This is a genomic window from Altererythrobacter sp. CAU 1644, from assembly GCF_029623755.1.
GTDB lineage: Bacteria > Pseudomonadota > Alphaproteobacteria > Sphingomonadales > Sphingomonadaceae > Erythrobacter > Erythrobacter arenosus.
Genome location: NZ_CP121106.1, coordinates 1,993,227 through 2,049,869, shown reverse-complemented (window position 1 = coordinate 2,049,869; position 56,643 = coordinate 1,993,227). Strand labels below are relative to the sequence as shown.

Annotated in this window: 55 protein-coding genes (2 of these 55 running past the window's edge); 21 read left to right on the top strand and 34 right to left on the bottom strand. The window is 64.1% G+C overall.

The window, feature by feature from the left end:
• The 3 genes in view from P7228_RS10240 to P7228_RS10230 are tightly spaced (each overlapping or abutting the next) and all read right to left on the bottom strand, a layout consistent with a single transcriptional unit that may run on beyond the window.
• A protein-coding gene (locus P7228_RS10240; protein ID WP_278015142.1) for a phenylacetate--CoA ligase family protein crosses the window boundary here: on the bottom strand, positions 1-516 show its beginning. 852 nt of this gene lie to the left of the window's left edge; the window shows 516 of its 1,368 coding nt (coding positions 1-516); its start codon is at positions 514-516; its stop codon lies off the left edge, out of view.
• Positions 513-1,799: an MmgE/PrpD family protein gene (locus tag P7228_RS10235; protein ID WP_278015141.1), complete on the bottom strand. Its 1,287-nt coding sequence runs from the start codon at positions 1,797-1,799 to the stop codon at positions 513-515. Before P7228_RS10235 ends, P7228_RS10240 begins: the two co-directional genes overlap by 4 nt.
• Positions 1,796-3,022, bottom strand: coding sequence for an MmgE/PrpD family protein (locus tag P7228_RS10230; RefSeq protein WP_278015140.1), 1,227 nt, complete (start codon positions 3,020-3,022; stop codon positions 1,796-1,798). Before P7228_RS10230 ends, P7228_RS10235 begins: the two co-directional genes overlap by 4 nt.
• Positions 3,023-3,063: 41 nt before the next feature.
• Here P7228_RS10230 and P7228_RS10225 point away from each other — a divergent pair, with 41 nt between their 5' ends.
• Positions 3,064-3,822: a GntR family transcriptional regulator gene (locus tag P7228_RS10225; RefSeq protein WP_278015139.1), complete on the top strand. Its 759-nt coding sequence runs from the start codon at positions 3,064-3,066 to the stop codon at positions 3,820-3,822.
• 8 nt (positions 3,823-3,830) lie between these two features.
• On the opposite strand, the gene P7228_RS10220 is transcribed toward P7228_RS10225, so the two are convergent.
• From P7228_RS10220 to P7228_RS10200, 5 genes are read right to left on the bottom strand one after another with little or no spacing between them, the layout of a single operon-like run.
• Entirely contained in the window at positions 3,831-4,934 is a 1,104-nt protein-coding gene (locus tag P7228_RS10220; RefSeq protein ID WP_278015138.1) for a CaiB/BaiF CoA transferase family protein, read from the bottom strand.
• 5 nt (positions 4,935-4,939) lie between these two features.
• Positions 4,940-6,157, bottom strand: a complete 1,218-nt coding sequence (locus tag P7228_RS10215; protein ID WP_278017750.1) for a CaiB/BaiF CoA transferase family protein — start codon at positions 6,155-6,157, stop codon at positions 4,940-4,942.
• Between the two features lie 12 nt (positions 6,158-6,169).
• On the bottom strand, positions 6,170-7,354 hold the full coding sequence (locus P7228_RS10210) for an acyl-CoA dehydrogenase family protein (RefSeq protein WP_278015137.1): 1,185 nt from the start codon (positions 7,352-7,354) through the stop codon (positions 6,170-6,172).
• Positions 7,355-7,366: 12 nt separating this feature from the next.
• Positions 7,367-7,876 carry a MaoC family dehydratase gene (locus tag P7228_RS10205; RefSeq protein ID WP_278015136.1) on the bottom strand — a complete coding sequence of 170 codons (510 nt, stop codon included), beginning with the start codon at positions 7,874-7,876 and terminating at the stop codon, positions 7,367-7,369.
• Entirely contained in the window at positions 7,869-8,750 is an 882-nt protein-coding gene (locus P7228_RS10200; RefSeq protein WP_278015135.1) for an HpcH/HpaI aldolase/citrate lyase family protein, read from the bottom strand. The genes P7228_RS10205 and P7228_RS10200 overlap by 8 nt, the downstream gene beginning before the upstream one ends.
• 89 nt (positions 8,751-8,839) lie before the next feature.
• On the opposite strand from P7228_RS10200, the gene P7228_RS10195 reads away from it, so the two are divergent.
• Together P7228_RS10195 and P7228_RS10190 are read left to right on the top strand one after the other, a co-directional pair.
• Positions 8,840-9,769, top strand: a complete 930-nt coding sequence (locus tag P7228_RS10195; RefSeq protein WP_278015134.1) for a DUF1838 family protein — start codon at positions 8,840-8,842, stop codon at positions 9,767-9,769.
• 7 nt (positions 9,770-9,776) lie between these two features.
• Entirely contained in the window at positions 9,777-11,180 is a 1,404-nt protein-coding gene (locus tag P7228_RS10190) for a flavin monoamine oxidase family protein (RefSeq protein WP_278015133.1), read from the top strand.
• 58 nt (positions 11,181-11,238) lie between these two features.
• Here the strand turns inward: P7228_RS10190 and P7228_RS10185 are convergent, their stop codons facing one another.
• Positions 11,239-13,770, bottom strand: a complete 2,532-nt coding sequence (locus tag P7228_RS10185; protein ID WP_278015132.1) for a TonB-dependent receptor — start codon at positions 13,768-13,770, stop codon at positions 11,239-11,241.
• A gap of 107 nt (positions 13,771-13,877) precedes the next feature.
• On the bottom strand, positions 13,878-14,561 hold the full coding sequence (locus P7228_RS10180; RefSeq protein ID WP_278015131.1) for a hypothetical protein: 684 nt from the start codon (positions 14,559-14,561) through the stop codon (positions 13,878-13,880).
• A gap of 141 nt (positions 14,562-14,702) precedes the next feature.
• On the opposite strand from P7228_RS10180, the gene P7228_RS10175 reads away from it, so the two are divergent.
• From P7228_RS10175 to P7228_RS10150, 6 genes are read left to right on the top strand one after another with little or no spacing between them, the layout of a single operon-like run.
• The gene (locus tag P7228_RS10175; protein WP_278015130.1) at positions 14,703-16,964 is read left to right on the top strand and encodes a TonB-dependent receptor; all 2,262 of its coding nucleotides are present in this window, start codon (positions 14,703-14,705) and stop codon (positions 16,962-16,964) included.
• 4 nt (positions 16,965-16,968) lie between these two features.
• Positions 16,969-18,009: a VOC family protein gene (locus P7228_RS10170; protein ID WP_278015129.1), complete on the top strand. Its 1,041-nt coding sequence runs from the start codon at positions 16,969-16,971 to the stop codon at positions 18,007-18,009.
• The gene (locus P7228_RS10165; protein ID WP_278015128.1) at positions 17,999-19,300 is read left to right on the top strand and encodes an MFS transporter; all 1,302 of its coding nucleotides are present in this window, start codon (positions 17,999-18,001) and stop codon (positions 19,298-19,300) included. Before P7228_RS10170 ends, P7228_RS10165 begins: the two co-directional genes overlap by 11 nt.
• The gene (locus P7228_RS10160; RefSeq protein ID WP_278015127.1) at positions 19,300-20,853 is read left to right on the top strand and encodes an FAD-binding oxidoreductase; all 1,554 of its coding nucleotides are present in this window, start codon (positions 19,300-19,302) and stop codon (positions 20,851-20,853) included. The genes P7228_RS10165 and P7228_RS10160 overlap by 1 nt, the downstream gene beginning before the upstream one ends.
• A 17-nt stretch (positions 20,854-20,870) precedes the next feature.
• Entirely contained in the window at positions 20,871-21,932 is a 1,062-nt protein-coding gene (locus P7228_RS10155; protein WP_278015126.1) for a nitrilase-related carbon-nitrogen hydrolase, read from the top strand.
• Positions 21,933-21,948: 16 nt separating this feature from the next.
• Entirely contained in the window at positions 21,949-22,671 is a 723-nt protein-coding gene (locus tag P7228_RS10150) for a DUF3108 domain-containing protein (RefSeq protein WP_278015125.1), read from the top strand.
• Here P7228_RS10150 and P7228_RS10145 read toward each other — a convergent pair.
• From P7228_RS10145 to P7228_RS10120, 6 genes are read right to left on the bottom strand one after another with little or no spacing between them, the layout of a single operon-like run.
• Positions 22,668-23,138 (bottom strand): DUF1330 domain-containing protein, encoded by a 471-nt coding sequence (locus tag P7228_RS10145; protein WP_278015124.1) that lies wholly within the window; start codon positions 23,136-23,138, stop codon positions 22,668-22,670. The two genes, P7228_RS10150 and P7228_RS10145, sit on opposite strands and share 4 nt — an antisense overlap.
• The gene (locus tag P7228_RS10140; RefSeq protein ID WP_278015123.1) at positions 23,135-23,599 is read right to left on the bottom strand and encodes a hypothetical protein; all 465 of its coding nucleotides are present in this window, start codon (positions 23,597-23,599) and stop codon (positions 23,135-23,137) included. Before P7228_RS10140 ends, P7228_RS10145 begins: the two co-directional genes overlap by 4 nt.
• A complete protein-coding gene (locus P7228_RS10135; RefSeq protein WP_278015122.1) occupies positions 23,599-25,014 on the bottom strand; it encodes an aldehyde dehydrogenase family protein in 1,416 nt (471 codons plus the stop codon). Before P7228_RS10135 ends, P7228_RS10140 begins: the two co-directional genes overlap by 1 nt.
• Positions 25,011-25,928 carry a polysaccharide deacetylase family protein gene (locus tag P7228_RS10130; protein WP_278015121.1) on the bottom strand — a complete coding sequence of 306 codons (918 nt, stop codon included), beginning with the start codon at positions 25,926-25,928 and terminating at the stop codon, positions 25,011-25,013. The genes P7228_RS10135 and P7228_RS10130 overlap by 4 nt, the downstream gene beginning before the upstream one ends.
• Complete coding sequence (locus P7228_RS10125) at positions 25,925-26,803, bottom strand: polysaccharide deacetylase family protein (protein WP_278015120.1); 879 nt, start codon at positions 26,801-26,803, stop codon at positions 25,925-25,927. Before P7228_RS10125 ends, P7228_RS10130 begins: the two co-directional genes overlap by 4 nt.
• Positions 26,804-26,807: 4 nt before the next feature.
• Positions 26,808-27,488 carry an isochorismatase family protein gene (locus tag P7228_RS10120; RefSeq protein ID WP_278015119.1) on the bottom strand — a complete coding sequence of 227 codons (681 nt, stop codon included), beginning with the start codon at positions 27,486-27,488 and terminating at the stop codon, positions 26,808-26,810.
• A gap of 54 nt (positions 27,489-27,542) precedes the next feature.
• Between P7228_RS10120 and P7228_RS10115 the strand changes: the two genes are divergently transcribed.
• Genes P7228_RS10115 through P7228_RS10090 form a run of 6 tightly spaced genes read left to right on the top strand, consistent with a single transcriptional unit; the run spans position 27,543 to position 33,609 of the window.
• A complete protein-coding gene (locus tag P7228_RS10115) occupies positions 27,543-28,922 on the top strand; it encodes an alpha/beta fold hydrolase (protein ID WP_278015118.1) in 1,380 nt (459 codons plus the stop codon).
• A complete protein-coding gene (locus tag P7228_RS10110) occupies positions 28,919-30,298 on the top strand; it encodes a 3-isopropylmalate dehydratase large subunit (protein ID WP_278015117.1) in 1,380 nt (459 codons plus the stop codon). The genes P7228_RS10115 and P7228_RS10110 overlap by 4 nt, the downstream gene beginning before the upstream one ends.
• Positions 30,295-30,903, top strand: a complete 609-nt coding sequence (leuD, locus tag P7228_RS10105; protein ID WP_278015116.1) for a 3-isopropylmalate dehydratase small subunit — start codon at positions 30,295-30,297, stop codon at positions 30,901-30,903. Before P7228_RS10110 ends, leuD begins: the two co-directional genes overlap by 4 nt.
• Complete coding sequence (locus P7228_RS10100; RefSeq protein WP_278015115.1) at positions 30,900-31,817, top strand: hydroxymethylglutaryl-CoA lyase; 918 nt, start codon at positions 30,900-30,902, stop codon at positions 31,815-31,817. Before leuD ends, P7228_RS10100 begins: the two co-directional genes overlap by 4 nt.
• The gene (locus P7228_RS10095; protein ID WP_278015114.1) at positions 31,814-32,995 is read left to right on the top strand and encodes a CaiB/BaiF CoA transferase family protein; all 1,182 of its coding nucleotides are present in this window, start codon (positions 31,814-31,816) and stop codon (positions 32,993-32,995) included. Before P7228_RS10100 ends, P7228_RS10095 begins: the two co-directional genes overlap by 4 nt.
• Positions 32,992-33,609, top strand: a complete 618-nt coding sequence (locus P7228_RS10090; RefSeq protein ID WP_278015113.1) for a VOC family protein — start codon at positions 32,992-32,994, stop codon at positions 33,607-33,609. The genes P7228_RS10095 and P7228_RS10090 overlap by 4 nt, the downstream gene beginning before the upstream one ends.
• Here the strand turns inward: P7228_RS10090 and P7228_RS10085 are convergent.
• The 10 genes from P7228_RS10085 to P7228_RS10040 are packed head-to-tail and all read right to left on the bottom strand — an operon-like array spanning position 33,606 to position 41,465.
• Positions 33,606-34,400 carry an alpha/beta fold hydrolase gene (locus tag P7228_RS10085; RefSeq protein ID WP_278015112.1) on the bottom strand — a complete coding sequence of 265 codons (795 nt, stop codon included), beginning with the start codon at positions 34,398-34,400 and terminating at the stop codon, positions 33,606-33,608. The genes P7228_RS10090 and P7228_RS10085 overlap by 4 nt on opposite strands.
• The gene (locus P7228_RS10080) at positions 34,397-35,749 is read right to left on the bottom strand and encodes an MFS transporter (RefSeq protein ID WP_278015111.1); all 1,353 of its coding nucleotides are present in this window, start codon (positions 35,747-35,749) and stop codon (positions 34,397-34,399) included. The genes P7228_RS10085 and P7228_RS10080 overlap by 4 nt, the downstream gene beginning before the upstream one ends.
• On the bottom strand, positions 35,746-36,201 hold the full coding sequence (locus P7228_RS10075; protein ID WP_278015110.1) for a VOC family protein: 456 nt from the start codon (positions 36,199-36,201) through the stop codon (positions 35,746-35,748). The genes P7228_RS10080 and P7228_RS10075 overlap by 4 nt, the downstream gene beginning before the upstream one ends.
• Positions 36,198-37,286, bottom strand: a complete 1,089-nt coding sequence (locus P7228_RS10070) for an NADP-dependent oxidoreductase (RefSeq protein WP_278015109.1) — start codon at positions 37,284-37,286, stop codon at positions 36,198-36,200. The genes P7228_RS10075 and P7228_RS10070 overlap by 4 nt, the downstream gene beginning before the upstream one ends.
• The gene (locus tag P7228_RS10065) at positions 37,286-37,762 is read right to left on the bottom strand and encodes a VOC family protein (RefSeq protein ID WP_278015108.1); all 477 of its coding nucleotides are present in this window, start codon (positions 37,760-37,762) and stop codon (positions 37,286-37,288) included. The genes P7228_RS10070 and P7228_RS10065 overlap by 1 nt, the downstream gene beginning before the upstream one ends.
• Positions 37,755-38,060 carry a DUF1330 domain-containing protein gene (locus tag P7228_RS10060; protein WP_278015107.1) on the bottom strand — a complete coding sequence of 102 codons (306 nt, stop codon included), beginning with the start codon at positions 38,058-38,060 and terminating at the stop codon, positions 37,755-37,757. The genes P7228_RS10065 and P7228_RS10060 overlap by 8 nt, the downstream gene beginning before the upstream one ends.
• A 10-nt stretch (positions 38,061-38,070) precedes the next feature.
• Positions 38,071-39,219 (bottom strand): nitrilase-related carbon-nitrogen hydrolase, encoded by a 1,149-nt coding sequence (locus P7228_RS10055; protein WP_278015106.1) that lies wholly within the window; start codon positions 39,217-39,219, stop codon positions 38,071-38,073.
• A complete protein-coding gene (locus P7228_RS10050) occupies positions 39,219-39,911 on the bottom strand; it encodes a hypothetical protein (protein WP_278015105.1) in 693 nt (230 codons plus the stop codon). Before P7228_RS10050 ends, P7228_RS10055 begins: the two co-directional genes overlap by 1 nt.
• Positions 39,912-39,945: 34 nt before the next feature.
• Positions 39,946-40,305 carry a hypothetical protein gene (locus P7228_RS10045; RefSeq protein ID WP_278015104.1) on the bottom strand — a complete coding sequence of 120 codons (360 nt, stop codon included), beginning with the start codon at positions 40,303-40,305 and terminating at the stop codon, positions 39,946-39,948.
• Positions 40,302-41,465: a class I SAM-dependent methyltransferase gene (locus P7228_RS10040; protein WP_278015103.1), complete on the bottom strand. Its 1,164-nt coding sequence runs from the start codon at positions 41,463-41,465 to the stop codon at positions 40,302-40,304. The genes P7228_RS10045 and P7228_RS10040 overlap by 4 nt, the downstream gene beginning before the upstream one ends.
• A 173-nt stretch (positions 41,466-41,638) precedes the next feature.
• Between P7228_RS10040 and P7228_RS10035 the strand changes: the two genes are divergently transcribed.
• The 6 genes from P7228_RS10035 (at position 41,639) to P7228_RS10010 (ending at position 46,487) form a co-directional block, all read left to right on the top strand.
• Positions 41,639-42,112, top strand: a complete 474-nt coding sequence (locus P7228_RS10035; RefSeq protein ID WP_278015102.1) for a c-type cytochrome — start codon at positions 41,639-41,641, stop codon at positions 42,110-42,112.
• A 99-nt stretch (positions 42,113-42,211) separates the two neighbouring features.
• Entirely contained in the window at positions 42,212-43,144 is a 933-nt protein-coding gene (locus P7228_RS10030; protein WP_278017749.1) for a LysR family transcriptional regulator, read from the top strand.
• A gap of 73 nt (positions 43,145-43,217) precedes the next feature.
• Positions 43,218-44,120, top strand: a complete 903-nt coding sequence (locus P7228_RS10025) for a DUF1838 family protein (RefSeq protein WP_278015101.1) — start codon at positions 43,218-43,220, stop codon at positions 44,118-44,120.
• The gene (locus P7228_RS10020) at positions 44,117-45,037 is read left to right on the top strand and encodes a DUF1838 family protein (RefSeq protein WP_278015100.1); all 921 of its coding nucleotides are present in this window, start codon (positions 44,117-44,119) and stop codon (positions 45,035-45,037) included. The genes P7228_RS10025 and P7228_RS10020 overlap by 4 nt, the downstream gene beginning before the upstream one ends.
• Positions 45,034-45,588 (top strand): VOC family protein, encoded by a 555-nt coding sequence (locus P7228_RS10015; RefSeq protein WP_278015099.1) that lies wholly within the window; start codon positions 45,034-45,036, stop codon positions 45,586-45,588. Before P7228_RS10020 ends, P7228_RS10015 begins: the two co-directional genes overlap by 4 nt.
• Positions 45,585-46,487, top strand: coding sequence for an alpha/beta fold hydrolase (locus P7228_RS10010; protein WP_278015098.1), 903 nt, complete (start codon positions 45,585-45,587; stop codon positions 46,485-46,487). Before P7228_RS10015 ends, P7228_RS10010 begins: the two co-directional genes overlap by 4 nt.
• Here P7228_RS10010 and P7228_RS10005 read toward each other — a convergent pair whose 3' ends face one another.
• From P7228_RS10005 to P7228_RS09970, 8 genes are all read right to left on the bottom strand, one after another.
• Positions 46,488-47,975: a PepSY domain-containing protein gene (locus P7228_RS10005; protein ID WP_278015097.1), complete on the bottom strand. Its 1,488-nt coding sequence runs from the start codon at positions 47,973-47,975 to the stop codon at positions 46,488-46,490. It lies immediately after the preceding gene.
• Positions 47,972-49,048, bottom strand: a complete 1,077-nt coding sequence (locus P7228_RS10000) for a PepSY-associated TM helix domain-containing protein (RefSeq protein ID WP_278015096.1) — start codon at positions 49,046-49,048, stop codon at positions 47,972-47,974. The genes P7228_RS10005 and P7228_RS10000 overlap by 4 nt, the downstream gene beginning before the upstream one ends.
• A gap of 25 nt (positions 49,049-49,073) precedes the next feature.
• Positions 49,074-51,518, bottom strand: coding sequence for a TonB-dependent receptor (locus P7228_RS09995; RefSeq protein WP_278015095.1), 2,445 nt, complete (start codon positions 51,516-51,518; stop codon positions 49,074-49,076).
• Positions 51,519-51,633: 115 nt separating this feature from the next.
• Positions 51,634-53,094 carry an aldehyde dehydrogenase family protein gene (locus tag P7228_RS09990; protein ID WP_278015094.1) on the bottom strand — a complete coding sequence of 487 codons (1,461 nt, stop codon included), beginning with the start codon at positions 53,092-53,094 and terminating at the stop codon, positions 51,634-51,636.
• Complete coding sequence (locus P7228_RS09985; RefSeq protein WP_278015093.1) at positions 53,091-53,747, bottom strand: maleate cis-trans isomerase family protein; 657 nt, start codon at positions 53,745-53,747, stop codon at positions 53,091-53,093. The genes P7228_RS09990 and P7228_RS09985 overlap by 4 nt, the downstream gene beginning before the upstream one ends.
• Positions 53,747-54,931 carry an FAD-dependent oxidoreductase gene (locus P7228_RS09980; RefSeq protein ID WP_278015092.1) on the bottom strand — a complete coding sequence of 395 codons (1,185 nt, stop codon included), beginning with the start codon at positions 54,929-54,931 and terminating at the stop codon, positions 53,747-53,749. Before P7228_RS09980 ends, P7228_RS09985 begins: the two co-directional genes overlap by 1 nt.
• Positions 54,928-55,524: a VOC family protein gene (locus tag P7228_RS09975; RefSeq protein WP_278015091.1), complete on the bottom strand. Its 597-nt coding sequence runs from the start codon at positions 55,522-55,524 to the stop codon at positions 54,928-54,930. The genes P7228_RS09980 and P7228_RS09975 overlap by 4 nt, the downstream gene beginning before the upstream one ends.
• On the bottom strand, positions 55,521-56,643 hold the 3' portion of the coding sequence (locus tag P7228_RS09970) for a thiamine pyrophosphate-binding protein (protein WP_278015090.1). 587 nt of this gene lie beyond the right edge of the window; the window shows 1,123 of its 1,710 coding nt (coding positions 588-1,710); its start codon lies off the right edge, out of view; the stop codon is at positions 55,521-55,523. The genes P7228_RS09975 and P7228_RS09970 overlap by 4 nt, the downstream gene beginning before the upstream one ends.

Sequence of the window (56,643 nt, the reverse complement as noted above, 5' to 3'; positions counted from 1 at the left end):
GTAGTGACCGCCGTTGATCATACCGTGGCCATAGACCGACTGGACGACATCGGTCGGCTCCAGCCCCATCCAGCGATACATGCGCCCGACCAGCAGGTTGCCGACCTCGCGCCCCTTCGGCCCGAACATCAGCACCTGCGGCTTGCCGGTGGTGCCGCTGGTGGTGTGGAAGACCGAGGGTCTGCGCGTCGCGGGATCGCCCATCCCGTGGAAATCGCCATAGGGCGGATGCTCGGCGATCGACGCCATCAGGTCGGACTTGTCGTAGACCGGCAGCTTGCCGATGTCGGCCAGCCCCGCGATGTCGCCCGGCTCGATACCCTGCGCGCTCCACAGCCGCCGGTAGAAGGGCACGTCCCAGCCGCGCTTCATCAGCCGCTGGAACTGGGCATCCTGGATCGCAAACAGCTCGTCGCGGCTCATCGATTTGTAGCGCGCGATGAATCCCTCGCCGACCGGGTAATCGGCGAGCATCTGCCTGGCGTCGAGGGCTTCGAAATAGGTCGGGTAGGTCATAGGGCTTTCGTGAAATAGGACAGCGGATCGTCGAAGATGCGCGGGTCGGCATCGGGCGGAGCGAGTTCGCGAGCGAGCGCCAAGCGGTGCTGCGCCTGCTGGGGCGAAAGCGGATTGGCGGGGCTGCCGAGCGTCGCAGCAATCTCGTGGCGCTCCTGCGATCCGTCCTTCAGCGTCACCACCAGCGCTTGCGGGAAGAGCGCATTGGGATTCTCATTGCCATCGGGCACGAGTACGAAGCGCTGCGCGAGCGCTGCGAGGGCGGGATCGGCCATGTGCTCGGCCGTGAAGCGGCGCGGGTCGATGCGGCCATCGGTCAGCATCAGCGAGCCGAGCCACTGCAAGCAGAGCCGCGCATAGGCGGGCGTCATGTCGGGCTGGTAGGGTCGCGAAACGAGCCGCCGGATCAGCGGCGGGCAGGCAAGCTCGATGCGTTCGACGGCTTCGGGATCGAGTGCGAGTTCTTCCAGTTTCCCAAGCGCGCCGTGGCTGGCGCGGCCCGAGGGGAATGGCTTCACGCTCACTTCGCTGATCCGCCAGACCACGCCAAGGCGATCGGTGTAGCGCGACAGGTCGCCATCCTCGAACAGCGCGAAATAGCCGAACTCGCCCTCCAGCGGGTGTTTCGGGCCGGGGAAACCGGCGCGGGCGAGGTCGCTCGCGGTGACGGCAGCGCGGGCGGCGTTGGCGATCTGGAACGGCAATGTCGCCAGCCCCTCGACATGCGCCTGCATCGTCCCGGCGGCGGAGGAATAGGCAATACCGAGCGTGTCAGCGAGCGGCGCGCCGTCGATCCGCGCTACGGCGAGCGCGGCGCCCATCACGCCCGCTGTAGCGGGGCGGAAGAAGGTCAGCCCGCTGCTAGCGGCAAGGCCCAGCCCCGCGGCCACGTCGACGCCGATGGCGAGCGCCGCCAGCGCTTCCTCCGGATCGCAGCCGCCCTTCCGGTCGATCGCGGCACCGAGCGCGGCGACAACGGTGCTGAGCGCATGGACCACGGCGGGCTCGTGCACTGCATCCCATTCGAGGCAGTGAATGCGGTAGCCATTGACGAACGCCGCCGCTGGCGCAGGCAGGCGTTCATCGGTACCGATCAGGCGCGCCTCCGCGCCCGATCCCATTGCCCGGGCGGCAGCGAGTATCGCGTCGGCTCCCGGTGCGTTCGCACCCGCCGCGCCCACCGCCAGAGTATCGGCCAGCAGGCGCGCCGTATCGGCCCGTACTTGTTCCGGCAGGGTGTGGTCGGCACCCGCGAATTCGAGAAGGCGCTGCGTGGGGCTCACCGCGTCCACTCCTCGAGCAGACTGTCGAGTGCAGCAGCGTCGTCGCCGTGTAGGGCCAACGAGACCGCCCGCTCTGCCTGCGCCTCGGTCAGTCCACCCCATTTGGCGAGGCTGTGCAGCTTGGCGACAATCTCCTTCTCGCCGACCGGTCGCTCGGGATCGCCGAGCGTGTCGACCAGTTCGAGCCCGTTGACCCGCGCGCCGAAATGCGCCGGATAGCGGGCAGTGATCCCCGGATCTTCAGCAACCGTCACCTGCGCACGCAGCCCGGCGAGCGCGGAAATCGCGTCCTCGGTGAAATCCTGCGGCTCGGCACTTCTGCCATCCGCCACTACCGCCACGGCATGCTGCAGCGAGAACTTGGCATCGAGTTCGGTCTTCGGATCGGGCCGGTCGCAAAAGGCCAGCGCATCGGCGTAGGTTTCGACCGCAAAGGGCGCCTCCAGTTTGCCGGCCTGGCGCAGTTCCATCGCCGCATCGATGGCCGGATGCGCATGGCGGCAGGCGGCCCAGGGCTTGAAACTGACCTGATCGATCAGCCAGCCGTCTCCGTTCGATGCGAGGTCACCCGGTGTCTCGGTCATCGCCGCAAACAGCCCCTGCGGACCTTCGAGAACGCCTTGCGGCCCGGTCGCGCCATAGTGGACATGCAGCGCGGCATCCCTGCCGGTTCGCACTGCATGATAGATATGCCACTGCTTGGTCAGCACATCGTCGTGTCGCATGTGCCACAATCCGCCAGCCACCGATCCGGCGTTGCCAAGCGCATTGGCATACTCGATCGGGGCGAAACCGATCAGCGAACCGAACGCCGCGCAAGCACCGAACACGCCCATGGTCGCGGTCGGGTGCCAGTGAGCATAGTGATGCGCATCGAACGCTGCACCGATCGCGATCATCGCCTCGTAACCGCGCGCCGCTGCGTCGAGCCGCTGCTCGATCGATGCGCTGGCCATGCTCATCGCCGCGGGCCACACGACCGGGCCGGGATGGAGCAAGGCGGTGCGGTGCACATCGTCCATCTCGAGCACATTGCCGAGATAGGTCGCCCGTTCCCACGGCTGGGAGGAAATCGCGCTGCCGAGATGGCCCGCTTCGGTGTCGCGGGCGCCGGCAACACAGGCAAGCCAGTCGAGAAGGTGGAGACGCGCGCGCTGGCGCTCGCTTTTGCCGACGGGCCGCGCTAAGGTCCGGACAAGTATTGCGAGCAGCGGGTCGCTCATGCCGCCGCTCCAAGCCCTAGAACGGTTCGACGGAGTCTCACTTGGCCACCAAGCCTGCCCGCAAAGCAGCCAAAATTCCTCGCTATCTGCAGCTCGCGGGCGAACTTCGCGAGGCGATCCTTGGCGGCAAGTTTGCCAATGGCACGCAGTTTCCGACCGAAACCTCGCTGTGCAAGCAGCATGACGTGAGCCGCTTCACCGTGCGGGAAGCGTTGCGGAGGCTCGAAGCGGAAGGCCTGATCCAGCGCAAGCGGGGGTCCGGCACGACCGTCCAGCCGGCGGCGGCGCGCGGCGGCGCGCTGCACCAGCCGCTCTCGAATGTCGGCGAACTGCTGCAATATGCTCGCGGCAGCGCGGTGATCTATGCCGAGGCCGGAACGAGCACCCTGCCCGAAGCCATTGCCGAACAGATTGCATCGGACACCAGCGGGGTCTGGACCAAGTTCAGCGGCGTTCGCCGGCAGGGCTTCGGCGAGCTCCCGATCGCGGCGACCGATGCCTATATTCACGAACGGCTGGGCGTCGAGGCGGGTTCGCTCGACCTCAATGCCAGTTCGCAGACCCTGTTCAGCCAGATCGAGAAACTCACCGGCGTCAGTGCGGCGACCGTGACGCAGGATATCCAGGCGCTGGCGGCTGATGCCGCGACCGCCAAGGCGCTCGAGATCGAGGAAGGCGCGCCGGTGCTGCAGATCCTGCGCTGCTACATCGACAACCAGGGCAGCGTGTTCGAGATTTCGGTCAGCCACCATCCCGGCGATCGCTTCGCTTATTCGATGCATATCGACGTCGATAGCTGAAGCGCGGTTCATCCGGGCCCACCCGAATCCAGCTCCGGCACCTTCCCGGGCGACCAATCTTCACCCGCAAACCGGATCGGCGGAGCGATGTGCCTGCCTCCACCTGCACCTTCGACCAACAGGCCGCGCTCGCCGATATGCGGCTCGTCGAATGCTTCGCGAAAGTCGAGCACGGGCGAGAAAGCGACATCCTTGTCGGCAAACCAGTCGACCCATTCGGCGCGGGATTTCGTCGCAAAACTCTCGCGCAGGAAAGCGATCAACTCGCCCTGTTCGCCTGCTGGCTGGTCGGCGATGGGGATCAGGTCCTCGCGCCCCAGTGCAGTGAGGAGGTTGCGCGCGAAATGAAGCTCGCGCCCACCCAGCACGACATGTTTTCCGTCGCTCGTCTCGTAGACCTGGTAAAAGCCCGCGCCGCCAAGCGAGCGCTGCGACTGCGATTTCGGGCTTTTGCCGCCTGCTATGGCGCTCCCGGCGGTATGCGCGCACCACGGCAGCATGCTGTCGAACATGGCGCAATCGATATAGGCGCCCTCGCCCGTCCGCTCGCGCCCGACCAGCGCCATCAGCACGGCCGATAGCGCCGTCAGCCCTGCGGCCATGTCCGCACTGGGCGCGCCTGGGACCACCGGCGTGCCATCCGGCCCGTCATTGACCGACAGGAACCCGGCCAGCGCCTGCACTGCCATGTCGTGCGCGGGATGGTGCGCCAGCGCGCCCTCCTGCCCAAAGGCGGAAATCGAACAATAGACGATGTCAGGCTTGATCGCCCTTACGCTGTCGTAATCGAAGCCGAGCCGCTTCATCACGCCGGGGCGAAACCCCTCGACGAACACATCCGCGCCGGCGACCAGATCGCGCAGGCGCGCTTTGCCCTGCTCGCTCTTGAGATCGAGCACCTGGCTCGACTTGCCGCGATTGAGGTTGGCAAACCAGACCGATTGCTCTGCACCGTCATATGTATCGAATGGCGCCTGCACCCGCGCCGGATCCCCGGCCGCCGGTTCGACCTTGATCACCTCTGCACCCTGATCGGCCATCATCACCGTCATCATCGGGCCGGGCAGGAACTGGGTAAGGTCGACGACTCTGATTCCGCTAAGTTTTCCCATGGCTCTCAGATAACACCATTGGCGCGCAGCGAGTCGATTTCTTCAGGCCCGTAGCCAAGCTGTTCGAGCAAGGCGTCGCTGTCGGCCCCCAGCAGCGGCGCAGCACGATTGGGCGGGCGCTTGCCATCGAACTTGAGCGGGCTCGCCAGCACCTGCAGGTCCGGATTGTCAGGATGGGCGACGCGGTCGCGCATTCCGATTTCCTCGAGCCACGGATTGTCGAGCGCCGCGCCCAGCTCATAGACCGGAGCAACCGGCACGAAACCGGCAAGCAGCTCCTGCCAATGCGCCATCGGTTGTTGGCTGAAATGCGCGTCGAGCAACTCGGTCAGCACCGCGCGGTTCTGCAGGCGCAGCGCGTTGCTGGCGAAGCGCGGGTCGGCGCGCAGGTCCTCGCGCCCGAGCCGCTCGAGCAGAATGTCCCAGAACTTGGGCAGCTGGCACATCACGAACATCCAGCCGTCGGCAGCCTTGAACATCTGGCTCGGCGTGGCAGTTGGATGGGCGGACCGTGGGGTGCGCTGTGTCTCGTCGCCGTGATTCATGTACCACAGGGCCGGATAGCTCGTTTGGTGGACCGCCGCGCTGAGCAGGTCGGTATCGACGTCCCGCCCCTTGCCGCTGCGCTGCGCATCGACCAGCGCGCCGAGCAGGCCGATGCAGAAGATCGTGCCGGTGATGAAATCGACCATCGACAGGCCCATCCGCTGGGGATCGCCGCCCGGTTCGCCGGTCATTTGGCAATAGCCCGCTTCGGCCTGCATCAGATAGTCATAGCCTGGCCATTTGGCGCGGGCGTTGTCGCGGCCATAGGCCGACAGATGCGCGCAGACGATCGCCGGATTGACGTCTTTCAACGAGGCGTAATCCAGCCCGAGCCGCGCGGGCAGATCGCCGCGCATATTGTTGGCGACGACGTCGCAGGTCGCTGCGAGCTTGCGCAGGATCCCCTGGCCCTGCTCGCTCCCGAGATCGAGCGTCAGCGAGCGCTTGTTGAGATTGAAGCTCTGAAAATAGGTGCTCTCGCCTTCGCGCAGGAAATGAGGCCCGACTGCGCGCGCCGTATCGCCTGCGCCCACGCGCCTGCCATCGGCGCCCTGCTTGCCGGGCGGTTCGATCTTGATAACCTCGGCGCCCATCTGCGCGAGAAACATCGTGCCATAGGGGCCCGCGCCGTATTGTTCCGCGCTGATGACGCGGAAGCCGGAAAGCGGAAGGTGCATATCGCCCACCGGCTAGATCGGGTTTTCTTTGAAGTGCTGCTTGGCGATGATGATCCGCTGCATCTCGTTGGTTCCCTCCCCGATACACATCAGCATGCTGTCGCGATAATAGCGCTCGATGTCGTACTCCTTGGAATAGGAGTAGCCGCCATAGACGCGCATCGCCTCCTGGCTGTTTTCGACCGCGGCTTCGGAGGCGAAGAACTTCGCCATGCCCGCTTCCTTGTCGCAGCGCTCGCCCCGGTCATAGGCTTCGGCGGCATCAAGCGTCAGGAGCCGCGCAGCCCGCGCCCGGGTCGCCATCTCGCCGATCTTGAGCTGGATCGCCTGGTGCTCCGCGATAGGCTTGCCCATCGTCTCGCGCTGTTGCGCATATTCGGTCGCCAGCCGCAGCGAGCCTTCGGCAAGCCCGACGCCGCGCGCAGCGACATTGATCCGGCCCAGCTCGAGCCCGCCGGTCGCCTGGAAGAAGCCCTGCCCCTCGACCCCACCGATGAGCTGGTCGGCGGGGATGCGGTAGTCCTCCATGATCAGTTCGGCGCTGTCGATCGCCTTGTAGCCAAGCTTGTCGAATTTCTTGCCGTTGGTGAGGCCATCCCGCTTGTCGGCGATGAACAGGCTCATGCCCTTGTAGCGCGGCTCAGCCTTGGGATCGGTCTTCACCAGCATGGCGAAGCATGAGCCGTTGAGCGCGTTAGAAATCCACGTCTTGGTGCCGTTGATCACGTAGTCGTCGCCATCTCGCACCGCGACGCTGCGGATCGCCTGCAGGTCGGTGCCGGCGTTGGGTTCGGTCAGCGCCAGCCCGCCGCGAATTTCGCCGGTGGCGAACTTGGGCAGCCACTTGGCCTTCTGCTCCGGCGTGCCGAAGCGCTCGACCGCGGCCGCCATGATGAGGTGCGAATTGAAGATGCCGGTGATCGCCATCCAGTAGCTGGAAATGCGCATCACGATCTTGGCATAGGTCGTGGCAGGCAGGCCGAGGCCACCGTATTCCTGCCCGATGGTGGCGCCGAACAGACCCATCTCGGCCATCTGTTCGACCAGCTTCTCGGGCCAGATATCGCCGTGATCGTGGTGCTGGATGACCGGGATCACCTCGCGCTCCAGCCAGCGGTCGATCGCGTCGAGGAAGGCGCGTTCCTCGTCCGGATCGATCGTCCGTATCTGGTTTTCCAATGCCGCTGCGGTTGCCATGATCCTGATCCCTCAATCGTCGAGATTGCCGTGCCCGCGCTTCCACACGAGCACGCTGCGCTTGTAGTGGCTCACGACCTCGCCATGCTGGTTCTTGCCGGTGGTCCGGAAGGTCACGATGCCCTGTTCCGGACGGCTCTTGCTCTCGCGTTTCTCGAGCACTTCGCTTTCGGCATAGAGCGTATCCCCGACGAACAACGGCTTGGTCATCCGCACCTCGTCCCAGCCGAGGTTCGCGATTGCCTTGCCGCTGGTGTCGGAGACGCTCATGCCTGTCATCAGCGCGATGGTGAGCGGGCTGACGACCAGTGGCTTGCCGAATTCGGTGTCCTTCGACAGCTCATAGTCGAAATGCGCCGGATGAGTGTTCATCGTCAGCAGCGTGAACCACACGTTGTCGGCATCGGTAATCGTCCGGCCGGGCCGGTGCTCGTAGACGTGCCCCACTTCGAAATCCTCGAAGTAGCGTCCCTGCACTTCGCGGAACCTGCCGGGGGAGACTTCCACATAACTGTCACGCATTCGCTTGCCCCTCGCTTCGCGCAATGATCGCGCGATAGGTCTTGATCATCGGGGCTTCCAGCATGCGCCCCTTGTGGCGAACGGCCTTGCCGCCGTTCTCCTCGTACACCTGCAAGGCTTCCCTGGCTTCGGCAATCTCTTCCGCCGTGGGAGAGAACGTCGCCTCGATCGTCGGCACCTGGCGGGGATGGATTGCCGCCTTGGCCGTAATGCCGATGGCGCGCGCCTGCACGCATTCCCGCACCAGCCCCTCCTCGTCGTCGAGATGGATAAATGGCACATCGATCAGCGGCTTGCGCGCCTCGGCGCACGCCAGCACCAGCGCCTGGCGGGCCGCGAGCAGCGGTTCCCACGAGACCGCAACGCGCAGTTCACCCGAAAAATCCGCGCCGCCGAACATCAGCGCCGAGACCTTGTCGTGCCCGACGATCGCGAGCGCATCGCGCAATCCCCGCGGAGTCTCGATCAGGGGAATGAGTTCGGGGCAGCGATCGCCCAGCGCCCCGGCCACCACGTCCAGCTCGGTCGCGCTTTCGACCATCGGCACCATCAGCGTGCGCGGCAAGGTTGCAGCAACAGTAAGAGCTGCGAGGTCGCGTATCCCTGCCGCAGTCGTGACCGCATTGATGCGAACCGCAAACCTGCCCGGCTCCTGCGCCGCCTGTTCGAGCGCCGCCTCGCGCGCCGTCTCCTTGTCTGCCGGACCGACCGCGTCCTCGAGGTCGATCACGACCAGGCCCGCACCCGCAGCCGCCGCCTTGGCGAAGCGGTCCGGACGCGAACCGGGGACAAACAACAGGCTGGAGGCAGCAAACATCGAAAAGGCAACGGTCCCAAGCGGCATCCCGGCAATCCGGGAAAATTCGAGCTTCACAATTTGTCCGGACAAATCTAAAGTCAAGCACGAATTGTCATTTTGTCCGGACAAGTTTGAGGTCCGAAAATCCCCGGGAGAGGAATAAGATGAGCAAGTTGAAGAAGTTCGCCGTGGCCGCCGCACTGGGCGTTGCCGGGATCGCGTTGAGCAGCCCTGCCCAGGCGCGCACGCTCGATCCTTCCAATCCCGAGGACGCGCTCGAAATTTCCAAGCGCATCCAGTGCGGCGTCGAGGATGGCGAGACGGCGGTCTACCACTGGTCGGGCAACATCTATGGCCGTTCACCGGGCCAGCGCGACAAGCTGCTGTTCAAGGGCGAAGGCATGAATATCCGCCGCTGCGTGTCGGTCGAGGATCCCGAGCGTGGCACCGGCTGGAAGCTGATCAGCCGCGAGATCATGCTGATGCTCGATCCGCAGACGGGCGAAGTCGTGAGCCAGTGGGAGAACCCCTACACCGGCGAGACCGTCAACGTGATGCAGATCTACAATGATCCGGTGAACCAGCGCCCCAGCTTCGCCACCACTTCGAGCGGCGCGCCCTATCGCCTGCCGACGCTGCGCGAGGAAGGCCCCTATGTCTTCATGCCGTTCGAAGTGCCGCTGTTCTACACCAATCCGCTCGGTGGCGAGTACCAGGACTATGTCGGTAACCAGTATCACGCGATGGAGATTTTCGACTTCGCCGCGCTGAAGGACGAGCTGTTCGACAGCCGCAAACCGGCCTACCCCATGGTGAGCTGGGTTCGCATCTCCCAATGGGCGCCGTGGATGAAGATGGGTTCGCGGCCCGGCATCATGGTCTTCAACGCGATGGGTCGGAAGCTTCCGGGCGGGTTCGAGGAACTGCCGGACGTGCTCAAGAATGAAATCCGCGCCAACTATCCGATATACGAAGATGCTCCGCCGGCGGACGATACGCGGCCCAATGAGACGACCTGGACCAAGTTCAAACTGCTCGAGGACCAGCGGCGCGAAGCTGCCGGCGAATCCCCCGGCAAGACCGGCGGCCATTGATCCTGCGATGACCACCCGGCGCAGCTTCCTGGCGGGGGGATCTGCCGCCATCCTGGCCGGAGCGGCGCCGCGTATCGCGTGGGGCAGGACCGACGCCGATGTCGCGATTATCGGCGCCGGGCTGGCGGGCCTGTCCGCCGCACGCCTACTCGAAAGCTCCGGTGCGCGCGTGGTCGTGCTGGAGGCGGCCGATCGCGTGGGCGGCCGGCTGCACACGCTGCGCGACCTCCCGGGTGCGCCCGAAGCGGGCGGAATCCAGGTCGGACCGGGGTACGCGATCCTTCGACGCATCGTGGGCGAGCTTGGAGTAGCGCTGGAGGACGGCCCCGGGGAAGGCGCGGGCATCGCCAGCCTGCCGGGCAATGCCTATCACGTGAACGGCGTCACCGTCGGAACGACCGGCTGGCCGGATAGTCCGGCAAACCGGCTGGCAGGCTCCGAACGGGCGATCGAACCAGCCTCGCTTGGGCGCCAGTTTTCGCGCGCGCTGCCATCACTGGCACAGCCCGCAGATTGGCTCGACCTGCCCCCGCAAGCCGACATTTCCCTCCGCGACTCCTTTGCGACAGCGGGCGCGAGTGCGGAGGCGCTGCGCCTGATTGAAGCCAATCTCAACGGCAACACGCTGGCCGGGATGTCGCAGGTCCACCTAGCGCGAACCATCGCAATCTTCCGGGCGCAACCGGGCCCGGTCGCGACCATCGCGGGCGGTTCGCAGGCATTGCCCGAAGCGATGGCGGCAGCTCTCGCCGCGGCGCCCCGGCTCGGCCAAACGACGCAGGCGATCAGTGAAGATAGCGACGGTGTCACGCTGCGCTTCTCCGACCACACGCTCCGCGCACGGCACTGCATCTGCACCGTCCCTTTCGCCGCGCTGCGCGATCTACCGATCAGCTCCCCACTCTCGCCCGCCCTCGCCCAGATGATCGCCGAGCTTCCCTATACGCGCGCCAGCTTCGCCTATCTCTCGGCCCGCGAACCGTTCTGGCTCGCCGACGGACTTCCCGCCACATTGTGGACCGACGATCCGCTGATCGGACGTGTGTTCGTGCTGGGCGACAATCCGCCGATGCTCAAGCTGTGGACCACCGGCGCGGGCGCCGACCAGCTTGACCGCATGCCGAGCGAACTTGCCGCGCAGGAGATCGTCGCCCGGATCGAGGCCATGCGCCCTTCGGCAAGAGGCCAGCTCAAGGTCGAGCGCCTTTTCAGCTGGCAGAAGTCGCCCTACGCGCGCGGGATCTACCACCACATCGGGACGGGGATGGCGGGCAAGCTTGCCGAAGCCACGCGGTTCGTGGGGCGGCGCCTGCACTTCGCCGGCGAGCACCTGGCTCAGCACTCGAGCGGCATGGAGGGCGCGCTTGAGAGCGGCGAACGTGCGGCGCGCGCCGTGATCGAAAGCCTTTAACGCAAGAAAAAGGGCGGGAGCCGCAGCCCCCGCCCTCTGTTTCTCCGCCTCTAGGGCGTTAGAACTTGAACTTCACTTCCGCACCGAACGTCCGGCCCTTGCGCAAGGCGCCGAAGAAGGCACGCGGGAAACTGCGGTCCGCCAGCGGATCGCCCGCGGCAGCCGTCCCCCCGTTCCCTGGGGTGGCGAACTGCGGCGGGACATTGGCGACACCAATGCCGTAGCGCAGGTCAAACCAGCGCGTGGCGAGCGGGATCGAATCCTCATCGGTGAGGTTGCGCCCGAAGACCGCGAACTCGAGATTGCCGAACGAGACGCCGGCACGTCCGTTGAGCAGGAAGGTGTCGCCGGTCTCGGCCAGGTTGTGAACCTGGACATACTTCGAACCTTCGTAGCTGCCGTTGAGGTTGGCGAAGATCTCAGAGTTGTTGCTGATATTCGACCGCCAGTCGATCGCGCCGTTGGCCTGCCAGTCGGAACCCAGCGGCAGGCGGTTGCCCTTGATCGAGCACAGCGCCGCTTCCGCCGGGGTCGGGTTCAGCGCATCGCTGATCAGCAACCCGCCGGAATTGAGCGTGTACTGGAAGTCGTCGCAGCCATTGGTGAACTTGGCGTCGGTGTAGGCCACACCGCCGCTCAGCGTCAGTTCGGGCATCGGGCGCGCCGTCAGTTCGACTTCGAAGCCCTTGACCTCGGCATCGCCCTGGTTGGTCGCGACCGAGGTCAGCGCCCCGCCGCCCACCGGCAGCGCAGTCGTCAACTGAACCGCGGACAGCTCGTTGTAGAATGCGGCAACGTTCAGCTGGACCCGGCCACCCGCGAGCGTCTGCTTGATGCCGATTTCGCCGCCCTTGAGCGTTTCGGGTTCGTAGCTCTCGCGGCCGATCGAGGCACCGGCCGAGCCATTGGTGCCGCCCGGCTTGTTGCCCTCGGCATAGATTGCATAGACCAGCGTATCGGGCGTCGGCTGCCAGTCGAGCGTGACGCGCGGCACGAAGTCCTTGGTTCTTTCGCCCTCGAACACGTTGGAGCCGGTCGCAGTGAACTCTGTCCGGCTCTTCTCCTCGATGAGGTACCGCCCTTCGACGCCGAGGGTCAGTGCATCCGAGATGTCGAATTCAACTTTGCCGAAGAACGAGGTGTTCTCGATCGTTTCCTCGTCGGATCCGGGGCCGCCATAGGGGAAGCCGTTGGGCCCGGTCGAGAAATTGATGTCGCGATCCTTGATCGAGAAATCATACATGTAGATCCCGGCCATCCCGCGGATTCGGTTCTCCTGCGGCGAGGAAATGCGCAGCTCCACGCTGACGTCTTCGGCGAGGCTGCGGTGGGTATTGGCAAAGGCCGGATTGTCGACCGCAGGATTGGGCACGCCGCCTGCCGGACCGAACAGCGGGTTCAGGATGAAATAGACGAAGGCGTCGCTGTGATCGGAGTCGGTACCGGTCCGCGCCACTTCGTTGCGGTAGGCAAAGATCCCGTCGGCGGTCCAGCCGCTGTCGCCCAGGTCCGCGCTCATGTTGGTCGAAACGAACCAGCGCTTCTTGTAGTAGCCGTCCACCGCCGTGCCATCGAGCGTCGTCGGCACGAACGGTGCGAACGGGCTGGTGCGGAAAAGCACTTGGGACGGATCGTTGTTGAGCGCCACCGTGCCCGGCTTGATCACCCCGCAGAAATACTGGTTGTCATTGGTCGAGGTCTTGGTGACCGGCCAGAAGGGGAAAGCGAAGCTGCTGGTGCGATAGTTGGCGCTGCGGAAGCCGGGCTTGCAATTGTTGTCCCCGGCATCGGTCAGGAACAGCGCGGGCGAGCCGTCGTCCTGCTTTTCGTAGGACACGCGGGTGCGCCAGCGGAAATTGTCGCCCGGGGTGACATAGAGAGTCGCGCCGATATTAGTGCTCTCTTCCTGGCCGACCTTCCTGCCGGTCAGCGAGTTGCGATATTGCCCGCCGTATTCGTAGTACCGACCATCGACACGCGCGGCCACGACACCCGGTGCGATCGGAATATCGATGCTGCCCGAGACCATGTACTCGTCATACTCCGCAGCACGGGCGCGGAGCGTTCCGGTGAAGCTGTCGCCCGGAGTCTTGGTGATCAGGTTGATGGCACCCGAATAGGTGTTGCGTCCGTAGAGCGCGCTTTGCGGGCCCTTGACGATTTCGATGCGTTCGAGTGCGTCGAAATTGAGCGACTGAATGTCGCCTCGGAACAGCGCGCCGTCGATGAAGATCGCGACGCCCGATTCGACACCGAACTGCACGCCGGCGAGCACGTTGCCGAGGCCGCGGATAACAGGCCGGTCGGTATCGCGCCCGAAGGCCTGGCTGAACGAGAGGCCAGGCGTCTGGTTGCCGATGTCGGCAATATCGTTGAGCCCGCGTTCGTCGAGGACTTCGGTAGAGAATGCGCTGATCGCCGCCGGGGCATCGTTGATCGATTCCTCGGTCTTGCGCGCCGTCACGATGATTTCAGGAATTCCTTCGGCCAGACGCGGGTTGGCATCGGCCTCGTCGGCGTCCTGGGCAAGCGCCGGAAGCGGCGTGAGGACGGTGGCGGCAAGCAGGGAAACGCACAGCGAACGATTCATTTCAATCCTCCCAATTGAAAATACTAATCGAGGTATAAGGTCGTTTGTCCGGACAAATTTGTCCAGACAAATTTTTCCACTGCTGCGAGAGGCGCAAAACTGTGGCGCTATGGCAACGGCTTGACGTTGCCGAGGAAGGCCGTGGCGAACAGCAGGAGATAGACTGCCCAGACCCACACCCGCGTCCGATCCATGGTTCGCCGCAGGGGTATCTCGGTCTCATCGCTCGATCCCTGCTCGAGCACGGCGCCAAGCTGCGCGCCGACCGGCTTGAAGGTGACGTCGATCATGATCGCGGCAACGAATATCAAACCGAACAGCAGCGCTTTCCAGGCCAGCCAGTCAGGTTGGAGGGGGGCATCCGCCAGCAGGCTCTGGCCGCCGAGCCAAAGGTAGAATGCGCCCACCAACCAGCGCAGCCAGCCTTCGATCTTGCGATTGCGCGCAGCGCGGGGCGTCATGTCATGGCGGTGCGAATCCCACACCAGCCACAACCAGAACAGCCCCACGATCCACGCGCCGAGCAAGAGCCAGCCGGGCACGTCCCACCATTGGCCGACGTCGACCACGCTGAGCGAGAGCGGCACCATCAGCGCCCAGGCGCTGCGCGGCACCATGTCGATTTCGACCAGCAGCTTGAGCAAGGCGATCCGCTGATCCAGCGAATAGGTCTCGCGCCGCCGGAAATGCTGGCCGAGCACGAACACGCCGACATCTGCGCCCAGCCACAGCACAAACAGCAGCAGGTGAGCGTAGACGAGTACCGGATAGCCCAATTCGCTCAGAACCATCGCAAGCTCCCTAGGAAGATTTGTCCGGACATTCGCATTTCTCCGCTTGACAAGCAAGCAATTGTCCGGACAACTTTGCAGAGAGGGGAAATGCAGGCCGCGCACCACTTGCGCGCCGAGTTTGCGGAAAGGATTTCCACCATGCCAACCTGCCCGATCGCCCGCGTTAGAAGCGTTAGCCTAGTTTCAGCGATCGCCCTAGCCACCGTCCCGCTGTCCGTTCGGGCGCAGGATGATGGCGATGCCGAGAGCGCTTCCGAAGCAACGCAAGGCAACACCATCATCGTCACCGCGCAGCGCCGCGCGCAGGAGCTGCAGGACGTTCCGGCAGCCGTCACCGCGCTCACCGGTGCGGCACTCGAAAACCGGCAGATCGCTGATACCAACGACCTGCAGAACCAGATACCCAACGTCGTCATCTCGACTGGCACCGGCACCGCAAACTCGGCGAGGATCTATTTCCGCGGCGTCGGCGAGGATGAATCGCGTGGCGCGATCGACCCGGCCGTGGGCATCTACATTGACGACGTCTACCTCGGCCGCACCGTCGGTTCGCTGGTGGACCTCGTCGATATCGCACAAGTCGAGGTCCTGCGCGGCCCGCAGGGCACGCTCTATGGCCGCAACACCAATGGCGGCGCGATCAAAATCACCTCGGTTCGCCCTGATCTGGGCGATACCTCCTTCACCGGGGAGGTCGGCTACGGCAATTACGACCGCATCCAGGCGCGCGGCTCGCTCAACCTCGCCGCATGGGACAGCGGCGCGATCCGCATCTCGGGCCTCTATCGCCAGCGCGACGGCTATTTCGAGCTCAACCCCAACGGCGCGTTTGCCAACCTGGCGGGCACGACGATCGGCGATGAGGAAGTGTTTGCAGTGCGCGGCAGCCTCTATGGCGAGATGTCGGACATCTGGAGCTTCCTCGCGATCGTCGACTACACCAAGGACAAGTCCGACCCGGTGCCGAGTTCGATTATCGCCGATTCCGACAACCCCACGGTTATCACCGACGCCGACGACGACATCTTCACGGTCGAGCCTCAGCCCGGGGTGACGTGTTCGGCGCTGACCCCGTCGACCTTCGTGCCGCTTGGCTGCTTCAGCGCGTTCTCCAGCGAAGTGGATTCGTTCGGCGTCTCGTACCAGTTGAAGGGCGACTACGACGGCTTCTCGATAACTTCGACCACGGCCTACCGCACGTTGAAGGACGATCTGTCGACCCACATCACCTTCCCCTATTTCCAGGAAACCGACCAGAACCAGTTCAGCCAGGAAATCCTGGTGAACACCAATTTCGGCATGGTCGATCTGACGGCGGGCGCCTTCTACTATTCCGAAGACGCCGAACTGGCCTTCACCTTCATCTTGCCGGTGACCAACGATGTCGAAACCGAGAGCTTCTCGCTGTTCGGGCAGGCGGCGATCTCGCTCACCGACGCGCTGACGCTCACCGGCGGGTTGCGCTGGACCGACGAAAGCCGCGATTTCCGCGGGACCTCGGTGGTGATCCCGGTAGTCACTGACAGCGTGAGCACCGACAACATCACCTGGACCGCCAAGGTCGACTACAAGATCACGCCCGACGTGATGGTCTATGCAACCTATTCGACCGGCTTCAAGTCGCCCGGCTTCTCGTCCGACTGCTTCAGCCCGGCGGGCTGCTTCCTGAGCGTCGAGGAGGAGGAGCTCGACAGCATTGAGGCGGGTCTGCGGACGCAGTTCATGGATGGGCGTGCGACCTTCAACGCCACCTATTTCTACAACGACTACACCAACCTGCAGATCAGCGCGACGACCGGCGGCGGCGTGTTTACCCGCTCGAACGCGGGTGAGGCACGGATCCAGGGCGTCGAGCTCGAATTCGGGTTCGAACCCGTCCCCGGGCTCGACATTTACGGCAATGCCAGCTGGCTCGATGCCGAATATCGCAACCTGTCGCCGCTGCAGGCGGGTACGCTCACCAATTCCAACATCAACACCGGCGCGCGCGGGCCAGCCTGCACCGGGATCACGGCAGTTGGTCCGTCGGCAGCGTTCAACGACCAGGTCGTCGAATGCGCGCTCGGGCTCGAACTCAAGAATGCGCCTGAGTGGAAGGGCCTGCTCGGGTTCAACTATTCCTTCCCGGTCGGCGCGGGCGAAGTCTTCTTCGGCGCCGACGGTGCCTATGAATCGGACAGCTTCGCACTCGTCGCCAATCCGCCGGGGTCGCTGGTCGAACCCGGTTTCCGGGTCGACGCCCGCGCCGGCTGGCGTAGCGAAGACAACCGCTGGAAAGTCACACTATGGGGCAAGAACCTGACCGACCGCGAGTACTTCCGCGCGAGCACCGCGCTTAACCAGGTCTATGCCGCCCCGCCGCTCACCTTCGGCGTCGACGTCGGTTTCCGTTTCGACTGAGGTGTTGGCTGCTCTCCCAGCCAGGAGCCGGTCGCTCTTTGCAGCGGCCGGCTTCATTCTCGCCGCCCCTGCTGCGGCGCAGGAAGCAGCCAGTCATGGCGTGGAAGCGTGGACAGAGGCAGTCGTCTCGGTCGCGGATTTCGAACCGGCGACACGCCTGTTCCGCCACGCCGGAGGCTGGCGGCTGGTCGTTTCGGGAGAGATCGCGCGCGAGGAACTTTCCTACTGGGCACTGGATGGGGATGCCTCAGGTACCTTCGAGCGCTGGTGCCCGCCGCAGGTCCAGACCGGGTGCATCCGCTTCATCAGGTTCGAAGGCGTGGAGCAGGAGCCGATCCGGCCCGCTGCGCGCGCCTGGGACACCGGCGGTATCTATTCGATCATGGTGCGCAGCGACAACGTGCCTGCCCTCTATCGGCAGGCACTCGATTTGGGCTGGTGGGCCGAGAGCCCGCCGATCCGGTTCCAGTTTGGCGGCTCGGACCTGCGCAACGTCGTGCTGCAGGGGCCGCATGGCATCAATCTCGCGGTTTACGAGCGCATCTCGCCCGAGTTCACCGGATTTCAGGTGGGCCGGATCAGCCAGGGTTTCAACGCCATGCGGATGGTGCGCAGCCGGCACACCGCGCGCGATTTCTACCGCGACCAGCTCGGCTTTGGCGTACTGTTCGACGGCAATAACGAACCGGCCGAACCCGCCTTTTCCAACTTCGGCATCCCCTACAACTACACGCCGCAGATCAAGCGCGCGGCTGCTGCGCTTTACCCCCAAGCGGGCGAGACCGGCCGGGTCGAAGTGATGCAGATCGAAGGCTTCACCGGGCATGATCATTCGGCCCGGGCCAATCCACCCAACCTCGGCATCCTGTCCTTGCGCTACCCGGTCGAGTCCTTCGCCGCCTACCGCACGATGATCGAACAAAACGGTGTGACGATTGCCTTTGCCGGAGAAAGCGTGACAATCGCCGGGCTGGGCGAGGTCGACATTTTCGCGGTGCGCGATCCGGACGGCAATTTGACGGAGTTCTACAGCGATGGCGAGTGACCCGACCGCAACCAAGGAGCCGAACGAGTTCTCGCGCGGTTGGACCGTGCTGCTCGCCGGCGTGCTGGGGGTCGCTTGCGGAGCCTCCCCAATCCCGTTCAACGTCATCGGCTTTACCGTCGAACCGATGATCGCCGAGTTCGGCTGGAGCCGGACGCAAATCCTGTTCCCGATCACCATCTTCGGGGTGATCGCCTCGCTTCTCGCGCCCTTCTTCGGATCGCTCGCGGACCGGTTCGGCGTCAGACCCGTGGCTCTGTGGTCGCTGCTCGCCTTCGGCCTCTCCTTCGCCGCGATCTCGCTGACGCCGACCTCGGCGGCGACCTCGACGCTCTACCTCTACTACGCGCTGTGGGTGCTCGTCGGGCTGGTCGGGATTGGTTCGACCCCGGTGACGTGGAGTCGCGCGATCAATCTGTGGTTCTTCAAGCATCGCGGGCTCGCGCTCGGCATATTGCTGCTCGGTACGAGCCTGGCCGCAATCATCGTGCCCAAGCTCGCCGTGTGGGGTATCGAGACCTACGGCTGGCGCGCCATGTTCGCGATCGTGGCCCTGCTCCCCCTGCTTGTCGCGCTACCGGTCGGATGGTTCCTGTTCCGCGAGCCCACGCCCGAGGAACGCCCCAAGGCCATCGAAAGCGCGAGCGGCAGGCTGACCGGGGTGAAGCTCGGCACGGCGCTGCGCGACTATCGCTTCTGGCTGATCTGGGCCTCGATCGCGATGATCGCGACCGCGTTTGGCGGGGCCTTCATCAACATGCCCGCCATGCTCGGTGATCGCGGCATGGAGGCGCAGACGGCGGCCAGCGTGATGGGCGTGCTCGGCATCGGCATCCTCAGCGGGCGGATCATCACCGGCGCATTGCTCGACCGGTTCTGGCAGGGCTTCGTAGCCTTCCCGCTGCTGTGCCTCCCTGCGATCTCGTGTTTCGTGCTGCTGGGCGACAGCGTCACCTTCCCCATGGCAGCGCTCGCCGGTTTCCTGCTCGGCTTCGCGGCAGGCGCCGAAAGCGACCTCATCGCATATCTGACGGGCCGGTATTTCGGCATGGCGCATTACGGCAAGATCTACGGCATGCTCTACATGCCGTTCGGGTTATTCTCGGCGCTATCTCCGATTATCTATGCCTATGTGCGCGATACCTCAGGCAGCTACGATCCTATCCTCAGCGTGGCGATCTTCGGCTTCGTGATCGGCGGCGGATTGCTCTTGCTGCTCGGCCGCTATCCCGAGAGCCTGCCCGATGACGACACGCCGGAACCGACCCGCGCGGCGGCAGGAGTGGCATAATGGCTATCGTCGCCGAGCATGGCCTGGTGGACGCGCTCGGGGCGAGCGGTGCAGAGGTGCTGACCGACGCCGAAACGCTCGAATTCTATGCTCACGACATTTTCGCCCGCGGCGCGGATCTGGCGGCCGTGGTACGCCCTGCCGACAAGCATCAACTCGCCGCTGCCGTCAGGGCCGCGACTGGTGCAGGACACGCGGTAATCCCGCGCGGCGGCGGCATGAGCTATACGGGCGGTTACACCGCCGATAGCCCGGGCGCGGTGCTGTTCGATCTCGCCAGGATGAACCGCGTGGTCGAGATCAACCAGGCCGACATGTATGTGACAGTCGAAGCGGGATGCACCTGGGCACAGCTATACGAAGCGCTCGCCCCGCTGGGATTGCGCACGCCGATGTGGGGCACGCTCTCGGGCCTCAAGGCGACCGTCGGCGGCGGGATGAGCCAGAACGGCATCTTCTGGGGCACCGGTCGTCACGGCACCGCCGCTGAAAGCTGCCTGGGGCTCGAGGTCGCACTGGCCGACGGCACGCTGCTCACGCTCGGCAAGCGCTGCGCCCGCCCCTATGGCCCCGACCTGACCGGGCTGTTCCTCGCCGATACCGGCGCGCTCGGGATCAAGGCGGAAATCGCGCTGCGGCTCGTGCAGGAGGCGCAGGCACATGGCTTTGCCAGTTTTGCGTTCGACGATCAGGCAAGTTGGTTTGCCGCGGCCAGCGAGATCGAGCGCAGCGGGATCGCCACCGAATGCTTCGGCTTCGATCCCTATCTCAATGCCATCCGGATGAAGCGCGACAGCCTGGCCAGCGACGCCAAGCAGCTCGTCGGCATGATGAAGAAGCAGGGCGGCGTGCTCGGCGCGCTCAAGGAAGGCGCACGGGTGGTGGCTGCTGGCCGCGACTTCCTCAAGGATGCGAATTTCTCGCTCCATATCCTCGCCGAGGGGCGCAACCAGGCGTCGGCCGATGCCGATATCGCATCGGCACGCAAGATCGTCGCCAAGGCTGGCGGCCGCGAGGTCGCCAACACCATCCCCAAGATCATCCGCGCCAATCCCTTCGGCCCGCTCAATTCGATGTTAGGTCCGGACGGCGAGCGATGGGCGCCAATCCATGGTCTACTGCCGCATAGCCGGGCGGCGGAATGCTTCGCCGCCTTCGGCAAGCTGTTCGATGATAACGCGGCCGAGATGGACCGTCTCGGCATCCACTACGGCACTCTGGTGGCGGCGGTCGGCGGGGCCGGCATGGTGATCGAGCCCTGCCTCTACTGGCCCGATACACGCAATCCGCTGATCGAAGACACGGTCGAGGATGCGCATCTCGCCCGACTCCCGGCCCATGCCCACAGCGCGGACGCGTGGGACAAGGCGCGCGAACTCAAGCAGGCGATCGTCGACATCTTCTTCGAGCACTGCGCGGTCCATTTCCAGATCGGGCGGACATATCGCTATCGCGACAGCCTCGATCCCGCAGCCGACGCCTTGTTGCAGGCAATCAAGCGGCAGGTCGATCCGCGCGGTTTGATGAATCCCGGCTCGCTGGGACTGAATTGAGGGGTTAGGATCGCGCGATGACCACACTTGCACCCTATGCCGCCGTCGCGATGCAACTGACCGCGCGTTCGCTCGAGCAATTGGCCGACACCGCTGCCGCGCGCGCCGCGATGCTTGAACACATTGCGGAGTTGGAACTGCAAATTCGCACCAGCGCGATCTTCATCGAGCAATATGGCGGCAAGCCGGTGAAACTCGCCGTGCTGCCCGAATACCTTTTCACCTCCTACCCGGGACGTATTTCGATCGCGGATTTCGCTGCGCGGGTTGGATGGGACGCTGACGGACCAGAATACGAAGCGCTGGGCGGGCTTGCACAGCGGCTTGGGATGTTCATTGCGGGCAATGCCTATGAGCGCGATGCGGCTTTCCCGGATTTCTATTTCCAGACCAGCTTCATCGTCGCGCCCTCTGGCGACACGGTGCTGCGCTATCGCCGACTGTTGTCGATGTTCGCGCCCAGCCCGCATGACGTGTGGAACGCCTATCTCGACAAATACGGGCTCGATGGTGTGTTTCCCGTCGCCAGGACCGAGATCGGCAATCTAGCGGCGATTGCTTCTGAGGAAATTCTCTATCCCGAGATTGCGCGCGTGCTCGCCATGCGCGGCGCTGAGGTCTTCTGCCATTCCTCGAGCGAGATTGGCTCCCCTCTGGCAACCAACAAGGATGTGGCCAAGCAGGCGCGTGCCTTCGAGAACATGGCCTATGTCGTCTCGGCCAATACTGCCGGGATTTCGGGCACGGCGATGCCGCTCGCCAGCGCGGACGGGAATAGCCAGATCGTCGATTACAAGGGCAAGGTCGTGGCCCAATCGATGAGTGGCGAGACCTTCACCGCATTCGCCACGCTCGACCTCGAAGCTTTGCGCGCGGCGCGAAGAACGCCGGCGATGACCAATTATCTCGCGCGACAGCGGCCGGGTCTGTTTGCCGAGGCATATGCAGCGAGCGCCGAGGCCTTCCACCGGGCGAATGGCATGATGGAGAATGGCACCGCGCAGGTGCCGGACCGCGACTACTTCAAGCGCGCGCAGGAACTGGTGATCGCGCGGCTCGACGCTGCCGGTCTGATCTAGGGCAAGGACTGATCTGATGAAGCACCGCACCGTCTCGGGCAAGATCCGCTACTCGTCGATGAAACCGGGTCGCGAGGGCGAGGAGCGCGGGCGCGAGTGGTTCACCTTCACCCATCACGGCGACGGCTCGGTGATCATGCGCGCGCGCTGCGAGATCGAGGAGCCGGACCCGACGGTGCTGCGCGATATCGTCTGCCATATCGGCGCCGATCGCAAGCCGCAGAACCTGCTGGTGCATCTTACGCTCGGCGACGAATTCCTCGGTTCGGGCTGGATGGCCTATGACGCCGCGAACAACAGCATCATCTGTGAGAGCCACGGGCCCTCGATCGGGCGCAATTCGGAAACGCGCGAGGCGGGCGAGTTCGATGCTTTCGGCACCCATCCGGTGGTGGGCGATGGCTTTACCACCCGCCTGATGGACACGGCCAAGGGGCCGCACCGGCGCAGGCTGCGCTTCTTCCTGCCCTCGCCCGACCACCGCGGTGCGACCCCGCCGCAGATTGCCGAAGTCGAGATGACAATGGAATATGTCGGCGAGGAGGAAAAAACGGTCGAAGCGGGCACCTTCCAGTGTCGCCATTATCGCTATGTCGACGACAGCGACGAAGGCATGGGCGGCACCACCCACCCCGATTTCGACATGTGGGTGACGGCCGACAAAGACTCGATCCTCGTCTATGGCTCGATCGACGGTTACATGATGAACCGCTACGAGCTTGTCGAATTGACTCGCTAGTCCTCGACCTGTTCGATGGCCGCGCCGTAGAATTCGGCAAGATAGCCGTTGTCACCAACCTTGCCGACCAGATCTTCGCGCAGCGGCGCCTCGGGATAAACCCTGACGATGTAGTCGCCTGCGCTTGGGTCGAGACGTAGCGGCCTGATCTCTTCCTGGTAGGTTCGGCTGCACCAGAAGGCGCGCGCGTTCTCGAGGCAGGGAAAGCGCACGATCAGGGTCACGTGGCCATCTTCGGCCTCGCCTTCGAAATTGGCCAGCGGCGCGGGGATGTTGACGTAGTATCCGCCGAGCTTCTCGTAGAGCTTGCTCGCCGCGATCGCCTGCGCATAGGCGAGCATGCGCTCGCGATCATGCGTGGTCCCGGTGACGACCATCAGCACCGGCTGGTCGCAGGTGGATTCAGGTGGCGGAGGAAGTTCGGCGGCGGGCAGGCCCTGCAGCGCCAGCGCAAGCGCCGCAATCATTGCGGGGCCTCGATCCGCGCCTCATCGCACAAAGTGCGCTTCCACGGCACACCGTCCTTGAACCATTGCCACGTCCGTGCGCGGCTCTTGCCATCGGGAGCGATATTGATCGTTTCGATGTAATAGGCCCCCGGCACGTCAAGCCGGTCGAGTTTGAGCATCAGCGTTTCCTCCAGCGTCTGCCAGCCGTAACCGCGGAAGCGATCCGTGCCCCAGATCAGTCGATTCTCCTCGAGCCGCCCACCGAATTCGTAGACCGCTTCGCGTCCGTCAGCCCAGCTCAGCCAATTGTGCTGGAGGTAGTGCCATTCGCCGGTGTCAGGGAATTCGCAGTGGGTTCTAACGCGACGCTCGTCGAGCAAGGAACCATCGCAATCGACATCGCGATACCAGCCGTCCCACCAGCCTTCGTGAAGGAGCATGGCGGGCATCGCAGCCTTCAAAGCCGCGCGATTGCCCATCAGCGGGTGCCCTCGGCAAAATCCGCGATCGTTGGCGCATCGCCGACGCGCCGGATCAGTGCCTGTCGCCTGAGGAATCGCAGCATACCCTCGTCGCCCATGCGGCTTGGCCCGAGGCCGGACGTCTTGCGCGAGTGGTTGGTGGCGTCGCCGACCATGCTGGTGAGCGCGCCGTCCTGCAGGCTGATCGCACCGGCTTCGAGCCGTGAGCCCACTTCCGTCGCTTCGTCGAGCGATCCGGCGAGGACGGCGGCCGAAAGACCGTAGCTCGTGTCATTGGCCTGCGTGATCGCGTCTTCGATCTGATCGAATACCACCACCGGCAGCACCGGGCCGAACGTCTCGTCGCGCATCACCGCCATGTCCGGCGTTACATCGACGATTACCGTCGGGCGCATCCAGGCGCCTCCGCCTAGCCGCTCGACCTTGCCGCCGGTCAGCACGCGCGCGCCAGCGGCGGCGGCCTCCTCGATTTGCGCAGCGACCTTGTCGGCCTGCGACGGGAAGATGAACGGCCCGATATGGCCCTGCGCCGGATCGGGGTAGGTTAGTTGGACCGCCTCCGCCTCTTTGACGAGCGCGGCAAGGAAGGGCTCCGCAACATTACGCGCGACAAAAATCCGCTCGATCGACTGGCAGGCCTGCCCGGTAGCGACGATCGAGGATCGCAGCGCCAGTCTTGCGGCCCATTCCGCATCGGCGCTGGCGGTAACGATCATCGGGTCCTTGCCGCCGAGCTCAAGATTGACAGGGATCAGAGCGCGGGCCGCCGCCTCGGCCACCTTGCGTCCCGTGGCGGTCGAACCGGTGAAGCACACGTAGTCGACCGCCTCGATCAACGCCTGCCCGACCTCGGGACCGCCCATCACATATTCGATCGGAACATCCGGCGCTGCGGTGAGCGCCTCGAGCATCGGCTCGACCCAGCGCGGGGTCACTTCGGACGGTTTGATCAGCGCAGCGGAGCCCGCCATCAGCGCGGGCACCGCGTCGATATGGCTGAGGATGACCGGGAAATTCCACGGTGCGATCGCGCCAAACAGCGGATAGGCAGAGAACGACGGGACGATTTCGACCCCCGGGGTCGCGGAGGGCGACGCGTCTTGCGGTAATTCGGCAAACAACTGCGGTCCGCGTGTGGCCCAGCGGCGCAGATTGCCGACGAAGCCCAGCGTTTCCATGCGGGCCACTGCGATCCTGCCAGTGTCGACCGATAGCTTCTCGGCGATTGCATCCTGGCGTACCTCGACCGCATCGGCCAGTCGCATCAGCGCCGCGGCGCGGGTTTGCGGGCCCCTGGCCTCCCATTCAGTCTGCCGCTGGCGAAGCCGTGCGGCGGCCGCAGCCACCTCATCGCGTGAGCTTTCGGCGAATTCGTAGTCGGTCTCGCCGGTGCGCGGGTTGATCGCTTTCATTGCTGCTCGGCCCACGCCTGGACGATGTCCGATCCGCTTGCGAACCAGGCCTCGCTTCGGCCATTGAAGTCGGCCAGAAGCTCTTCCAGCGCCTCGATCCGGAAGGGTTGGCCCATGATATAGGGGGTAAGCTGGATCGGCAGCAGGCGCGCACTCGACTGCTCCGCCGACTCCTTGGCGAGCCAATCAAAGGCGTCGCGCATCATCTGCGCCCAGGCCTCGGCCGAATGCTGCTGTACCTCGACGATCTGGCGATCGGATAGGTCGACGCTGAGCGGCAGGTTCACCAGGCCATTGTTGAAGCGCCAGGGCAGTTCGTCGTTCACCCAGTCACAGCAATAGGCAAGGCCATGCTCCTTGAGGAGGTCGACGGTGCGCCAGCTTTGCGAGCGCGCGATAGATAGCCATCCTGCGGGCTTTACATCCGTTTCAGCTTCCAGCCGCGATATCGCTGCGGCGATCAGAGCGCGCTCATCCGCTTCGCTCATGCTCGACGCGATTGTGCCGTTCATGTCGGTGGAGTGCGCGATGATCTCGTGCCCGCCATCCTTCACCGCTGCGATCAGTTCGGGATAGCGTTCCGCCACGGCTGCATTGACCGCGAAGCTTGCGGTAACGCCCGCCTTCTCGAATGCATCGAGCATGCGGAAGACCGCAACCCGATTGCCATAGTCGCGCACCGTGTAGTGGCGATAGTCGGGATAGGGCGTGACCATATGCCCCGGTGCCCTGAAGGGTTGGTCCTCTGGCGTGATCGGAAAGTATTCGAGACTCACGCACAGGAACACCGCGACGCTCCTGTCACCTGGCCAGCGAATGGGCGCGCGCTCGTGGATGTTGGACCATTCGTAGAAGTCATGGTCATAACCTTCACGGCGGTGCGGATATTCCGTGTAGCTGGCATCGAGGCTCATTGCTGCGCCCTCCAGCTATCGACGATCTCGCCTGCCCTCGCCTTCCAGCAACGCGGATCGGCGGCGATGTGCCGCAACGCTTCCTCGAACGGACCGATCCGGTGCGGCTGCCCGATCAGATAGGCGTGCAGCGGAATGCACATGACGGTACCGGATTGCTCGCCCTCGGCGGCAAGGCGTTCAAACTGCCGGATCAGCGCATCGGCATATTCGCGGCCAGCCATGCCATAGACGTTGAAGCCGTAGTGGTCGTTGACCTCGAGGCTGTAGGGGATCGAGGCGAGCTGGCCCTTGGAGACTTTCACTTCCTGCACCTGGTCGTCGTGATAGAGGTCGCAGGTGTAGTCGAGCCCGTATTCGGCGATCAGGTCGAGCGTGCGCGGCGTATGCGTCAGTGCGGGGGCGAGCCAGCCGCGGATACGCTGCCCGGTCGCCTGTTCCACCGTCTCGATCGAGTCCTCGATGATCGCCCGCTCCTGCGCCTCGTCCATGCCGTAGGAATAGCGCGTGTTGTAGATGCCGTGGCTGAAGAATTCCCAGCCCCGCTCGACCCCGTCCCGCACGACCTCGGGGTGGTGCTGGCACAGCGCGACCGAGAGGCTGACCGAGCCGGGAAAGCCGTGCCTGCTCATCACGTCGGCCATGCGCCAATGGCTTACCCGGTTGGAATGATCGCGATAGGAATAGCCGACGACATCGGGGTGCGGCCTACTCCACGGCTTGCGGTGCGGATTCTGGGGTGGGTCGATCTCGTAATATTCGAGATTGGGTGCGACCCATACCGCGCAGGTCTTGCCCTCCGGCCAGACGATCTTCCGACGGTTCTTGTACGGAATATAGTCGTACAGACCGGGATCGGGCGCGCCTTCCCGCATGGTCTCAGCGCGCCTCCAGCCAGTCGATCACCGCCTGCACCGGCTCCACATCGGCATATTTGAGCTGCAGGTCGGTAAGATTGGCGAAGTGGTAGCTTTCGTGCTTGTCGGCGCAGCACTCGATCGGGACGATCGTGCGATAACCATGACTGAGACTGTCGACGGCCGTAGCGCGCACGCAGCCGCTGGTCGAACCCCCGGTCACCACGACCGTATCGACCTTGTGAAAGGTAAGATAGCTCGCCAGCGGGGTCTCGAAGAATACGCTCGGCATGCGCTTGGTAAAGGTGAGGTCGTTCTCGCCGATTTCGCAGCGCGGGTCGAACTGATGCCGCTCGCTATCGTACTTGATGTTCTGGAGCGAATCCTCGGTATTGGTGCGCGTACCCCACACGCCCGCATCCCCGGCATCTTGCTTGTAGGCGACCCGGCTCCACACCACCGGCATCCCGCGCTCACGCGCCAATCGGCTGATAAGGTTGATATACTCGATCTGCTTCGGATCAGTCTCGTATGCCGTCGCGTAGAGATCGGTACGGGTATAAGCCTGCTGGACGTCGACATTCACAATCGCGAGCTTTTCGCCGAAGCCAAACTTCTTGCGCGCCGGATTGGCCATGACCTCTTCGAAGAGCTGGCGCGCAGTCTTGCCATCTGCCACCATCTTCGTGCCGACCATCGTCATTGGAATCTCCCGCTGATTCAGCTTTGACAAGCGACAATAATGGCGAGTAGGAGCTTGTCGAGTGAAATTTGTCCGGACAACTTACTCGTGATCATCACCCGGCATTTCCTGACCATCCCGGCGACTGGGCGCAAGGTGCACTATCGCCGGTGCGGATCAGGGCCGCTGCTCCTGATGGTGCACCAGAGCCCGCGCAGCTCTGCGGAATATTCCGATTTGATGCAGCGCTGGGGCGAGCATTTCACCTGCCTCGCACCCGATACGCCCGGATTTGGGCAATCCGACCCGTTGCCCGAAACCAACGGGCACGAGCCCGAGATCGACGAATTTGCCGATGCGCTGGCGGAATTCGCTGCGGCGCTGGGGGTATCGCGCTGCGCCGCTTATGGCTTCCATTCGGGCGGGATCATCCTCGTGACCGCTCTCAAGCGGCACCCCGAGTTGTTTTCCTGCCTCGCCGTTGGCGGTTACGCCATCTGGTCCGAGGCGGAAATAGCACTGTTCGGCGAGCGCTACCTGCCCGAATGGCATCCCGCTCCCTATGGCGAGCACCTGACCTGGCTATGGAACCGAATGCTCGAGCAGAGCTGGTTCTTTCCCTGGTTCGACCTGCGTGACGAAGCGCGGCTTTCGGTCGCCCATGCCGATGTCACCCGCGTCAACCAGGCGGTGATGGAGATGCTCGACGCCGGCAACGCCTATCGCGTCGGTTATGGCGCGGTCTTGCGCGCACCGCGCGACATTCCGCCAGTCGACGGCGATGTGCCGCCATGCCTGATCACCGCCTATGACGGCGATCCGCTGCAGGCGCATATCGACCGGCTGGGTGATATGCCGGAGGGCTGGCGCGCGGAGAAGGTTTCCACCCCGGCGGATCACCAGGCCGCCAGCCTTTCCTTCCTGAAGGAACATGCCGGCGAAGCGCTCTGCCCCGACCTTGCCGAGGATGCGAACGAGGGCTGGCTGGCGCTCGACCGCGGCCTGATCCACTGGCGCGGCCAGCGCGGCGGAAGGCTTGTGCTCCATCCGCCCGCGGCTGAGATGGGCGAGCCGCAAGCGGGCGAAATCGCCATCGATCTCCCCGGACACGGCCTGTCTGACGGATTCGACGATATGCGCTCGGCCGTGCTGGCCACCGCCGACGCCCTCGTAAGCGGCTCGATCGACTGGTCCAGCCTGCCCCCCGGCGATCCTGCCGAGCTTTACCCCGACCTCACTCCCGACCGTTACGGGACGCATCTGGTGAAAGCGTGGTCCGCCGCGCGTGCCGAGGCGCTGTTCGAGCCGTGGTACGCCGCCGACAAGGACCACGCGATCCCACTCGATCCGGCCGCAATCGGGCTTGCCGCCATCGCTCGCCGTGCCCGTGCCCGCCTGCGGGCCGGAAAGTCCGCTGCGCGCTGGCACGCAATCCTCGCGGAGCAAACGCCGTGAGCCGCACGCTATTCGACAAGATCTGGGACGCGCATCACGTCTCAGGCACCCCCGGCGGCGCGCATCTGGTCGCAATCGACCGAGTGTTCTTGCACGAACGGACCGGCGCGGCTGCCCTCAAGCGAATGGCCGAGATGGGCCGTACGGTCCGCGATCCTTCGCGTGTCTTTGCGGTCATGGACCACATTGTCGACACGCGCACCGGACGCGGCGACGGAACCCTGATGGAGGGCGGTGAAGGCTTCATCACCGAGACCCGCGCTGCCTGCCAGGCCGCCGGAATCACGCTGTTCGACGTCAACGACCGCGACCAGGGCATCGTTCACGTCATCTCGCCCGAGCTCGGTATTGTGCTCCCCGGCGTGACGCTTGTCGCGCCTGACAGCCATACCTGCACGCAGGGCGCGTTCGGCGCGCTTGCCTGGGGGATCGGCTCTTCGGAGGCCGAGCATGCGATGGTCACCGGCACGTTACGGCTGTCAAAGCCGAAGAGCATGCGCGTGCGCTTCGAAGGCGCGCTGGCGGCAGGCGTTACCGCAAAGGACATGGTGCTCGCACTGATCGCAGCGCACGGCGCGGGCGGCGGAGCAGGCCATGTGGTCGAGTTCGCCGGCGAAGCGGTCGCCGCGCTCGACATGGAAGCTCGCATGACGCTGTGCAACATGGCGACCGAGTTCAGCGCCATGACCGGGCTGATCGCACCCGACGCCAAGACCTTCGCCTTCCTCGCCGGGCGGCGCTATGCCCCGGCGGACTTCGACGATCCGTATTGGACAACGCTTTCCAGCGACGATGGAGCGCGATTCGATCTCGAGCTCACCATCGATGCTGCCGCGCTGGCCCCGATGGTGAGCTGGGGCACCAGCCCGGAACACACAGTCCCGGTCACTGGCACGGTGCCGCAGGGGCCGCAGCGCGCGCATGACTATATCGGCCTTGAACCCGGCACCCGGCTAGCGGGAACCCCGGTCGACGCGGCCTTCATCGGCAGCTGCACCAATAGCCGCATTTCCGACCTGCGCCGTGCCGCAGCTATCCTCAAAGGCCAGCATATCGCACCCAATATCCGCAAGGCGCTGGTCGTCCCCGGATCTATGAGTGTCCGACGCGAGGCTGAGGCCGAGGGTCTCGACAAGATCTTCGAAGCGGCGGGCTTCGAATGGCGCATGAGCGGGTGTTCGCTGTGCTTCTACTCGGGCGGCGAGAGTTTTCCCGAGGGATCGCGCACGATATCCAGCACCAACCGCAATTTCGAGGGCCGGCAGGGGCCGGGCATCCGCACCCATATCGCCAGTCCTGAAACCGTGGCTGCCAGCGCCATCGCTGGCGCCATCGCCGATCCGCGCGATTTTGCGCGGGCGGAGCTGGCCGCATGAAGCCCGTTTCCACCATCACCAGCCCGGCGGTCCCGCTGCTGCGCGACAATGTCGACACCGACGCGATCATCCCCAGCCGTGAAATGAAGTCCACCGGGCGCAGTGGGCTGGCCGAGGGCCTGTTTGCACCCTGGCGATACCTCGACCGGGACAAGCTGGTGCGCGATCCGGATTTCGTGCTCAACCAGCGCGATGCAATTGGCACGCGGCTGCTGCTCGCGGGCCGGAATTTCGGCTGCGGATCGAGCCGCGAGCACGCCGTCTGGGCGCTCGCCGAGTTCGGGATCGAAGCGATTATCGCGGAAAGTTTCGCACCGATCTTCAAGGGGAACTGCATCCGCAACGGGCTGTTGCCGATCGAGCTGCCAGAAGATGTAGTGCGCTCGCTGCAATGGGAAATGGTGACGATCGACCGTGCCGCGCAAACGGTAAGCGCCGGTGAGCGCAGCTGGCAGTTCGAGATCGATGCCGAAGCGAAGGAAATGCTGCTCGAGGGGCTCGATGCGATCGACGTGACGCTGGCGAACCTCAAGCACTACTTCGGAAAGTGGCTGGAGGCCGACCGGGCCATGCGTCCGTGGATCTATCTGGAGAAGCTGAAATGACCGACATTCTCGTCTCCGAGGTCGGCCCGCGCGACGGGCTGCAATCGATCGAGCGGGTGATGCCGCTCGAGGCCAAGAAGCGCTGGATCGCTGCCGAGGCGGCGGCAGGCGTGAAGGAAATCGAAGTAGGCAGCTTCGTGCCGCCCAAGCTCCTGCCGCAGATGGCCGACACGGCAGAATTGGTCGCATTCGCGAAGGGTATCGAAGGCCTGACGGTCGTCACCCTTGTGCCGAACGCCAAGGGCGCGCAGTTGGCCGCCGATGCGGGCGTGCATGGCATGAGCATCCCCTTCTCGATGAGCGAGACGCATTCGATCAAGAATGTGCGCAAGGATCATCTCGCCATGCTTGAAGAGATCCGCGCGGCGGCGGATATCGCTCGCGAACACGGCATCCACTTCGCGGTCGGGCTGTCGACCGCTTTCGGCTGCACCATGGAAGGCGCAGTGAGCGAGGATCAGGTCGTGCGGCTGGCAGAGAAAGCCGCCGAGGCAGGCGCGCTGGAATTCAGCCTGTCCGACACTACCGGCTATGCCGATCCGGCGCAGGTGCGGCGGCTGGTGAAGAAGGTGCGCGGCGCGGTGGGCGACATGCTCACCACACTCCACCTCCACAACACGCGCGGGCTGGGCCTCGCCAATGTCGTCGCGGGGCTGGAGGAAGGGATCACCACCTTCGATGCCTCGCTCGGCGGCCTGGGCGGTTGCCCCTTCGCGCCGGGAGCATCGGGCAACCTCGTGACCGAGGACCTGGTGCTGATGCTCAATTCGATGGGTCTCAGGACCGGGATCGATCTCGAAAAGCTGCTCAAGGTGCGCACGATCATCGAGGAAGCCCTGCCGGGCGAGCCGCTCTACGGTTTCACCCCCGATGCCGGGCCGATGCTCGACTATAATCAAAGGACCGCCGCATGAGCGCGCCCCAACCTCTCAAGGGCATCAGGGTCGTCGAGTTCACCCACATGGTGATGGGCCCGACCGTGGGCCACATCCTCGCCGGGTTGGGCGCGAAAGTCGTGCGGGTCGAGCCGATCGGCGGCGACCGCACGCGGCGGCTGCTCGGCTCGGGCGCGGGCTATTTCCCGATGTATAATCGCGGCAAGCAGTCGATCTGCCTCGACCTCAAGAGCGATGAAGGGATCGCGGTCGCCAAGGACCTGATCGCAGGCGCGGATGTGCTGGTGGAGAATTTCCGGCCGGGCGCGCTCGACCGGCTCGGCCTCGATTACGACAGCTGCGCCAAGGCCAATCCCCGCCTCATCTATTGCAGCGAAAAGGGCTTCCTGCCCGGCCCCTATGAAAACCGCACCGCGCTCGACGAGGTCGCGCAGATGATGGGCGGGCTCGCGTATATGACCGGGCCGCCGGGCAAACCGCTGCGCGCGGGGGCCAGCGTGATCGACGTAACCGGCGGGATGTTCGGCGTGATCGGCGTCCTCGCCGCGCTGGAAGAGCGCCACCGCACCGGCAAAGGTCAGAAGGTCACTGCCAGCCTGTTCGAAACGACGATCTACCTCGTCGGCCAGCACATGGCGCAGTATGCCGTCACAGGCACGCCCGCCGCGCCGATGCCCGCGCGCGTCTCCGCCTGGGCGATCTACGACGTGTTCGAGACCAAGACCGATCCAGTCTTCATCGGCGTCGTCACCGATGCCTTGTGGGAGAAGTTCTGCAAACTGTTCGATCTCGACGAACTGTGGGCGGATGAGAGCCTGCGCGAAAACAACGCCCGTGTTCAGGCACGCGATCACATCATGCCGCAGATCCGCGAGCTGATCGGACAGTTCACCGCCGCTGAAGTGATCGCGAAGCTCGATGGCACCGGCCTGCCCTTCGCCCCCATCGGCAAGCCGCAGGACATGTTCGACGATCCGCATCTGGCCGAAGGCGGGCTCGAGGATGTCACGCTCGACAACGGCACGCCGGTAAGACTGCCGACCATCCCGCTGGAAATGGACGGCAAGCGGATCGGTTCGCCACAGGCGCTGCCGACCCCGGGAGCCGATGCGCGCAAGGTGCTGGAGGGGCTGGGGTATGACGCCGCCCGGATTGAAACACTGATCAGCGAAGGCGCTGTAGGAGAAAGCACATGAAATCGATCGCACTCTTGGCGCTGGCGGGGCTACTCGCGGGCTGCTCGGTCAACAATTACTACGAATCGGTCGAGACCACTGCCGCAGCAGAAACGCAATCCGAACGCAGGGCGATGGATGGGGTCGCGATCGAAGAACGGATTCCGACCGATGTGCGCCGGCTGACGGTTATCGTACGCAGCATGAACCGGAGCCTCGCCTTCTACCGCGACGTGCTGGGGCTCAAGGTCAATTACGATACCGAAGTGACGCTCTCGGGAGTCAATCTTCCAGTAGGCGAGCCGGGCACCCGCGCCCGCCTGGTGCTGCTCAATGCCAACGATCCCTATATTGGCTGGGTCGGCCTGATGGAGCTGTTCGATCCGCCCTTGCCCGATGCCGAAGAGCCCTATCCCCGCCGGTTGGGTCCGGGCGGCGCGGTGCTGGTCGTCAACACCGATGATGCCGAGGCGCGCTGCGCGGCGGCCGTCGCTGTCGAGGGAGTGACCATGACCGGGCCGACGCGCCTCCAGACCTATGCCGGGCGCAATGGCGGGCCAGATATTCGCGTGATGGGCTGCAACGTGTTCGATCCCGACGGGATCGCGGTCGAGATCAACCAACTGCTCGACTAGGCGTCGAGCGCGCGCAGGACCTCGCTTGCGGTTTCAGCGGCCGCTTCGTCGAGCACCGCCCGCGTGATGTCGAGCCGTTCCACCAGCCTCGCTTGGGGAATAAGCCGTGCCGCGCGGCGCGTGGCGTCGAGCAGGCCGGATTGCGTTGCGATCACCGTTGCAGGGTGGGCGATGCGCGCCAGGCGATCTTCCACCTCATATGAGAATCCGGCGTGGAATCCGGCATTCATCGCCTCGCCATGCCGCAGTTGCTCGACGAACATGGCAAAGCTGCGATCCATCCCCTGGCTCTCGATCCGGCGCGTGATGCCGCGCTCCCATGCTGGGGCAAGGCTCTCAAGTTCGGGTGTGAAACCGGGCGGCACGGCGCTTTCTGCCAATTGATCCGCGCGGGTTTCAGGATCGAACGCGGGCACATCGACCAGCACCAGCCGCCGCACTGCCTGCGGGCGGGTCAGCGCCAATTCGCACGCCACGAGGCAGCCGGTGTGGAACCCGAACAGGTCGACCGGCACCGACCCAGCCAGATCCTCGACAACCGAAGCCATGGCCTGCGCATAATCCGCAATGGTCGCATCGGCGCGACCCGGATCGGAGCCGCCATGACCGGGAAAGTCGGGCGCGATGACCTGCCGATTGCGGGCCAGAAGCGGCATGATGGTGGTGAAGGCAAGGCCGCTGAAGGGCGCTGGATGAAGGCACACCAGATCCGGAGCCCCACCTGCCTCACCGGCCATGCGCCAGTGGACTTGGACCGCGGGAGTGTCCGAATACCCGCGGCGGATGCTCACTCGGCACCCAGCCCGAGCCGCGCGATCTGCTGGCGATAAAGCCGCTTGGTTACCGGCATCAGCGCCAGTGGAACTATCGCGAAGATGATCGGCACTGCGGCAACGGCCAGGCGAAGCTCGCCCTCCCCGAACACCCTGCTCGACAGTTCTCCGACGACGATCGGCCCCAGCGAACCGAACCAGCTGATCGCGAGGTAGTACAGTGCAACGATCTGGCCACGTACCTGCGCGGGCGTGATGACCAGCAGTGCCGTGACGCCGATGGCGGAGACAATGCCGATACCCACCGTGTTGATGCACAGCACTGCAAAGGCGGTGACGCCGCTCGGCATGAACATCGGCAGCGCCGCCGTCGGCACCATGATGAAGAAACCGATGTACATCAACCGCAAGGCCGCGTCGGGCACGCCTTTCGAGGTCCAGCGATCCGAAATCGTGCCCATCAGCATCATGTTGAGCGGGCCGATGATCAGCAGGGCGACGCCATTGACGAAGGCGTAGGTCTGCGGCGACCAGCCCCAGGTCCGCTCGAATGTCGGCGCGAGGAAGCCCTGGCTGTAGGCGATCGCGGTCATGCAGCAGACCACCATGACGAAACCGAAATATAGCAGAAAGTTATCGCGGATATATCGTAGCGCGTCGAGGAAACCGCTGCCCCCGATCACTTCGGGAGCGGCCTGCGCAGGGCGCCGCACGGGCTCCCTGACGAAGAAGAACAGCACCGAGAATACCAGGCCCGGAAATCCTACCAGCAGCAGCGTGAAGCGCCAGGGCGAAAGCTCGCCCAGCAGCGGAACGCTCTGGCTGCCGCTCGCTGCAGTCCAGGCGATGATCGCGCCTGAAAGGAGCGAGGCGAGCCCGGCGCCGATTGGCAGCGCAGAGGAGTAGAAGGCGATCGGCTTGCCCCGCTTCTCGGGCGGGAAGCTGTCGCCGATGATCGAGAATGTTGCGGGGCTCAGCGTCGCCTCACCCACACCCACGCCCATTCGCGCGACGAAGAGCTGCGCGAAGTTCTTGGCCAGTCCGGTCGCCATGGTCGCTGCAGACCACAGCGCCATGCCGATCGCCACGATCCACGTGCGCCGACCGCGATCGATCAGCCAGCCCATGAAGATCCCGACGAAGCCGTAGACCCAGGTAAAGGCGCTGAGGAGCCAGCCGATCGAACTGTCGGACAGGCCGAACTCTGCCTTGATCGGCTCGATCAACAGGCCGAGGATATAGCGATCAATGAAACTGAAGATGTAGCCGATCGTCAACAGAACGACGATTGCCCAACTCGCGAAAGCCGACGGATAGGGGTTCGCCTCGCGGCCGGGCGCAGCGGGGGCCTGTTCGGGCGCGCTCAAGCTGCGGTCTCGGGTATGAGATAGATCACCACCAGATTGTCATCGAAATCGACGATGCCGATCTCCCGCCCGATCCGACCGTCATGCGTCTTCAAGACCTCTTCCTCATACACATGCAACCCTAGCGCGCGGCTGGCCCGCATCACTTCATCGGGATCCTGCGTTTCAAGCACGATCGCGCCGCGCCGCGGGTGTGGGACCGGCGCCAGGGAGATGGTGCCGATTTCGGTCAAGGCCATCACACGCGGCTGCCCCGGCAAGGAGAGGATCGCAAAACCGAGCGTCGCATCGCCCGGAATGTCGAAGACCGGGAAGGAATAGCTGTCGGGATTATGCCCGAGGCGCACCGTGACTTCGAAGCCGAGCACACCCTCATAGAAGGTCAGGGCCCGATCGAGATCGGCGACAACGAAATTGGCCCGCTGAAATCGGACGGGGGGTTTCTCGGTCACAGCCATTCCTCCGGTTCGCCGCGAACGCTGCAGCACTGCACCCCGACATTCGCGCCGTGATAGAGATTGGCGAGCGCGCGTGGCATGTTCTGGAACCCTTCGGCGATGTCCTGCACCGGCTTGAGCTTCCCGTCCTCGATCCAGCCCGCCATCTCGCCCATCACCGCTTCCCAGCGGTCGAGGTGATTGTAGACGAAAAAGCCGCGCATCAGGCTGTCGGTGCCCCGCAGGCGGGTATAGTTGGCGAGGCCGAACGGTTCGTCGCGCGTATATTCGCTGATCGATCCGCACAGCACGATCCGCGCGTTCATCCGCAACCGTTCGAGGCAGGCCGCCAGCGTCTCTCCACCGACATTGTCGAAATAGAGATCGATCCCGTCGGGCCGCAGTTCGTCGAGCTTCGCTGCGATATCGTCGGCCTTGTAGTCGATCGCGGCCGAGCAGCCATGATCGAGAATGAAGGCACATTTCTCAGGTCCGCCTGCCATCCCGACCACGTCGCAGCCGACGACGTTGGCGGCCAGTTGGCTGACCATCGATCCGACGCCGCCTGCCGCGCCCGAAAGCACCATGCGGTCGCCTGCGCGCGGGTCGCCGCAAGCGAACAGGCCGGCGTGCGCGGACAGGCCTGTCATCCCAAGAACGCCTGCACCAAGGGCGGCCGGATGGCCGTTGCGCGGCATGCGGAAGAACTTCTCCTGGGGAGTCATGCGGCTGACCTTCCACGTCTGCCAGCCGATCTGCCCCTGCACGATTTCGCCTTCCGCCCAATCCGGATGGCGCGACTTGACCACCTGCGCGACGCCGCGACCGTGGATCAAATCACCAATCTCGAGCCTGGCGTCGCCGGTGTTAGCAGTCCCCGCCATATACATCCGCATAACCGGCGCGAGGCCGAGATAGAGCGTGCGAAGCAGCACTTCGCCCTCGCCCGGCTCGGGGATCGGCACGACCCGCCATTCGAAATCTTCCGGGCGCACATTGCCCTGGGGGCGACGCGCGATGCGCCACTGGTAGTTGGCATCCTCGTCTATCGGCCGGTTCGCCAGCGGATCGAATTCGGACAGGGGCGAGGCGGAAGCCATCAGTCGTTGATCCGCACCACCTGGTTCACCTCGAAGAAGTATCCATCGAGGTCCCAGAAGCTGGCGCCGAGCATGTCCTTGACCCGGCCGTCGGCACCGGTGACCGACCATTCGGTCGGCTCGCTGTGAATGCGCGATCCTGAGGCGCGCGCCCGCTCCACCGCGCCGGCAGTATCCTGCGAGGCAACCACGAATATCGGCGTTCCGAACGGAATCTCTGTCGGCAATTCTGCTGGTACGTCCGCGCGCGGAGGATCGACCCATTGCAAGAGGCCGAGCATGCCGATCTCGTCATGCTCGGCCTTCATGATGACAAGGCGGGTCTTGTCGCCCTTCTTGCCCGCGGCGAGCTGCGTCCCCGAGAGCGTGAACGGCGTGTCCATCCAGCGGCTCATGCCGAAGACATCCTCGTACCAGTGCGCTGCCCGTTCGGCATCGCGGACCATCAGCGTTGTGCGCTTGACGATATCAACCATTGATCTTCGGAGCCTCGATCAGCAGCACCTGGCAATCGGCAATGCCTTCGCGCAGCTTCTTCGCCTCGGCATATTCGGGGCTGTTCCAGAAGGCGCGCGCCGCATCCTTGTCGGGCCATTCGGAAATCACCATCGAAGCGCCCTCGCCAAATCCCCCTTCGAGCAATTCGGCACCCGGCCCGCGCAGGACATATTTGCCGCCGAATTTCTCGACCAGCGCCCCTGCCGCTGCGCCATAACCCGATATGAAGGCATCGCGATCGGCAATGCTTGCAGTAACGATCATGTAGGCAGGCAATGCGTCTCTCCTATTGCGGCCAGCGCGACTTGGAGCGCAGGTAGCGCCCAGCGTCTTCGGTATCGGTCGGCTGGTAATCGGCGATGAGGTTCGGGCCGTAAGGGCTGCGGTATTTGTCGAAGACCGGCATCACCAATTCGCTGTGGACGATCGGCTGGCGATGACGCGCGCGGAAGCTCGCGATCGGGATGCGGCCGTAGACGAGCGTTTCGAAATCGGTTTCGGACTGCTCGATGAATTCGCCGTCGGGTCCGACGATGCCGACATGGCCGGGATTGGAATCGGCGAGATAGTAGCGGTTCTCGGGCGAAGCGCTGTTGTTGGCGATGGTGGAATAGACCCGGTTGTACATCGAGGTCGCGCGGATATCGATCTCGTTGAAATTCCCGCTCGCCGTGCGCAGCATGATCTCTGCCCCCTTCATCGCCGCGGCGCGGAACAACTCCGGCTCGAGCTGCGACGAACTGGTGAAGAGATTGCCGATCGGCGTCCGGATCACCGGCACCACGTGGTCCCAGCCGTAGCGCTCGACATATTCGTCGAGCACATCGTATATGGTTGTGGTGAAGAGCTCACGCCCGCCGGGGAAGAAGCCCTTGAGATTGCGCGCCTTCCAGTCCTTGGCAACGATCTCGCCCTTGTCGCTGATGATCGTGGTGATAGACAGCAGCCGCTTGGGCCAGTCGGGGTCGCGTACGTAGGAGCCGAACACAATCCAGCTGCCATATTCGCGCGCCTTGGCGGCGAGGAGTTCGGTCTCCTCTCCCGGAATCTCGATCGCGATCTTGCGCGCATCCTCGAGGTTCCAGACGTGGCGATAGCCGGTGATGGGGAACTCGTGGAACTGGATCAGGTCCTTCGGCCCGGAGAAGCCGTTCGCCATGTCGATCACATCGAGCATGTGCTGGACATTGGCGCGGCGACCCTGAGCCACGTTGCCGAGCTCGACCGGCACGACCCGGGTCTGCGCCACGGCGAGCGAGATCGTTTCCTTCGCCAGCGGGACGGTCGCATAGCTCCCGTCCGAGCGCATCTCGATCCCGTTCGGCCCGCGTTCGGCTGCTGCTGCGGGCGCTGCAAAGGCCGTCCAGTCGAGGGCGCTCGCTGCCGCGATCCCGGCACCGGCGCCCAACAGCGCGCGGCGGTCGAGGCCCTTCATCAGAAGGGCTTCACGGCGCCGAGGAAACAGACCGTGGCGATCGTGATCCAGTAAATATAGGCGGAGATGCGCGCCTGGGTGATCTCCCGTTCCAGCGCCGCTTCCTGCGCGGCATCGGGTCCCTGGGCGAGGATGCGAAACCGCTCGGTCCAGCGCCGCATGACCAGCCGCAGGAACAATCCGATGATCAGCGCGAAGGCGTAGAGGATCATCTTCCACGGATACCAGTGATTGCCTTCGGCGGTCTCGATCGGGCCGCTTCCGCCGAGCGCCATGAAGGCGAACACGAACAGCGCCACGATCAGCGGATAGCGCAGCAATTCCTCGGTCCGCGTCACCTTGATACCGATGTCGGTCTCGCGCTTGATGAAGGCGGTCCAGGTCATCGCCAGCCAGATCGCGAAGAACAGCCACATCCACCAGATGCCGGCGCCCTCCAGCATCGGAATGAAGCCGTACAGCTTGCCCATGTGCAGCCCCAGCGGGAGCAGCAGCACGATTCCCGTCCGCGCCAGGATGTCGATCCGATAGGCGGTTTCCATGTGCCGCTTGCGCTCTTCGAGCGAAAGATTGCGATTGGTAACGTGATAGCTCGTCTGGAAGACGCCCCATTCACCGCCGAGCCAATAGACCATGGCGAGAATGTGGATCCATCGCAGGATGCTGAGTTCGTTGGCTGTCAGGAATTCCATAGTCCCTCCCCAATGCGCCGCCCGGGCGGCGCAGTTATTCCTTCGAAAGTTTCTCGACCCACTCCATGATCGGCGGATCGTCGGCCTCCATCGCCTCGACGGCCTGCTGGAAGCCGCGCATGATCCGGTTGACGTAGGCGCGCGTCGCTAGTCCGCGTTCTTCGCCGGCCTGGCGATCAGGCTCGTAGTTCTCGATATCCTCGCGCCGCAGCGTCCCGTTCGCATCGAGCAGACGCTCGATCGTGTCCTGCCGCTCGCGCAGCGCAGAGACTTCGGCGGCGAGCGCGAATACCACCGAATAGAGCCGGTCGAGCGCCTCGCTGTCGAAGAACTCGGGCCGCTTGCCCTTGGCGCGCTTGCCCGAACGCTCGACCCAGTCGAAATCCTCGCTCATGCGGCGGCGGCCTGCGCTTGCGGCTTCCAGGCGCCATAGGCGTTCCAGATGGCGGCGCGGCCGTAGTCCTCCTCGCCATCGTCGGGCGACGGCGGGAAGATTTCGGGATCGACCACGGCCCGCACGCCGGCGCTGAACTGGCTGTCGCGCGGGAAGCCAGCCCGCTCCATCGCCTCGTAAATGTCCTGCCCGTGCATCGCCGACCAGAAGGGCTCGTTGTTGTTGAACGCGTCCCAGTCGCGCATGAACTGCTCGAACAGCGGCATCTCGTCGGAATATTGCGGCTGCTCGATATGCAAGATCAGGCCACCCGGGGCGAGCACGCGATACGCTTCGGAAAGTATCCGTGGCATGGCCTTGGCCGACAGCTCATGCAGGAACATGGTCGTCTGGACCCAGTCGAAATGGCCATCGGGCCAGCGCGACAGGTCTTCGCCCGAGGCCTGGATGAACTTGATGTTCTTGACCCCCATGGCGGCCGCGCGGGCAGCGCCATAGCGAAGCGAGGATGCGGCGGTGTCGATCGCAATCACCTCGGCATCGCGATAGGCCTGCGCAATTGGCACTGCATTGTGACCGATGGTGCAGCCGATATCGAGAATGCGCTTGGGCGACCAGTCGGGCCGCTCCTTCTTCGCCCACTCGACTACCGCCTGACCGCCGCCGTCGTTGAGCCCACCCAGCGCGCCGCCGGTGGTCGCGAACAGGCCGACATCGTAGTTCGCGCCGACGGTGACGTCATTCTCACGCTCGCCGCCGTGATAGCCGCCGGGCTGGCAATGGATATCGACTGCAGTCTGGTATTCGGGCTGCTCGATCGAGGGATCAAGCTCAAGTTGGCCGGAGTGCTGGTTGAACTGTGCAGCCATGGCATCGAGTTCATCGAGCTGCCGCAACACGGCCTGTCGGCCGGTGTGCTGGCGCATTTCCATCGAGTTGCGCTTCATCGCCGACCACATGCGGTGCCACGAATCTTCGTTCATCGCGTCGCGAATCTCGTAACGGTGCTGGGGATCGCGCCCATGCTCGGCCTGAAAGGCAGGAAGCACCCGCTTTTCATAGGCCAGCCTGTTGCCACCTCCGATCGGACCGGAGAGGTAGCGATTGAAATGGGTGAGGAAATTGAACCGCGCTGCCTCGTCATGATTCGTCCGCGGCATCATTGGATGTCTGGTCAGCGCGGTATATGGGGGTGGCAGGTCGGTTGCCATGATTCACCTTTGAAAATTTGTCCGGACAAATTTGACCGAACAGTGATCTTGTGTCAACGCCGCGTTTGCAATGATACTGGGTTTGCCCATTTTCCGGGGCACATCGAGATTGAGGTGAAGCCATGCAAAAGAAAATCATGTGTCTCGCACTTACCTGCCTCCTGGCTGCTTGCGGTAGCGAGCAATCGGGCGGCGATGACGGCGCTGCGCCGGCCCCCACCGCTGCATCGGGTGAGGACGGCGGTTCGGCCGATTCCTCGGGCGCGGTTGCGACTGCTGCCGATACCGCCGCTCGCCCCGCGGCACTTGCACAGTGCATCGCCTGCCATACTTTCGAGGAAGGCGGCCCCGATCGGATCGGCCCCAATCTCTGGGACGTCCATGGCAAGCCGGCCGGATCGAAGGAGGCATTCGCCTACTCCACGGCGATAAAGGAGTCGGGTTTCGTGTGGGACGATGCCACTCTCGACAGCTATCTCGCAAACCCGCGTCAATCGCTGCCCGGCGGCAAGATGAGCTATGGCGGCATGAGGGACGAGACCGCCCGGAAGGAAGTCATCGCCTACCTCGCGACGCTGAAGTCCGACGCTCCATAGCGCGCGAGGGGTACGAGCAGACTCGGCAACTCCCGAAGTCATTCCGTCAGAAATACTTATGTTTTTGACAGCGGCATAAGCAGGATTTACTTCTTGCTCATGCCGCAGATGGAAGTGACCCTTCGCCAGCTCAACTACCTGCTTCAGGTTCAGGAGAAGGCGTCCTTCACCGCAGCGGCGGACTTGCTCGGCATCACCCAGCCGGCCCTCAGCATCGCGATCGCACAGCTGGAAGAGGCGGTCGGTGCCACGCTGGTCGAGCGGGGGACCAGGCCGGTCACCCTGACCGAGGTGGGGGAAATCATGGCGGCCTGCGCGCAGCGCGTCTCACGGGAGATCAAGCTCGCGCGGGAAGAGATCGGGGCGCTCGAAAGCGGAAGCATCGGGCGACTCGATATCTGCATGTCGCCCAGCGCAACCGGGACCGCGGTGACCGAGGTTCTCAGCCAGATGGTCGAAGAGTTCCCCCTGCTCGAGATCCATATCTCGCACGGCGTCCTGCCCGCTGCTGCCGATCGGCTGCATTCAGGCGATATCTCGGTCCTCCTCGGCACGTCGGCCGACAACCAGCAGGACAAGGCGCTGAAGATCGATCCCCTGCTGGACGTGGATATGCTCGTTGTCGCAGGTGCCGGACACCCATTGTCACGAAAGAAGAAGGTGGCGCTGGAAGACCTTACCGCGCACCCGTGGATCCAGATCGGCGATATTCGCTCGAACTTCCCTGAATGGGGTCGCACTTTCACCCGAGCAAAACTCGATCAGCCGCGCCTCGCGGTCGACATCCGCAACATCACGCTGGTGCGGGAAATGCTGATGCAGGGGAAATTGCTCACAGTGCTCCCCCGCCCTCTAGTCGAGGCCGACCTGAAGGCCGGGCTGCTGTGCTCCGTCACTCCTCCGAACCTCGGCTGGTCGCTTACGTTCAACGCCGTGACCTCCACGATCAAGCGCCCGCCTTCGGCGGTGCGGATCTTCCTGGAACGCCTGACCGAGCGGATCGGCGCACCCAAATATAAATCCTCCAAATGAGAGCCTCAAAAATATAGATTTGACGATGGTATACCAGAATAGCATTCCTACGCTTGTTTGGAGGGATATTGCTATGTTTCGTCGATCAAAAACGGGCCTGGCGTCAGCATTCGCGCTAGCGCTGACGGTTTCCGCTGCCCATGCGGAAACTCTCGACCAGGACGACCCGCAGGATGCGCTGAAGATCATGCGCAAGGCGATCTGCTCGCTCAACGACGGCGAAACCGTGATCTACTGGTGGCAGGGCTCGATGTTCAGCCGCGTCGAAGGCGAGCGCGACCGCAAGCTTTTCGGCCTCCAGGGCATGAATATCCGTCAGTGCACCACCGTGCGCGACGCGGAGCGGGGCGAAGGCTTTCGCAGCGTCAGCCGCGAGATCATGATCCACCTCGATCCCGAAACCGGCGAGGTCAAGGACCGCTGGACCAATCCTTGGACCGGCGAGGAACTCGACGTGATGCATGTCGCCAATGACCCGGTGAACATGCGCGCACCGATCTTTGCGACCCGCAGCAATGGCGAGCCGCTCAAGACCGATTACTGGGTGCTCAACAATCGCGCGATCAGCACCGGCAACACCCCGCTGTTCTACAAGAACCCGCTCGGCGGCGAGTACCAGGACTGGGTCGGGGGCACCTATCATGCAATGGAGATGGGCAACGACTTCTTCTACGCCGACGACCTGTTCGACAGCGAGAAGCCAACGGTAAGGCATCACTCGATCAGCTGGTCGCGCACTTCGCGCTGGCTGCCTTGGATGAAGATGGGTGATCGCAACGGGCTGGTCTACACCGCGACCGTAGGTGGCCGAGCCACCTCGATCGACGACCTGCCTGAACCGCTGCGCACGACGCTGCGCACCCGCTATCCCCAATATGCCGCGCCGCCGCCGATCGGCGACACGCGCCCCAATGAAACCAGCTGGGAAGTGTTCAAGAAGAAGATGGAGGCGAAAGCCGGGGGGGACGGCCAATGATCGGGCACCTGACCAAACTCGCTGCCGCGACGGCACTCCTTGCTGCTCCGGCAATGGCGGAGGAGCTCGACCCGGCGAATGCCGACGACGCCTTCCGCATGAACACCAAGATGTTCTGCTCGCTCGAGACCGAAGACCCCACCGTCTATTACTGGGAAGGCACCGTCTACTCGGTCATCCGGGGCGAGAAGGATCGCCACTTGTTCAACGTCATCGCGATGAACACGCGGCAATGCGAAGCCTTCGAGGATCCGGTCCGCGGCGTCGGCTCGCGATCGGTCAGCCGCGAAGTGATGTTTTATCTCGATCCCGAGAGCGGTGAGATCCTGCGGACCTGGAACAACCCCTGGACCGGCGAGACGGTCGACGTGGTCCATGTCGCCAACGACCCGGTTAATTCGCGCCGCCCAAGCTGGTCGCGCGACGAGCAGGGCCAGCCCAATTCGACCTTCGATCCGATCGTCATGGGCGACCATGCCTATCGCGGCGGCGGCGCAGCGCTGCTGTTCTACGACAATCCGCTGGCAGGCGATTACCAGGAATATGTCGGCAACAATTACCAGGCCGCCGAATTCCTCACCTGGACTGCACCCCTGGCCGACATCAAGGACGCTGGTACCCCGCATGTCGTCGACAGTGTCATCTCATGGGGCCGTATCTCGCGCTGGATCCCGTGGATGAAGATGGGCGGCCGCGAAGGCGTGCTGGTATTCTACACCGGCGGCCTCAGGCTCAACAGCTGGGACGAGATGCCTGACAAGATCAAGGACGAGATCAAGGCCAATTACCCGGCCTATGTCGCTCCCCCGCCGGTCAATGACGATCGCCCCAACGACACCAGTTGGACCGTCGCCAAGCGGATTATCGATGCCGCGCGGGCCGCCGAAGATGCGGCGGACGGAGGGGAAACCGAATGAGGGCGCTTGTGGCGATGCTCGCCCTGGGCATTGCCGCTTGTGCACATGTTCCTTCTCCTGAACCGGCCGAGGAAGCAGCGAACAAGGCCAGCGAAGGCACGGTCCTCCGCCGCGCCACACTGGTCGTGCACGATATCGAGGCCTCGGTAGCCTTCTACGAGACGCTCGGCTTTACCCAGTGGTATGTCGGCAAGGTCGGAACGATTTCGGAACAGGGGCTCCCGGTCGAGGGGGCCAGCCCCGGCGATCCCAACCAGTTGATCATCATGAAGGGCAAGCATCCCTACATCGGAATGATCGGCCTGCTGCAGTACGGCCACAAGCGAGCGCTCCCCGAACCGGGTACGATGCGCGCTGGCGACGCGATCATGATGATCGAGGCCGAGGGTCTGGAAGAGATCGCCCGGCGGATCGCAGCCAAGGGCTACCGCGTTCACAAACCGCTCGAAAAGACGCATATTGAGAGCGTCGATAGCGAATGGGATGCGAGTTTTCTGATGGTGTTCGATCCGGACGGCAACATGGTCGAACTGACCGAGAGGCACAATTGATCACCCGCAGGCTTTTCGCCGGCGGCTTGGCCTCGGCGAGTTTCCTTGCCCTCACCTCACCGGCGCGGGCCCTGCCGGAAACCGCCTGCCCGGCCGTTCGCCGCATGTATCTCGATAGCGCATTCGGGCAGCTTCACCTGCGGGTCGCCACGCCCGATAATTCGGCTGGAGCTGCGCCGCCGCTGGTTCTGCTGCACCAGACTGCGCTGTCGGGGCGGATGTTCGACCAGTTCCTGCCGGTCATGGCGACGGATCGGATCGTGATCGCCGTCGACACGCCTGGGTACGGCGAATCCGACCGCCCGGCCGAGCGACCGACCTTGGCCGGATATGGTGACGCCATGCTCGATGCGCTGGTCGGAAAATTCGGTCCCAAGCTCGACGTGCTGGGATATCATACGGGTGCTGCGATCGCCGCCGACCTGGCCTCGAGACGCGCCGAGGTCGATCGCGTCGTGCTCGTATCCATGCCCTATTTCGACGAGACCAGGCGGACCGACTTGCTGGCGCAGGTCGGTCGCCCCCTTAGCGCCGAGGGCGAGTATAGCGAGGACGGATCGCACCTGGTGTCGATGTGGAAGGGTTCGTTTGGCTCGCGCGCCGATGGTCAGTCGCTCGACGACGTGGCGCGATTGGTCGCGGAAAAGCAGCGCGCCGGAATATATGGTGGCTGGGCCCTCCACTCGGCCCTGGAGAATGACCTGGCCCCGACGCTATCAGCGATCGAGGAACCGGTACTCGTTATCGCTCCACATGACGGGCTGCAGGAGCAGAGCCGGGCAGCTGCTGCGCTCATTCCGGGGGCAAAGATCGAGGAATTGCCGGAGGTGGCCTACGGCCTGTTCGATGCGATTCCGGATCGTCTCGCAGAGACGGTCAGAGCATTCCTGTCGCGCTGATCAGATCCATTTCCGGCGCAGCCACATGACCGGCCCGCTGAGCGCGAGAAGGAGCGCCAGGGCAGCGAACAAGTCATTCGCCCATTTGAATTCGTCGTGGAAAATCAGTCCAACGTGGATGTCGACGATGTAGAGGAACAGCGGCGTGCCGGGTGCGGCCGAGGCGAAATCGATCCCGGTATCGGCAAACTCCGCCGACAAGCTGTCGCCGCGATAGATCGCCTGGCTGTTCTTGAGATAGAGCGCCTCACCATCGCGCGCGCCGCCGGTCAGTGCGCGCGTCGTGCCCGCGAGCGGCTGCCATTCGTCCGAACCCGATGTCCGCGCGAAATTATCACCCCCGCCGAATGCAGCGAAGACCGTGTCCCCGATCCGGAACAGGTTGGCGCCCGGCGCCCCCGGCTCGAGCGGGATCGAGATGTCGGAAGCCCAGCTCTTGCCACCATCGCGCGTCTCAAGCACGCCAAACCGGGTTGCTAGCGAAATGCGGTCGGGATCATCGGGCCAGGCGACAGCACCATCGATCTCGTGATCGAATGTCACCGCCTGATAAGCTGCCGGCAGGCTGGCTCGAGAGATCTCGCGTCCCTGCGCCCAGTCGAGGAAGCCGTAGATATGGTTCATCGGAAAGGCGCTGAGCGAGATGTAGAGGATCGGGATCAGCCCGAGCAACCCGATGACCGGGGCATGACCGCGAAACATCCAGCGCATGATCCCGCGCTGCGTCTTCATCGTCATGCCGCGCCGCCGCCCGCGCCGCGTTATGTACCAATAGCCGATCCCGGTGATCGACAGGACCGCCAGGGCCACTCCGCCCAGGTCATTGAGCCAGATGGACCAGTTGCCCGGCAGCAATGCCCTGCCGAAATGGATGTCCATCACGAAGCGATGGAGCGGCATGGTCGGCGAGAGACCGGAGACATTTGCCGATATGTCGATTTCGCGGGCCCGCTCGCTCGCGAGATCATAGGCGACCAACGCGCTTTTTTCCTCGACCGCCAGCAGCGTCCCATCGCCGTGCCCTTCGCTGAGCGCCGTCAGGTGCCGGCCCTCAAGCCCGGCGCGCGTCGCGCTTCTGCCGTCCGGACCGAGGCGCCAGATACCATCATCGGTCGCAAGATACGCCCCGGCAAAGCCTTCCCCGAGTTGCGCAATGCCATTCGTCTGCGGCTGGCCGGAGATGCCCTCGAAATCGACCGGGCTCCAGCTCTTGCCATCGTCCGAGAACCAGGCGCCGCGCTCGGAGGCGCCGAAAATCCGTTGATCCTCCACGGCGATGTGCCGGATCACTGTCCCGGGCACGAGCCGCCCGACCCGCTCGGAAGTCCATTCGGCAGGTACGCTGTTCTGGTTGAGCCAGCGCCATTCATGATGATCGAGCATCACCCCGGTAATGCCCATCACCAGCAGCCATAGGGCCGCGAGGAGCCCGGCATACTTATGGATGGGTCGCAGGAAGCGGTAGGTGCGGGCGCTGACCATGCTCATGCCGCGCGCTTCCGAGGGCGGCGGTTCCGCCACCACATAACCAGCCCCGATCCGAACCAGAAACTGAGCGAGAGCCCCATCACCGCGGCCAGAAAGCCTCCGAAAGGGCCGACCAGGTAAAGGCTGTGCACGGGGAACAGCCAGTGGCGCACGCCCTGTCCGCCTGAAACCAGCCCGGCAGGCTTGATCCCGGCAATCGCGCCCGTTTCGGGATCGACCAGCACATCGGTGCGGCGCATCTGGCCGCTGTTGAAGGCAAACCAGTGATGGCGCGCGTGCGGGCCTGCAGGGGAGAATGCGGCGAGGCGATGCGGCCCATCCAATTGCGCCAGCGCGCTCTGGTAAGCGCCGTCGACCGAGACAGCGACAGCGACCGGCGCGCTCATTGCCATCGCCTCGCGCATGTTGGCCGCGGTGACGAGCAGGCCGTTGTCCTTCTCGTACCATGTGAAGAGATTGAGCACGGTCCCGGCCACCGCGACCGGCAGCAAGATCACGGCCACCGCCAATCCGGCCGACCGATGGATGCGCGCAAGCAGGCTTTGCGGTCGTGCCTTGCGCGTTCTCCACCAGAGCAGGATTCCCAGCACCGCGAGCGCAACCGCGGCGAGACCGACAAGCGTCAGGATCACCCGGCCGGTCGTACCGAATATCGTCCACTTGTGGAGTGTGTTGGCGAGCCCGATCCACCCGGCGCTCGACTGCAGGGGTTTGTCACCGATCACGCCGCCCGCATATTGGTCGACGGTTACCATTCGCTCCATCCGCTTGGCGGGATCGGTCCCGCCCATCACCATCACCGCCGTATCGCGCGCATTATCTGCCGGATACATCACATGTGCCGTTTCGAAGCCGGGGAGGTCCCGCGCCACGATTTCCAGCACCGCGCCAGGACTTGCCTCGGTGCCAGAGGCCTGCACCTCGTAACCCGGCTGGCTCGCCCCGAGCAGCCAGAACCGGTACTGCGATATCGCGCCCGTGATGCCCTGGAACGCTATGAAAAGACCCAGCACCAGCGCAATGCGTCGGTGCCAGGTCTTGATCAGGCGTATTGTCGTTGGATTTCCGGACAACCGCCCTCCCCCTTGTTGCCCCAGTTCAGAAGCGCCAGTTCACGGTCACGCCGAACTGCCGTTTGCGCGGCGCGCCGACAATAAAGTCGCGATAGAAGGTGAAACGGCGATTGGGCAGGAAAATGAACCTGCGCACCGGATCGGGCACCAGGAGCCCGCGGTTGAAGTCGAACAGGCGCGTCACCACCAGCGGAGTCTTATCTTCGAGGACATTGTCGACGAAGCCGGTCACCGTGATGTCCCCGATCTCGAAGCCCGCACGGATATTCCAGTTATAGCTGTCCCCGGTCTTCGCAAGATTGTGGACCTGGGCGTAACGATTGCTTTCGTACTGGACATCGTTGCGCAGGAAGACGGTCGCCCTGTCGCTCATCGGGAAGCGGAGAGTGCCGGAGGCGTTGATCTGGTGGACCGGCGTCTGCGGCAGGCGGTTGCCCGCAACTTGCCCGTTCGGCCCGTCGACATCGGCAGGATTGGGAACGGTAAAGTCGGCATCGAGGAAGCTGGGGCGTCCATCGGTATCGAGCAGTTCTTCGGTATTCTCGTCGTAGAAATCCTTGAAGGTCGCATCGTTGTAGGCATAGCCCAGACGAACATCGAACCAAGGCGCGATCCGGCCGAACAGCTCAAGTTCGAAACCCTTGATCTCCGACGCACCCGCATTCACGATGAAGGGAGTGGTCGTGAACGCCCCGTTCGACGCCTGCTGATAGGGTTGCGATTGAGTCAGCTGCTGGCTCGTCCAGTCGAGATAGAAGCCGGCGACATTGAAGCTGAGACCGGTACCGGGGATCAGGCCCTTGGTGCCAAGTTCATACGACCACACCTGCTCCTCGTCGAAGGTATCGATGCCGTCGGCGAGGAAGTCATCGAGGAATGACTGCACGATATTGGTCGGCAAGTCGTTGAATCCACCCGGCTTGTTGCCCTTGGCCACGGCCGCATAGAGGTTCCAGTCGGGCGTAAGTTCATAGCGGGCGGTAAATCGCGGCAGGAACGCCGTGTACTTCTCGCTCCGCTGCCCGGTGGCGGGCGTGACGGCGGCGCTTTCGCCATTGCTTTCAAGCGAGGCGAAGATCTTGTCTTCCTGATAGCGTGCCTCGGCGCTGACGGTCAGGGCATCGGTGACGTCGAACTCGACCATCCCGTAGACGGCCCAGTTGTTGACCCCATCGTCGGAATCGTAGCGGTATTTCTGCCCCAGTCGGGGATCGGCCCAATCGGTTTCGACGTCGAAGCCTTCGCCATCTCGCTGGCGGTAGTAATAGGCGCCGACCAAGCCACGGATCCTGCCTTCCTGTGGTGAAAGCAGCCGGACGTTCTGGCTGAAGTCCGATGTCGATGATGCCCCGATGGAGAGGCTCGGCGTGTCCGTGGGGAAGAGATCGTTGTCGAAGCCGTTGATGTTGTCCGAACCGTTGTAGGCGGTGATCGACGTCAGCTGCCATCCGCTCGGGAAGTAGTAGTTCAGCGTCAGGTCGGTGCGCCAATAGTCGCGGGTCAACCCGCGATAGCCCAGCTCCTCCAACTCGTCATTGTTGTAGGCGAGCGTATCGGGCTGCTCGATCTCCCCGCAGAAATAGCCGCGCGACCGCGTCGAGCTGAGCGGAATTCCGAAGAAGGCACCGGTCACCACGGGCTCGAAGCAGTTCAGGTTGTTCGAGCCGAACTTGTAGGTGGCATAGCCCTTGTCGCGATCTTCGCCATAGGCGATCCCCACAATGGCCTCGAACTCCTCGCTCGGCGTCAGCCGCAGCTTGGCGCCAACGTTCCAGCTCTGCTGCGCATTGATGTCGCGCTTGCCGTTGTCGGCGTTGCGGTAATCACCGCCGAAGCTGTAGTAACGGCCGTTCACTTCCAGCGCGGCAACGCCGGTCTGCAGCGGCGTCGAAACATAGCCGGAAACCTCATAGTGATCATACTGGCCTACGGTCGCCTCAAGACCCGCGCGCAAGGTGTCGTCGGGCTTGCGAGTGACGAAATTCACCGCACCGGCAAAGGTCTGGCGTCCATAAAGCGCCGCCTGCGGCCCGCGAATGACCTCGACCCGCTCCAGGTTTTCGAGCTGGTAGCTGGTGATGTTGCCCGACACGAAAATCCCGTCGACGAAGAAGCCGGCGTTGGGGGCACCGAGGATATTCGACATGCCGCGAATGGAGGGGCGCACACTCGCGCCACCATCGCCGCCGCCGGTCCGCCCGAAACCCTGACGGAATGAGAAGCCCGGGGTTTGCAAGGCGACATCGGAGATGTTGTCGATGCCCGCCTCGTCGATTTCCTCCGCGCCGAGCGCGGTAATCGACAGCGGAACATCGATGAGATCTTCCTCGCGCTTGCGGGCCGTGACAACGATTACCGGCCCGCCAAGGGGGGCGGTTGCATCCGTGTCTTCCGCCTCGGCATCCTGGGCGTGAGCAGGCATGGCGACAGCGGCAATGGCAACGCCGGACAACAACAGAAACTTCTTCATTCTCGGGTCCTCCCAAGAACGCAGAGTGCCATCTGGTATACCAAAGTCTAATTTATTATTTTTAGGATTGCATCAGCTGGGCAAATGGTAGCGCTATCATGCGGAATTGTGCCGCCTAGCCCTGTCCAAGCTTGGCGATCGGGAACTCGCGCATGGGCATAGTCACGACCTTTTCCTCCGTGAACAGGTTTCGGCTTGAGAGCCCGCCGGTGCGACCGACGCCCGAGTTCTTGTACCCACCGAAGGGCGCGCGCAGATCGCGGGCGAGTGGCGTGTTGACCCAGATCGTGCCCGCTTGCAGCGCATCTTGCGCCCGCATCACTGTCGGCATGTGATCGCACCACAGGTAGGCGACCAGGCCGAACTCGCTCTGGTTGGCGATCTCGATCGCCTGATCGATGCCATCATAGGTCAGGAACGTCGCGAAAGGCCCGAAGATTTCCTCCTGGCACAGGGGAAGCGAGTTGTCCTCGGCCAGTGCAACGGTCGGGGCGACGTAGAAGCCCTTGTCGAATCCCTCGGCCCGCTTGCCCCCCGTCAGGACATTGGCATCCGCCGCGAAGGATAGCACGCGATCGTACTGAGCCTTGCTGATGACCGGACCGATCTCGGTCTCCATCATGCGCGGGTCACCGACCTTAAGTTTCTCGGCGCGCGCGACGAAATTGGCAATGAACTCCTTGGCGATCGTTCGGTCGACCAGAATTCGCGAGCCGGCAAGGCACTGCTGGCCGTTGTTCGAGAAAATTCCCACCAGTGCCGCGTCGAGTGCCCTTTCGAGGTCGCACTGGGGCGTGATGATGTTGGCCGATTTTCCGCCAAGCTCCGCCACGTATTTCTTGAGGTTCCCGCCGGCGGAACGGGCGATGTGGCGCCCCGTCTCGGTGCCGCCGATAAACGCCACGACATCGATGTCGGGATGGCCGACCAACGCCGCCCCGGTTACTGGCCCGCGCCCGTTTACCAGCCCGGCCACGCCGTCCGGCATGCCCGCTTCCTTCATCAGTTCAAGCAGCGGGACAAATTCGAGCGGGGTGAGTTCGGACGGCTTGAGGATGAAGCAATTGCCGAACGCGATCGCTCCCGCCATTTCCATCGTCGCCAGCGCAAGCGGCGCATTCCACGGCGCCACCAGCGCCGCAATGCCTACCGGCTCACGCCTGACAATGGTCAGGAACGGCGGCTCCTGCTCGTAGCTCTCGTTCGCGGTCTGACCGATGAAATCGGCGAAGAATTCGAAGTTGGCGGCCGCACGCTGGACGTGCCGCTCACGGATCTGGCGCATGGGCAGGCCGGCGTTGGCGCATTCGCGTTGGGCAAGTTCGTCAGCGTTCTCCCGGATCAACGCGGCGATCCTCCGTAGCACCCGCTGCCGCTCGGCAACCGGCGCATGCCGCCATGCGCCGCGCTCGAATGCCGCGCGGGCGGCGCGCACCGCCCGATCGACCTCGTTCGCATCCGCCTCGGCGACCTCGGCAACCTGCGTTTCGTCGATCGGCGAGATGACCGGGATGCGTTCTGCGCCCTCGCCGCTGGTCCATTTCCCGTCGATATAGCTCGTGCAAAGCTCGCTCATGGATTGATCCCCTGACTGCGCATCATCGCCTGCGCGAGGCAATGATTGGATGATATGATCGGCGGCGAACCTTGCGGGTCGAGGAGCGCCAAGGTCGGCATGCCGGTGCCCGACAGCAGGATAGCGTCTGGTCCAATCTCGCGGGCGCGAGCGATCGCGCCTTCGGCTTCGCTGCCCGCCAAGTCGTAGATTCGCCGCGTGTCGTTGGAGCCGATCTCGACCCGCGCATCGAAGGCAATTTCGAAGCCGGAGGAGGACCAATAGGCCAGGCCGGCGCGGTGAATCGGCTCGGGGTAAGGCGAAATGACCGCCACCCGGCCGACATCGCGTCGCACCAGCTCATCGCGAATGACCGCCGCCGCCCACAAGACGGGCACATCCAGTTGGCCGGCGAGATCACGCTCGCGCTCGATGCCGATCAGATAGCTCGAGGCCGTGCAGGCAAAGGCCACGGCGGAAAGCGGCATTCCCCCGAACTGGGTGAGCGACTGGCCGAGTTCCTCGGCATAGCGCACCAGCCGTTCGCGCGAATCCTCTACGTCCGAAACCAGCCGACCGACGACATAATCGCTCTCGCTCGGCAGCAGCAGTCTCATCTCACGTTCGACCGTCGGGTTGGCCATCGGCGTCATCAGGGCGATAGGAGCATGCATCACTGGATCGTCTCCGCCTGGCGCAATCCCTCGATCATCGAACTCTTGAGCAGGTATTCACGGCACTGTGCCGGGTCCGCGCAGATCGCTTGCAGCTTCGCGAGCTCGGCGCGCCGCGCAGCCGGGTCGCGCTCCTGCATGCGCGTGCGGTTGCGATGGGCCTGCTTGAGGATCTGCTCCTGCGCAATCGTCTTGCGACGGCGCGAATAGCGGTCGAGCAAGCGTTCGTCACCGCCTCCAAGCACTTCGGCGAGGGCGTCGGCCAAGGCAAAGGCGTCGTGGACGCCGCCGTTCATGCCCATTCCCCCCGACGGGGAATTGAGATGCGCTGCATCGCCGGCGAGGATCACCCTGCCCTTGCAATAGGTTTCCACGATGCGGTTGTGGATGCGGTAGGGCCGGATTTCGGTGACGTCATAGGGTTCATCGCGCGGCACGATCCGCTGCAGCTTGGTCTCGATGGCCGCCGGATCGAGCGCCTCCTCCACAGTCTCGCCGGCGTCCGAATAGAGGCTGCAACGCCAAATATCAGGGAGTCGCAGCAGACTGAAAGTGCCGTGGTCAGACCAGCAGTAGCTGACATTGGACAGAGCTTCGAGATGCTCGTGAAAGGCGAATGGTGTCGTCGCAAGGATGGTGGTTTCGGGGTAGGTAAAGCCCTCGAACTCGAAACCGCAGGACTTGCGCACCTGGCTTCGCCCGCCGTCGGCGCCGATCAGATACCTGCCCCGAAACTGGCGGCCATCGGCTGCGACAGCGGTTGCGCCATCCTCATCCGCCGAGACGGATGACACCTCGACGCCGCGAATGAGTTCGATCGCAGCATGGCCAGCGGCCTTCTCCTCGGCCAGCTCGCACAGCACGGTCTGTTCGCACTGGAGCCTGAAGGGATAGCCAGTGTCACCGGCGATATGGCCGAGGTCGAAGACCGCCCGTTCGCCGGTCTCGTGTAGACGGATTTGCCAGTCCGGCGTGATGAGGCCGCGCGCGATCAGCGGCTGCGCGAGGTCGAGCGTGTCGAGCATCTCCAGCGTGGGAGGATGAAAGGTCGAGGCACGCAGGTCGCGCGGCGGGGTTTCCTCTGCCTCCAGAACCACGCTCGGCACACCCAGCGCAGCGAGCCTCAGTGCAGCCGAAAGACCCACCGGCCCAGCACCAACGATGATGACGGGCGTCTCGCTCATGGCAACGTCCTTTTCTGTACTACGTGGATACGCATGCCGTCGGGATCACGCGTCACGATCTCGATCTCGCTGCCGTCATGCGCGATCACCGGACCGGCGACGATCGGCGCGGCCCAAGCGCCCAGACGCTCGATCACATAATCCATGTCATCGGTGACCATGGCAAACATGGTCTGGCCGGGGCCCAGCCCACTACCCCGGGGCAAGCTTGCCGGCTCCCTCGGAGAAGTGCCCGATATCTCCAGCAATCCGATCGCATGGGTCGGAAGGTCGAAACCACCGATGCTGGCAGCGCCGCGCATGATGACGAAACGGGCGGACTCTCCTTCAGCCAATCCAAGCAGTTCGCGGTTGACCGGCTTGGTAATGTCGCCGTCGAACCGCTCTTCGAAGGCGAACACATCGGCATAGAAGCGCTTTGAGCGATCGGCGTCGGCGACCACGATCGCCGTCCGCAGCAGCGCCGAGCGCGGAACCTCGACTTCTTCCGTGCTGCGAACTTCCTTATCCGCGGCGTTCTGCGACAAGCCGGCACCCGGCCACGCGAGCATTGCAATCGCCAGTACGGTCGCGGCAGATTTCACCGGCGTCATCGCTCCTGCTCCCCTTCCAATGCGCTCTTGCCCTCTGCCAGATCGCTGAACCTGATCGACGACAGCCGCGGATCGTAAGTGAGCTGTGCTCCCGCGTCCGGGTCGATCGTCACATCGAGCAATGCCGGACCTCGCATGCCGAACAGTTTCTCCACGGCCTCTTCGAGCTCGGCGCGATGATCGCATCGGGCAGCAGAGAGACCAAATCCCTGCGCGACCTTGTCATAGGCCGCTCCGCCCAAATCGGTGTTGACCGTCCGCCCGATCGCCGAGAGCTGTCCGTGCCGTTCGGTTCCCCAGGCCCCGTCGTTCCCGACGATGACCTTGAGATCCAGCCCCGCAAGCGCTGCCGCGTGAAGCTCGCCCGGATGGAACCCGATCGCCCCGTCACCAGTGACCAGCACGACGCCGGCAGGGGGATTTCCGCTTGCGAGCGCCCCTTCCTTCATGGCTGCGGCTGCACCGACCGCCAGCGCCGTCCCCGAGCCCATCGCGCCCAGCGGAAAGTGATCGATGAAACCTCCGCCGCGGCGCACCTTCAACGCGCCGTACATCCAGTTCTGGATGTCTGCCCCATCCCCGACCAGGATCGTATGCTCCCCCAGATGCGCCTGCACCGCCTCGCCCAAAGCCAGCGGGTGAATTGCGGCACCTTCGGCCTTGGCAAGGCTGGCCATCAAACCGTCCTTTTCCGCCAATCCCTTGGCCAGCCAAGATGCGTCCCACGATCGCCGCAGACGTGAGAGCAGGCCGTCGATAGCGCGCGCCGGATCGCCGGCTATGGGCGCATCGGTGGGACGATTGCGGTGGAAGGCGGTGGGGTCGACATCGATCTGGATGAACTTCGCCTTGGGCGAGAAGCGCGGCGGCAGTCCAAACCCCAGTCTTTGCGTGAGAACCTCTCCCACGACGATGACGCAATCCGCCTCGCATGCGAGATGCTGGGCGTAGGGCCACGACCAGCCGCGCTCGCCATCCTCCGGGACCAGTCCTCGCCCGCTGCCATTGCCCAGTACCGGAACGCCGAGCGCAGCCAGGCGCTGCAGGCCCTCTCCAGTCCGGCCGCGAAACGCGCCGAAGCCGGAAATAGCGAGGGGTCGCTCGGCCTCGTTCAACAAG

Excerpts from the sequence above, each read along its gene's own strand:
- P7228_RS09995 (WP_278015095.1), bottom strand. The coding sequence starts at position 51,518 with ATGAAGAAGTTTCTGTTGTTGTCCGGCGTTGCCATTGCCGCTGTCGCC.
- P7228_RS10065 (WP_278015108.1), bottom strand. The coding sequence starts at position 37,762 with ATGGTTGATATCGTCAAGCGCACAACGCTGATGGTCCGCGATGCCGAA.
- P7228_RS10120 (WP_278015119.1), bottom strand. The coding sequence starts at position 27,488 with ATGACGATGGTCGGCACGAAGATGGTGGCAGATGGCAAGACTGCGCGC.
- P7228_RS10145 (WP_278015124.1), bottom strand. The coding sequence starts at position 23,138 with ATGATTGCGGCGCTTGCGCTGGCGCTGCAGGGCCTGCCCGCCGCCGAA.
- P7228_RS09985 (WP_278015093.1), bottom strand. The coding sequence starts at position 53,747 with ATGCATGCTCCTATCGCCCTGATGACGCCGATGGCCAACCCGACGGTC.
- P7228_RS10020 (WP_278015100.1), top strand. The coding sequence starts at position 44,117 with ATGATCGGGCACCTGACCAAACTCGCTGCCGCGACGGCACTCCTTGCT.
- P7228_RS10185 (WP_278015132.1), bottom strand. The coding sequence starts at position 13,770 with ATGAATCGTTCGCTGTGCGTTTCCCTGCTTGCCGCCACCGTCCTCACG.
- P7228_RS10150 (WP_278015125.1), top strand. The coding sequence starts at position 21,949 with ATGAAGCACCGCACCGTCTCGGGCAAGATCCGCTACTCGTCGATGAAA.
- P7228_RS10055 (WP_278015106.1), bottom strand. The coding sequence starts at position 39,219 with ATGAAGGGCCTCGACCGCCGCGCGCTGTTGGGCGCCGGTGCCGGGATC.
- P7228_RS10165 (WP_278015128.1), top strand. The coding sequence starts at position 17,999 with ATGGCGAGTGACCCGACCGCAACCAAGGAGCCGAACGAGTTCTCGCGC.
- P7228_RS10135 (WP_278015122.1), bottom strand. The coding sequence starts at position 25,014 with ATGAAAGCGATCAACCCGCGCACCGGCGAGACCGACTACGAATTCGCC.
- P7228_RS09975 (WP_278015091.1), bottom strand. The coding sequence starts at position 55,524 with ATGACGCCGGTGAAATCTGCCGCGACCGTACTGGCGATTGCAATGCTC.
- P7228_RS10130 (WP_278015121.1), bottom strand. The coding sequence starts at position 25,928 with ATGAGCCTCGATGCCAGCTACACGGAATATCCGCACCGCCGTGAAGGT.
- P7228_RS10190 (WP_278015133.1), top strand. The coding sequence starts at position 9,777 with ATGACCACCCGGCGCAGCTTCCTGGCGGGGGGATCTGCCGCCATCCTG.
- P7228_RS10155 (WP_278015126.1), top strand. The coding sequence starts at position 20,871 with ATGACCACACTTGCACCCTATGCCGCCGTCGCGATGCAACTGACCGCG.
- P7228_RS10005 (WP_278015097.1), bottom strand. The coding sequence starts at position 47,975 with ATGAGCATGGTCAGCGCCCGCACCTACCGCTTCCTGCGACCCATCCAT.
- P7228_RS10095 (WP_278015114.1), top strand. The coding sequence starts at position 31,814 with ATGAGCGCGCCCCAACCTCTCAAGGGCATCAGGGTCGTCGAGTTCACC.
- leuD (WP_278015116.1), top strand. The coding sequence starts at position 30,295 with ATGAAGCCCGTTTCCACCATCACCAGCCCGGCGGTCCCGCTGCTGCGC.
- P7228_RS10100 (WP_278015115.1), top strand. The coding sequence starts at position 30,900 with ATGACCGACATTCTCGTCTCCGAGGTCGGCCCGCGCGACGGGCTGCAA.
- P7228_RS10045 (WP_278015104.1), bottom strand. The coding sequence starts at position 40,305 with ATGAGCGAGGATTTCGACTGGGTCGAGCGTTCGGGCAAGCGCGCCAAG.
- P7228_RS10025 (WP_278015101.1), top strand. The coding sequence starts at position 43,218 with ATGTTTCGTCGATCAAAAACGGGCCTGGCGTCAGCATTCGCGCTAGCG.
- P7228_RS10220 (WP_278015138.1), bottom strand. The coding sequence starts at position 4,934 with ATGGGAAAACTTAGCGGAATCAGAGTCGTCGACCTTACCCAGTTCCTG.
- P7228_RS10090 (WP_278015113.1), top strand. The coding sequence starts at position 32,992 with ATGAAATCGATCGCACTCTTGGCGCTGGCGGGGCTACTCGCGGGCTGC.
- P7228_RS10210 (WP_278015137.1), bottom strand. The coding sequence starts at position 7,354 with ATGGCAACCGCAGCGGCATTGGAAAACCAGATACGGACGATCGATCCG.
- P7228_RS10070 (WP_278015109.1), bottom strand. The coding sequence starts at position 37,286 with ATGGCTTCCGCCTCGCCCCTGTCCGAATTCGATCCGCTGGCGAACCGG.
- P7228_RS09990 (WP_278015094.1), bottom strand. The coding sequence starts at position 53,094 with ATGAGCGAGCTTTGCACGAGCTATATCGACGGGAAATGGACCAGCGGC.
- P7228_RS10180 (WP_278015131.1), bottom strand. The coding sequence starts at position 14,561 with ATGGTTCTGAGCGAATTGGGCTATCCGGTACTCGTCTACGCTCACCTG.
- P7228_RS10140 (WP_278015123.1), bottom strand. The coding sequence starts at position 23,599 with ATGGGCAATCGCGCGGCTTTGAAGGCTGCGATGCCCGCCATGCTCCTT.
- P7228_RS10015 (WP_278015099.1), top strand. The coding sequence starts at position 45,034 with ATGAGGGCGCTTGTGGCGATGCTCGCCCTGGGCATTGCCGCTTGTGCA.
- P7228_RS10205 (WP_278015136.1), bottom strand. The coding sequence starts at position 7,876 with ATGCGTGACAGTTATGTGGAAGTCTCCCCCGGCAGGTTCCGCGAAGTG.
- P7228_RS10160 (WP_278015127.1), top strand. The coding sequence starts at position 19,300 with ATGGCTATCGTCGCCGAGCATGGCCTGGTGGACGCGCTCGGGGCGAGC.
- P7228_RS10050 (WP_278015105.1), bottom strand. The coding sequence starts at position 39,911 with ATGGAATTCCTGACAGCCAACGAACTCAGCATCCTGCGATGGATCCAC.
- P7228_RS10175 (WP_278015130.1), top strand. The coding sequence starts at position 14,703 with ATGCCAACCTGCCCGATCGCCCGCGTTAGAAGCGTTAGCCTAGTTTCA.
- P7228_RS10035 (WP_278015102.1), top strand. The coding sequence starts at position 41,639 with ATGCAAAAGAAAATCATGTGTCTCGCACTTACCTGCCTCCTGGCTGCT.
- P7228_RS10195 (WP_278015134.1), top strand. The coding sequence starts at position 8,840 with ATGAGCAAGTTGAAGAAGTTCGCCGTGGCCGCCGCACTGGGCGTTGCC.
- P7228_RS10030 (WP_278017749.1), top strand. The coding sequence starts at position 42,212 with ATGCCGCAGATGGAAGTGACCCTTCGCCAGCTCAACTACCTGCTTCAG.
- P7228_RS10215 (WP_278017750.1), bottom strand. The coding sequence starts at position 6,157 with ATGCACCTTCCGCTTTCCGGCTTCCGCGTCATCAGCGCGGAACAATAC.
- P7228_RS10125 (WP_278015120.1), bottom strand. The coding sequence starts at position 26,803 with ATGCGGGAAGGCGCGCCCGATCCCGGTCTGTACGACTATATTCCGTAC.
- P7228_RS10040 (WP_278015103.1), bottom strand. The coding sequence starts at position 41,465 with ATGCCGCGGACGAATCATGACGAGGCAGCGCGGTTCAATTTCCTCACC.
- P7228_RS09980 (WP_278015092.1), bottom strand. The coding sequence starts at position 54,931 with ATGAGCGAGACGCCCGTCATCATCGTTGGTGCTGGGCCGGTGGGTCTT.
- P7228_RS10230 (WP_278015140.1), bottom strand. The coding sequence starts at position 3,022 with ATGAGCGACCCGCTGCTCGCAATACTTGTCCGGACCTTAGCGCGGCCC.